Raw genomic sequence first — 55,990 nt, 5'->3', positions numbered from 1 at the left:
CCGGAAGGGCGACAATGGCAGTGGTCAGCAATGCGCAGATCATCCATTTTGGCGAGCTGCGCTTTGCCAGCAAGGGCTGGGATAGCCCGGCATCAACGCTGGTAGCGGCCTCGCTCATAGTGTTCCTGTATCTGGGTGTGGTCTGTCCGTTTGGAGGCTGCAGATTGTAGTCACCTGGCCTGATGCCTGCAATTGCTGCCTTCACACTGGCGGTGGGTAGTGGTATGCCGAACCGCGGGTGGGGGTGGCAACCCACCCTCACCACACACGATTACTCGCCGTCGTAGTCGACCCGGTCAACCAGCTTGACTGCGGCATTGCGGTTGTTGGCGATTTCCTGCAGAGACAGGTTGTCCGGGTTGATTTCACCCCACTCGGCAACCAGTCCGGAAGGCTGTACTTCCGGGTTAGCCGGGTATTCGGTGTTCGCTTCGGCATAGATGCGCTGGGCTTCCGGCGAGGACAGGAATTCCATCAGTTTGATGGCGCTCTCGCGGTTCGGCGCGCTCTTGGTCAGTGAGATGCCACTGATGTTCACGTGGGTTCCCCGGCCTTCGGCGTTCGGGAACACGAGGCGAACCTGCTCGGCAATCGGGCGCTGGTTCTCATCCTGCAGCATGTTGCCGTAGTAGTAGCTGTTGCCGATGGAGATGTCACAGACGCCTTCGGCGATGGCCTTGATCTGGTCGCGGTCGCCACCCTGGGGCTTGCGGGCCAGGTTGTCTTTCAGGCCTTTCAGCCACTTCTCGGTTTCGGCTTCACCATGGTGGGCGATCATGGAGGAGAACAGGGCAATGTTGTAGGGGTGCTTGCCGCTGCGGGTGCAGATTCGGTTGTCCCACTTGTCGTCTGCCAGTTGCTCGTAAGTGGTAATCTCGCCTTCCTCCACACGCTCCCTGGAAACGAAGATCAGGCGACCTCGGGTGGTCAGGGCAAACCATTTACCGTCCGGGTGGCGAAGATTCTCGGGAATATTCTCTTCCAGGGTGTCATTGTCCACACCCTGAACCAGATCGCGCTCAACCAGCTCGTTCAGGCGGGAAATATCAACGGTCATCACCACATCGGCCGGGCTGTTGCGGCCCTCACGCTCGAGGCGCTCTGCGAGGCCCTGTTTGGCAAATACAACGTTGCTCTTGATGCCGGTTTCCTGCTCAAAAGCATTCAGCAGGGGCTCAAGCAGGTACGCCTGGCGGTAGGAGTAAATGTTGACCTCTCCGTCTGCGGAGGCTGCCATGGGCATGGCAGTCAGGGCGATTGCTGCGGTTGCAGCCAGTTTCATTCGCATAGTCCCATCCTTCTTTCGGGTAGTCACGGTATTGGTATGCCTGCAGTAGGGTTTACAAGCGTTTAAAAACGACAACTACTCTCATTTCTATTACCTGTGTAGTCAATATCTCCGTTGGCATATTTTTCTGAAAATGGTGTTATGCTTCGGAAGACTATAAAAACTATGCAAAAAGTTGTGGAATCCTCAGATGGTTGGGAACGATCGAAGAGAGCACATACGCACCGCCATGAGCGCGAAGGTAAAGGTGGTGCATGCGGAGCAGGGAGAATTCATATTCTCGACCCGCGATATTTCCGATGGCGGCGTCTTTATCGTCGTTGACACTGAGCCTTTCACGCCATCCCTTGGCGACAAGGTCACCGTACAGGTACAGGGCTTGCCCGTTCCGGCGCCGGTGCTTGAGATGGTGGTCGTGCGTAAAACCAATGACGGTTATGGCCTTCAGTTTGATCAAAATGGTGACTGATAGGCGGATTCAGGGCGTCTGCCATGGATAATGGCAGGGCCAATTCAATCGCCGTCAGGGATGTGTCAGTCAGATGATCTTTTCAGCCTTTTCCAGAGCTTACAAGCCAGTTATTGCAAGCCTGATGCTGTTGTTCACGTCGGGCTGTGCCAGCTACTACTCCCATTTCGCGATGTTTCCGGCGGAGAATTCGTCAGGGGAGCCCAGGCATGTGCGGCTGTCCTGGCAGAGCGCTGAATATCCTGGTTGGTGGATTGCGGGCGACAAAGCAACGTCTGTAAAAGTCGAAACACAGTGCAGCGACCGTGTCTGGCGCCTCCGCGATGGCGCTGATTCCGGTGATTGTGGCACGGGCATTCGCGCTTGCGGCGAACCGGGCAAGGACCGTCTTGCTGGCACGGGCCTGCCGGCAACCGGCTCGAACCGGTGCATGTCTATCAATCCGGCGGATCAGGATGCTCGCGTCGCCAGCTTGGGCGGGCAACTTGAGTTGCTCGTTTCCTGTACTCCGGCGGTTGTCACAGAGGGGCAGGGCGACGATACCCGGAATCTGGATTACTTGCGGGCGTCTTCTGTCCCCTACACCGTCTATGTCCGCAAGGCTCCGCGGGGTTCAATGCGAGCGCGGCTGCCCGAATTCGACGAATCCGTATGTGACGCAGAGTGACACTTTTTGACGTTGTTATGTGACTCTCATCACGTTGCTACATTTTGTTTCCTGTTGAAGATTAGCGTTACGCTTTGTCGCGTTTGGGTTACCTGACGATACGATATTGTAATTGTGTCTTCAGGTGGATCGGTCAGAATGGTAGCCATCGAAAAGTTTGTTTTGTGAGGTGGCCCGTGGGTGTCCAACAGAAAAAAGTCGCAGTACATGATCTGGAAGTGGGCATGTTCGTGTCTGATCTGGACAGGCCATGGCATCAGACTCCATTCCCGATTCAGGGTTTCCACATTCGCTCCCAGGATGACATTCGCGCTCTGGTTTCCCACTGCAAGTGGGTGATGGTCGATGTGGCGGAAGCGCGGGAAGCAAAAGAGGTGAAAGGCGGCAGCAAGCCGGTTTTCGGTAAGGCTTTTAACAAGCGTGGTGGCGGGCGAGAGCAGCTTCAGTTGCCGCCGCTGAGTATTCGTGAGCCGGTAACCTACGAAACAGGTACCAGTCTCAAAAAGGAAATGAAAACATCCAAGCGCCTGCTGGATGACGTGGAAGTGGCGCTGGACCAGCTTTTCGAGACACTTCGTGCCGATGGCGTGCCGGACCTGAGGCCGATCGCCGCGATCACCAGTAAAATGGTGAGCAGCGTTGTTCGCCAGCCTGATGCCTTATTGTGGCTCAGTCGCACACGTGCCCATGACAGTTACCTTTACCGGCATGCCCTGAACACTTCCGTCTGGGCCCTGGTATGTGGTCGGCGCCTGGGGTTGAACGAGGGGCTTCTTAATCACCTTGGCCTTGGATGCCTGTTGTCACAGGTTGGTAAAACCACGCTGCCACCGGAGTTGCTCGCCCGGGAGGGCCAACTGAGCGCCGAGGAGTATCTTTCCTACCGTGGCTACGTCAATCGCGGTGTTGCCATGCTGGAGAACAGCGGGCTCTCGCGGGCAGTGCTCAGTGTGGTTCAGGGGCATCGCGAGCGCCATAACGGCTCTGGCTTCCCGGAAGGTGTCCGGGGGGATCGCATTCCACTGTTGGCCAAAGTGGCCGGCATCGCGGAGTTTTTCGAATCGTTGATTGCGCCGCGTGCTCACACCGAGCCGATGACGCCAGCCAAAGCGGTCACGCTGCTCTATGAGATGCGCAATATCGAATTCCAGGAAGACCTGGTGGAGAATTTCATCCAGGCAATCGGTATCTATCCCACCGGTAGCCTCGTGGAACTCAGCGATGGCCAGCGGGGCATCGTGGTTTCACACTCGCCGGAACGACGGCTCTGGCCCCGTATCATGGTTATGACCGATGCGGCTGCAAGGCCGCTGAAAACTGCAAAGATCATCGATCTGGCCCGTTACAACGAAGGTAAGGAAGCCGCAGAAACGGTGCGAATTCGTGATTGCCTGCCTCATGGTACGGAAGGTCTGGATCCGTCCTATTTCGATGTAACCGGCGCAGAGTCACGCTGGAGTCTGTCCCGCTTGATCAGCGGATAATGACTCGCAACTGTTTGCGAACCCACCGATAGGTATCCTCCGGGCGGAAGCTGAGCAGAAGCTCTGATTCCCCGCCGGAGGGGCCGGCAACAAAATACTCCACTTCTCCGCTTTGCCAGTCGGCCGAATTGATCTGGACATCCTGGGGACGAGTGCTGATTGCTTCGAGCTCTGCCAGGGCGAGTCCGCCCCCGATCTTTCGAACTGCAACCTGCTTCAGGGCTGTATCAGTGGCCGGATGACTGGCAACGTCCTCATCCAGGAAGTAACGGTTCGCGACGGTTGTGCTGATTGCCTTGAGTTCTCTGGACAGGTATGTCTGAACCTCTTCATCATCGATGCCGGCTACGGTTCGAATCGAGTCGATGATTTGCGAGCGAATGGCAGCCAAATCCTCGCTGTATACAATATCCGGGTCAATATCTTCTTCATTCTCGGGTCTTGGTGGAGCGTTGTCGATTTCCTCCTGTGTTGGTGGTGGGTCGCATAGAGGGCTGCCCTCCGGATAGAAGCAGATTTCTGCTAGCAGCTGGTTTGCTGGCGAAGGTGAGCTGCCCAAAGCCGTAAATTCAGGCGCACTGACATTGAAATCGATAGGTGCGCTTAGGCCCGGCAATGCTGCATTAAGTTGTTCGACGACTCGTGTACGTATGTCAATCCCTTCTCCCTCACGCACGTTGCCTGTCCAGTTAAGGGCAATCAGGAATCGGCCAAGATTATTAAGCGCCACACGATCAAGAAGTTGATCTTCCCTGAGCGTATGGGTTCTGAGGCCTTCGTCATCTATCAGTGGAGTTTCTAGTTCGTTTCGGATGTCGGGAAAGAATTCCAGTAATGTCACGTACTCCTGGGCAGGAACGTCCTCCGCCAAGAGGAGATTCCCCACATAAAGATCGAGGGTTTCGCCGGGGTAGTAACGGAACTCACCTGCTGCGTTCGTGGTGCCCGATTGACTTGCCGTCTGGTAGGAAAGGCCATTAAAGCCGTTGAAGTTGAGCTGGCCTTTGCTGGTGTCGTCGCCAGAACCGCCGTCATCATCGAGGCAGCCAGAGAGGGCGAGGGCGCCCAGCAGGGTAAACGTTAGTCGGATGCGGTGAACGGATCTCATGGTTGGTCGTACATTCCCTTCGATTCAGCGCGCCCGCACTCAGGGTGCGGCAGCCCCTTTTGTAAGTTGTTGTAACCGCATTATAGGGGCGGGGTTTGCCTCATGTCGGGATTCCTGTCGCAGTTTCCGTTATTGGCCTGGAGACACCTGCTAGCCGATAAGGGCCTTGAAATCAGCAGCTTTGTCACAATAAATAGCATTCTAAATTCTGGCTGGCGGCCTGGGTCGCCCATTGCCGTTTTTCACCGAATCGGGATGATTTATGACCAATGCACTGGAAATCGAGAGCCTCACCAAGACCTACGGTGACGGGTTTCAGGCGCTCAAGGGGATTGATCTGCATGTCGCTGAGGGTGATTTCTTTGCTTTGCTGGGCCCCAACGGGGCTGGCAAATCCACTACCCTTGGCATTGTTTGCTCCCTGGTGAACAAGACAGCCGGCAAAGTGCGGGTGTTCGGATATGACACGGATACCCACCTCTCTGACGCCAAGCTGAACCTCGGCGTGGTACCCCAGGAGTTCAACTTCAACCAGTTCGAGAAAGTCTTCGATATCGTAACTACTCAGGCAGGCTATTATGGGATTCCGTTCAAGCAGGCCTCTGCGTCCGCCGAGAAGTACCTGAAAAAGCTCGGTCTCTGGGACAAGCGGAATACCCCGGCCCGGATGCTGTCCGGCGGCATGAAGCGCCGCCTGATGATTGCCCGGGCCCTCGTCCACGAGCCAAAGCTGCTGATTCTGGACGAGCCGACCGCCGGTGTGGATATTGAACTCCGCCGTTCCATGTGGACCTTTCTGGAAGAGATTAACCGCCAGGGCACGACGATCATCCTGACAACCCATTACCTGGAGGAAGCGGAAGCCCTTTGCCGCAACATCGCCATTATTGACCATGGCAAGATCCTCAAACACACGAGCAAGAAAGCCTTGCTTCAGCAGTTGAGCGTCGAGACTTTCGTGCTGGACACAGAAAAGTCCCTGGATTCCGCGCCAGAGCTGAACGGTTTTCCGACACGCCTCGACGCCGAGGGCGCACTGGAGGTGGAAGTGGAAAAAGGTCAGGGGCTTAACCAGGTATTTGTGGAGCTTGAGCGGCTGGGCATCAAGGTTGTCAGCATGAGAACCAAAGCCAACCGGCTGGAGGAGCTGTTCATTCGCATGGTTGAGGAGAACGCCGCCGAATCCGCCAGGGCGGTGGAGGGTGCAGCATGACCCCGCATGCGATATTCACAGCCTTCAGCACCATTGTTGTCCGGGAGGTGCGCCGGTTTACCCGTATCTGGGCGCAGACCCTGTTGCCGCCTGCGGTCACCATGACCCTGTATTTCATTATCTTCGGTAACCTCATTGGCTCCCGGATCGGCGAAATGGGCGGCTTCGATTATATGTCGTTTATCGTGCCCGGGCTGATCATGATGGCAGTCATCACAAGCTCCTATGCCAACGTGGTGTCGTCGTTTTTCTCCATGAAGTTCCAGCGCAGCATTGAGGAGCTTCTGGTGTCTCCGGTTCCCAACTGGGTTATCCTTGCCGGGTATGTGACCGGAGGCATGGCGCGGGGACTTGGTATCGGCCTGATTGTCACGTTGCTGTCACTGGTGTTCACCCGCTTGTCGATCCACAACCTGCCCATGATGGTTATTACGGTGTTCCTGACGTCCGCACTGTTCGCACTGGGCGGTTTCATCAATGCCATGCTGGCAACCAAGTTTGATGACATCTCCATCGTGCCCACGTTCATTCTCACGCCCCTGACTTATCTGGGCGGCGTGTTCTACAGTATCGATCTGCTTCCGGGGTTCTGGCAGGGCGTATCCATGGCCAATCCCATCCTGTACATGGTGAACGGCTTCCGGTACGGAATTCTCGGCGTGTCAGACGTTAATCCGTTCGTTTCTCTTGGTATGATTTTGGTTTTCATCTCCGTGTTGGCATTCATCGCCCTCAGAATGCTCGAGCGTGGTAAAGGCATTCGCCACTGATTTCAGGAACCCCTATGGCACTCAATGATGCGCCGCTTGGCAAGACAAGCGATTACCCGGACAGCTACGATCCGGGCCTTTTGTTTCCCGTCGCGAGGGAGGAAAATCGCCGCCGTCTTGGGCTGGAAGACGGCCGTTGGCCATGGTTCGGCGAGGACCTGTGGCAGGCCTGGGAAATCTCCTGGCTGCGGCCAAATGGTGTGCCGGAAGTGGCCTGGGCAGAGATAGTCTTCCCAGCGGCTTCGCCTTCAATCATCGAATCCAAATCGCTGAAGCTGTACCTCAATTCGCTGAATCAGGTGGTGTACTCCTCCCGAGAGCAGGTGGCAGAGGTGATCACCCAGGATCTGTCCAGCGCTTGCGGCGGTGCGGTACAGGTTAACCTGTTGAGTGTGGACGAATCCGGAGAAGCGATTGGCCGCCCTGAGGGGTTCGAGTTGATTGATGATGAACCGGTCAGCGACGTGGTTTATGAGTATTCACCCGATTCTCTCAATGCCGGCAATGAGGTGGTGACCGAGCAGCTGTGTTCCCATCTGCTCAAGAGCAACTGCCCGGTGACGGGGCAGCCGGACTGGGCCACTTTGCTGGTAAGCTACACTGGCCCGAAAATCGACCGGGCCGGCTTGCTGCGATACGTCGTGAGCTTCCGGCAGAAACAGGATTTCCACGAGCATTGTGTGGAAACGGTGTTTACCGATCTGATGAGCCGATGCAACCCGGAGTCGTTGACTGTCGTTGCCCGATATACGCGGCGGGGCGGGTTGGATATAAATCCCTGGCGGAGTACAGAAACCGGCAAGGGCGCCGGGCCTCGGTTGATACGTCAGTAAGAAGAATTGAGTTGAGCGCAGGGACGCGCCTCAGGAAACATCCTCTTCCCGTCGCAGACGATCGGCGGCGTCTTCCAGGGCAGTCAGGATGGCCTGGCGTTCCTTCTCGGTAATCTTGTCTGAATCCAGATACATGGCAAAGCCACTGTGCTCGTGCTCAAGGAAGCTCCGGTTGGGGCCCATATCGCGCCGGAAATCCACCACCTCATAGATTGGCACCGGTCTGCCGAAACCTTTCACAGTAATTTCGCCCTTGTCCCGGCACATGATCTTGTCCTTGATCAGCGAGAAGGTCTCGTAGGAAACCAGTATTTCACCCGGTTCTGCCAGCGATTCAAGCCGGCTGGCAAGATTCACCTCCTTGCCGATGATGGTGTAGTCCATCCGGTTTTCTGCACCGAAGTTACCCACGGTTGTGTAGCCGGTGCTGATCCCCATTCGAATTTCCAGCGGGGTCTTGATGCCCTGGCTGCGCCACTTCTGACGCATGATTTTCATGTGCTTGCGCATCTCGATGGCCATGGAGACGCAGGCAAAAGCGTCCTCCCGCTGACCCCGGCTGGTTGGGTCGCCAAAGAACACCATGATGGAGTCGCCAACGAACTTGTCGATGGTGCCGCCGTACTTCAGGGCCACTTCCGACATTTCGTTAAAGTAGTGATTCAGTAGCTCGGTCAGGGCTTCAGGCTCCATTTCCTCGGACAGCTCGGTGAAGCCCTTGATGTCAGAGAAGAACACCGCCAGCTTTTTCCGCTGGGTTTCCAGTCGCACATCCCGCTCGCCCGTGAAGATGGACTGCCAAACCTGAGGCGAAAGGTATTTGGAAAGTTTGTGTGAGAGCGCGATGGACTGCTCACGCTGATTCTGGATCTGGGTCTTTGCCAGCATGAGTGCGCGTGCCTGCTGGTGCGAGTAGTAGGCTGTGACACAGATATAAAGCCCGGTTGAGAGAATCGACACAATGCTGGTGAGCAGAGGCGAGTGTGGACCGTCCGCCGGCCCAAGGATAGCGACAGAACCAGCAATGGCTGCGGCCATGAAGACGGTGCCCATAAGCCACTGGCGGATGCCGCCGACAATCAGGCAGCTGAACATCAACATCAGCGCGACCGCCAGGGAGGGAATAACGATCAGCCCGATGCAGCCGATAAACGCGCCGCCGACAACACAATCGAAAATCAGCATCTTCTGTCGAATGCGTGGGGAATTTCTGAGGAACGTCCGACGGGTCAGGGCGTGGGCTATGTGGGGCCAGGTGAGCGCGCCGGCCACCAGCCAAAGCAGCCAATGGGCAAACACACCTTGCAGAACACCGGTTACGATAATGGCGGCGGTTGAGGTATAGGCGAGGATCCGACCGTTGTAATCGGGCATTGGCGGAATGGCAATCGGGTTGCCCGATGCCTCAGACGCCAGGGATCTGCCTGCGGAGCTGCTGGCATTGCGCAAGTCTGCCGGAGCGCTCATCATTTCAGAAACGGATCCTGCCAATTAGCATGTCACGGAACATGACCCAGTCGCCCATCAGGCTGTACAGTGGGTACTTGAAAGTAGCGGGTCGGTTTTTCTCAAACTTGAAATGGCCTACCCAGGCAAAGCCATAGCCAATAACGGGCAGAGCCAGAAGCCACAAGAGCTTGCCTGATGTCAGGGCCCACAGGGCCACGATCAGAACCAGCAGGCTGCCGACGAAGTGCAGACGGCGACAGGTCACGTCGCTGTGTTCTTCAAGGTAGTAAGGATAGAATTCGGAAAAGCTGTTGAAGGTTTGCTGGTTGCTCATTGTGTTGCCACTCATCATTGTACGACCGCGTCATTTATAATTGTTGGCAGACCCGACTACGACCAAAGGTTAACAGCATTACGTACAAGCCACAATTCACAGCCGGGAATTATGGTCGTACCGAATTTTTGAAATCCATCAGAATAGCGATCAGACAGCGAGCAGATATGACAGCAGTTACCGATTTCCTTCTTAGCCGTTCGTCAGAGCCCAGGCTGGAGTCGCCTGCACCGGACCCGGCAACCCTTGACCGTGCGTTTGCCTGCGCCGCTCGCGCTCCTGACCACGCGCTGCTGAGACCCTGGCGTTACCTGGTTATAGAGGGCGAAGGTCTTGAGGCGCTGGGCGAACTGTTTGCCGCCACCTGCGCCAATAACAGCGACGAGAAAGAGATCGAGAAGCTCAGGCGTGCACCTCTCAGGGCGCCAATGGTGATCGTGGGTATCGCATCGCCCAGAACGCATCCCAAAGTACCTGAAGTCGAGCAGTTGATGTCCGCCGCAGCCGGCATGAGTTTTATTGAGCTTGCCTTGCAGGATGCCGGTTACGGAGTGATGTGGAGAACGGGCGGTGTTGCCTACCATTCCTCGGTTCACGCCGGGCTGGGGCTGGAAGAGCATGAGCAGATCGTCGGCTTTCTCTACACCGGAACAGTCTCCGCCTCCAAGCCGGCGGTTCCCAGGCCGGCGGTTGATGAATTTGTGCGTCACTGGCCCTGATACCCTGACCGAATTCCCCCGGTCCTCGCCGGGGGAAGCAGCTTGCCGCTTTTTCCTGTCCGCTCCTTGTGCACTTTTCCCTGACAATTGTTTTGCCACTGGCCAGGGCCCGCCAATGCTGACTTTCCTGACAAATTTACGCCTCATCTGAATTCTGGCATCCAGCTTGCTTCAGTCCCGTCAAAGAGCACAGCCGGCAAAAGCAGCTCGGCATACCAGTGCAGTTTTCGGGAGGCAACATGGCAATTACGTTTGATTCGGCTCTGGGCATTCATCAACACGCGGTTGAAGCGCGTGTAAAACGCGCCGAAGTTTTGGCAAACAACCTGGCGAACGCCGACACCCCGGGTTTCAAGGCGCGGGATCTGGATTTCCAGGCAATGATGCAGAAGGCTCAGGAGCAGGTCAGCGGATTCCAGATGGCCAAAACCCATGACGCGCATATGGATACCTCGCCATCGGCCTCGGAGAGCGATTTGATGTATCGGGTTCCAAATCAGCCGTCGGTTGACGGCAATACGGTAGACGCCCAGCAGGAGCAGACCCGTTTCATGCGCAACGCCATGGATTTCCAGGCCAGTTTCCAGTTTTTGAACAGCAAGTTCAGCGGTTTGACCAAGGCCCTCAAGGGCGAATAAGCCGAAGTCACAGGATTAGCGAAGGAGAATTCTCATGTCACTGGGCAGCATTTTTGACATCGCCGGTTCCGGCATGACCGCGCAATCACTGCGGCTGAACACAACCGCGTCGAACATCGCCAATGCGGAGACCGCAAGTTCCAGCACGGGCGAAACCTATCGGGCCCGAAAGCCGGTTTTCGCGGCCATTCAGCAGTCCATGATGAACCCCGGGCAGGGCGGTTTTCCGATGGCTGCCGATGAGGGGCCAGGCGCGGGTGTAAGAGTTGAGGGTATTGTTGAGAGCGATGCTGAACTGCAGATGCGTTACGAGCCCCATCACCCGGCGGCCAATGAAGACGGATATGTCTATTACCCCAACGTGAATGTGGTCGAAGAGATGGCGGACATGATGTCGTCGTCCAGAAGTTTCCAGATGAATGTGGATGTCATGAACACTGCCAAGTCCATGATGCAGCGCATTCTGACTCTTGGTCAGCAGTAACAGGGTGAGGAGCACAACATGACTGCAGTGAATGCAACAGACGCGTCGGATGTTCTGAGCCAGTACCAGCTGAAGCAGCAGAATGGCGGCCAGGGCACCAGCGAGCTGGGCCGGAATGAGTTTATGGAACTGATGCTGGCGCAGCTGAAAAACCAGAACCCGTTGGAGCCCCAGGACAACGGTGAATTCATCTCCCAGCTGGCGCAGTTCAGTTCGCTGGAGGAGATGCAGAATCTCTCCGGTACGGTTGAGGATGTGGTAGGGCAGTTCCGATCCACTCAGGCGCTCCAGGCGTCGGCCATGGTGGGCAAAACCGTGCTGGCCCCCTCCCAGATCGGGATCCTGGGTGCCGAAGGTGAAATTACCGGGACCATTGAAGTGCCCGCTTCCACGGGCGGCCTGCGCCTGTCCATCGAGGGACAGAACGGTGAGCGGGTACGTCAGATCGATATGGGCAGTAGCCAGGCAGGTGTTGTGTCCTTCCGCTGGGATGGTCAGGACGGCAACGGCAATCCCTTGCCGCCGGGCCCCTACCGAATTGTGGCAGAAGCTTCCTATCCCGATGGGCCGCAGCAGCTGGGCACCATGGTGAGTGCCAATGTGGATAGCGTATCCCTGGGCCAGGGCGGCTCGATAACACTGAATCTTGCGGGCATGGGCTCTATTGCCCTGTCTGATGTGAAACAAATTAACTGAGACCGGTGAGACACCAAGGGGTGAACCATGGCATTTAATACAGGTTTGAGCGGCCTTCGTGCGGCATCGGTGGATCTGGACGTCACCGGCAACAACATTGCGAACGCCAGCACCGTTGGCTTCAAGGGCAGTAAGGCCCAGTTCGGCGATCTTTACGCCAGTGGCTTTCTGAGCGCGGGCACCAACCCGATCGGTGACGGTGTTCGGGTCCAGGACGTTAAGCAGTCTTTCGGCCAGGGCAATATCAGCTTCACGGACAACGGTCTGGATATGGCGATTGCCGGCGATGGTTTCTTTATCCTGAATAACGGCGGTGAAATTCGTTATTCCCGTGCAGGGCAGTTCGGCATTGATAAGGACGGCTTTGTAACGAACAACCAGAATATGCGGGTGCAGGGATACACCGCCGATGAAGACGGTAACCTTTCCGGGATTCGTGGTGATTTGCAGATCGAAACTGACAACTTGGCGCCACGCCGAACTACGAATCTGGACTCTGATTTAAACTTGGACTCGCGGGAGCCGGTGCTGGAATCCAGGGTGACCCAGCTTGGCCAAGTGTCTGTGGAAGATCTGATCACTAACGGTGGCGATGAATTTGTTATCTCCTACGCGGATGGCAGGCCTAATCAGCAGGTGCAGATCCCTGCAACTGTATCGAGTGATGGTGGTGCCACCACACGAAATATAACAGCCCGAGAAATCGCTGATCAGCTAAACAGCATTGATGGAGTTTCTTCCTCCGCAACCACAGGCTTTCGATTCGAAGGCGATGGTGGTGGAGTAGGTTCACTTGAGACTGTGTTAAGCGATCCAAGCTTTGTTTTCGAGCTGGATATTGATGGCCAGAATGTGCTTTCGACGTCGGGCGCAGCTACAAAGCAAAGCTTGGTTGATGCGATCAACTCGTCAAATGCAAGTTCCGTTTCAGCCTTTCTGGTTGATGCTGTAGATTCGAACGGCGATCCCCTACTTGATGGCAATGGCGATCCAATTCAGGACATTAGAATTACAGATAATCGCGGTTCTGATCTGACTGTGAGTTACGGAATTTCAGGAAGTTTGACGGCCTATGACAAGGTCGGAAATCTCGATGTATTTGCCGATCGAAGCGTCCAGGACATAATCACTACTGCTCCAAATGATCCCTCAGTAACGAGTCTTGTCGCCAGCGCTTATGATGCAGGTGAACTGTCAATCACAAACGCTTTTAATCCACTTGATCAGCGCACTTATAACCATGCGACCTCAACTACCATCTACGACAGTTTAGGTAATTCCCATGAACTCACACAGTTCTTCGTGAAAAATCCATCGCCGGGTAACGGTGTCGGCGTCAGTGAATGGTCTATCTACGCCCAAATTGATGGCGAGCTGGTTGGGGGTACGGATATTTCACCGTTCACCGCACGCTTCGATCAGGATGGAGCTTTGCAGTCCATAAACGGAGACCCAAACGGTGAGATTCTAATTGACGACTGGGTACCAAAAGACAGCAACGGCCAGCCGAATGGAGCTGACGGCCCACCAGCCGAGGGTGAGGAGGTGGTTACACCGATTCCAGAGCCGCCAACAACCTCGGCATTCGTTGTTAACCTTGGTGAGACTACCCAGTACGGGGCTGAGTTTGGGGTCAATGATCAACAGCAGAACGGTTATACCACTGGGCGCTTGTCCGGACTGGATGTATCTGATGAAGGGGTGCTGTTTGCCCGATATACCAACGGTCAGTCCCAGGCGCTAGGTCAGGTCGCATTAGCCTCCTTCAATAATACAAACGGACTGTCGCCTGTGGGGGATACGTCCTGGGTCGAAACCTTCGAATCGGGCCAGCCAATCATCGGCGCCCCGGACACAGGGACTCTGGGCTCTATTAAAGCCAGCTCAGTGGAAGAATCCAACGTGGATCTCTCGGCCGAACTGGTCAACCTGATCATCGCCCAGCGAAACTATCAGGCCAACGCCAAAACCATTGAAACTTCCGATGCGGTCACCCAGACCATCATCAACCTCCGTTAATATCGCGAACTAGCGAACATGGCATGACTCCTGCAGGAAGACTGGAAACAGTCAAAATTCCGGCAGGAGTTTTCCCATGGACAAAGCCCTCTACATCGGTATGTCTGGCGCCAAGCAGAATATGCTGGCCCAGCAGGCCCATGCCAATAACCTGGCGAATGTAAGCACCACCGGCTTCAAGAAAGACTTCGCCCAGGCCCGCAGTATGCCTGTCTACGGGGAGCACCACCCAACCCGCGCCTACGCCATGACAGAAAGGCCCGGTACCGATCTTTCCGCCGGCGCGCTGATGGAAACCGGACGCAAGCTGGATGTTGCGGTGGAAGGTGAGGGATGGCTTGCCATCCAGAATGATCAGGGTGAGGAGGTCTTCACCCGCAGTGGCAGCCTCCAGGTGGATGTGAACGGCCTCGTGCGTCTGGCCAATGGCGAATTGGTGCTCGGCAACGGTGGGCCGGTTGCGCTTCCTCCTTTTGACAACGTCGAGATTGGCGCCGATGGCACTGTGTCGATTGTTCCTGTGGGTGGACCACCGGACCAGCTGGTTGAAGTGGACCGTCTGAAACTGGTCAGCCCGCCGCCAGAGGCTCTGGAGAAAGGACTTGATGGCCACATGCGCCGCAAGCCGGATCAGGCTCTGGATGGGCCCGAGCCACCGGATGCAAACCAGCGGGTTGCCTCCGGGTTCCTTGAAAGCTCCAACGTGAATGCGGTGGAAGAGATGATCTCGAACCTTCAGCTTTCCCGGCAATACGAGATGCAGGTGAAGGTAATGACTACCGCCAACGAGAATTCCGAAGCAACGGCACGGCTGTTGCAGAACCTTTAAGCAACGACTGAACACATTGGCCTGGCGGGCCTGAAGCGGCAAAAAATGGCCGCCTGACTGCCCGCCGGCAAGGAGTAAGCAGCATGCATCCAGCACTTTGGGTCAGCAAGACCGGGTTGAGCGCTCAGGACACCAACATGTCCACCATTTCCAACAACCTGGCGAACGTCAATACCACTGGCTTCAAGCGGGACAGGGCCGTGTTCCAGGACCTTTTGTACCAGATCAATCGGCAACCCGGTGGTCTGACAACCCAGAACTCTGAACTGCCCTCTGGTCTCCAGTTGGGTACGGGTGTGCGGGTTGTCGGCACCGCCAAGCAGTTCTCCCAGGGCAACCTGCAGATCACCGAGCAGCCCCTGGATATGGCCATCAACGGACGTGGTTTCCTCCAGGTTCAGTTGCCCGATGGGCAGATTGCCTACACCCGGGACGGTCAGTTCCAGCTCAACGCCAATGGGGACGTAGTCAACCCGGATGGCTACCCGCTGGAACCAGCCATCAACGTGCCGGAGAACGCCACCAACATAACCATTGGCAAGGATGGCACCGTCACGGCAGTAACGGATGACCAGGCAGCACCGGTCAACCTGGGCCAGATTACCCTGGTGGATTTCATCAATCCGCAGGGCCTGCAGGCTATCGGTAACAACCTGTTCAAGGCGACCAATGCCAGTGGCGATCCTGCCGAAGGTGAGCCCGGGCTGGCGGGGCTCGGCAGTATCGAGCAGGGTTCCGTGGAGTCGTCCAACGTTGAGGTGGTCGAGGAGCTGGTGAACATGATTACCACCCAGCGTGCCTACGAGATGAACTCGAAAGTGGTCTCCACAACCGACCAGATGCTCCAGTTCATTACTCAAAACATTGGCTAACGCCGCCAGAGGTGACGTCATGAAACTGATGACATCAAACCGGACAACCCGAAGCGCCAGCACATTGGCGATGGTGCTGTTTCTGGTCCTGTTGCAGGGTTGCACGGCCATGAGTCGGCCCCGGGCAGTTCCGGATGACCCGGAATTTGCACCGGTTCGCCCTCAGGCCATGATGCAACGGGACAGTGCCTCCGGTTCCATCTACCAGGTCTCACGGAACTACAACTTCTACGGCGATACCGTGGCGTTAAACGTGGGTGATGTGCTCACGGTGATCCTTGAAGAATCCACACGGGCCAGCAAGAACGCGGAAACCAGCATCACCAAGGACAATGAAGTCACGCTGCCAGAGCCGACCATCCTTGGTAAGAGCAATTTCGGGATCAATACCTCCCTGAATCACGAGCGTGATTTCGAGGGCAGCGCTGAAGCAGACCAAAGCAACAGCCTTGCCGGCAGTATCACCGTCACCGTCACCGAAGTGCTGCCAAACGGTGTTCTGAGGATTCGTGGGGAAAAATGGCTGTCGCTGACGAATGGTGATGAATACATCCGCCTGACTGGCCTGGTTCGCCCCCAGGACATCCAACCTGACAATACAGTGGCGTCCAATCGAATTGCGGATGCCCGGTTTGCCTACGGCGGAACCGGTGATTTTGATCAGGCAAACCAGATGGGCTGGCTGGCGCGTTTCTTTAACAGTGAGTGGTGGCCTCTATGAGCTTTCGCCGTTTTATTGTCTGGGTGCTTGCTCTGGCTGTGGTTTCAGCCCCGGTATTGGCGGACCGCCTGAAGGATCTGTCGCGGATCAAGGGTGTTCGCAATAATCAGCTGGTCGGCTATGGACTGGTTGTAGGCCTGGATGGCACCGGCGATAGTGCTCCGTTCACCAACCAGACCTTCCGCAACATGATGAACCAGTTCGGCGTTACCTTGCCGGAGGGGGTCAATCCAAGTCTCGCAAACGTGGCGGCAGTGACGGTTAGCGCGAATCTGCCTCCCTTCGCCAAGGCGGGCCAGGAAATTGATATCACCGTGTCTTCCATCGGCAACGCGGACAGTCTGCGTGGCGGCACCTTGCTGATGACACCGTTGAAGGGTGCTGATGGTCAGGTTTATGCCATGGCGCAGGGCAGTCTGGTGGTTGGGGGGTTCGGTGCCCAGGGACAGGACGGTTCGCGGATCACCGTGAACGTTCCAAGCGTTGGCCGGATTCCCAATGGTGCCACTATTGAACGGGAGGTGGCTTCGCCGTTCAGCCAGGGTGACACCATTACTTTCCATCTCCTACGCCCGGATTTCACAACCGCACGCCGGGTAGTCGAGGCTATTAATGGCCGTCTCGGACCGGATATGGCGTATGCCCACGATGCCACATCGGTTTCCGTGCGCGCGCCGCGGGATCCCTCCCAGCGGGTCAGTTTCCTGTCGATCCTTGAAAACATCGAAGTGGATCCGGCCGAGGATGCGGCAAAAGTGGTGATTAACAGCCGCACCGGCACCATCGTGGTTGGCCAGAATGTTCAGGTCAGCCCGGCAGCGGTCACCCACGGTAACCTGACCGTGACGATTCAGGAAAATCCCAATGTGGAGCAGCCGAATCCTTTCGCCGCTGGCGACACGGCTATCGAGCAGGATTCCCAGATTGCTATTACTGAAGAGCCGGCACGGATGTTCAAGTTCGGCCCCGCCGTAACCCTGAACGAAATCGTACAGGCCGTGAATCAGGTGGGTGCGGCTCCGGGCGACGTTATGGCGGTACTCGAAGCCCTGAAGCAGGCTGGTGCACTGCGTGCCGAGCTGATTGTTATCTAGGTGATGTGATGCAGGACTACAAGGTTCAACAGGCCCAGGTTTATACCGACTTCAACGGTCTCAATGCGTTGAAGGCCCAGGCTCGCACTGACAAAGAGTCAGCTCTGCGCGAAGTGGCCCGCCAGTTCGAGAGCCTGTTCCTGTCTGAAATGCTGAAGTCCATGCGTAAGGCCGGCGACGTCTTCTCCGAGGGCAACTACCTGAATAGCAATCAATCCGAGCTATACCGGGATATGTTCGACAGTCAGATGAGTCTGACCATGGCGGGAGGCAAGGGCAGTGGTCTTGCCGAGGCGCTCGTGCGCCAATTGAGCAAACAGATTCCGGGTATGGACAACGAGGGTGGCAGGCTTGCCGGCCACAAGGCAAGTCTTGCGGATTACGATCGAAGTCTGCCTGCTCTGACCCCTCAATTGGCTGATAGCGTGCAGCAAGTGACCGCCGTGGCAGAGGAGGCAGCATCACCGGTATCTGCCACGCCCTCGAATTTGCCAGAGCGGTTCGAGTCTCCGGAGCATTTCGTGACCGAGCTGTTACCAATGGCAGAGCGGGTTGCCCACGACTCCGGCATTGATCCGAAACTCATGGTGGCCCAGGCCGCCCTGGAAACCGGCTGGGGCCGGCACATGATTCGAGGAGAGCAGGGCGAACCCAGTTTTAACCTCTTCGGCATCAAGGCGGATAGCCGTTGGCAGGGCGATGCGGTATCCATAACCACTACGGAATACCGGGAGGGCTTGCCCATGAAAGAGCAGGCCAGCTTCCGGGCGTACACAGATTACGAATCCAGCTTCCGGGACTATGTCTCGTTCCTGGAATCCAACCCCAGATACCGGGAGGTGTTATCCGTCGCCGACCAGCCTGAAGTGTTTGCTGAGAAGCTCCAGGAAGCCGGCTACGCCACTGACCCCAACTACGGCAGCAAGATCCGCCAGATCATGAACCGTGATTCACTGATGACACTGTCCATGGGCAGTGAAGGGATGAAGGAGTAAACCTTATGGCAGGGCTGATAGGTATTGGTCTGACCGGCATCCTCAGTCATCAGGCTGCGCTGAACACCACGGGCAATAATATAACCAACGCCAACACGCCGGGTTATAGCCGTCAGGAAGTACTGTTCGAGACTCAGGAAGGCCAGCGGACCGGCGCGGGCACGATTGGCAGCGGTGTCAACATTGCCGACATTCGGCGCCTGGCGAATGAGTACCTGGTGCAACAGGTCCGGGAAGACAGCACGCTTTTTGGAGAGCAGGAGGCCCTGAATTCCGAGCTGTCCAGGCTTGATAATTTGCTGGGTGGCGAGACAACCGGGCTCAGTACTGCGTTGAACAATTTCTTTGCCAGTCTTCAGAACGCTGCAGAGGATCCAACCTCTTTACCACAGCGCCAGCTGGTACTGAGTGAGGCACAACAGGTTGTAAACCGGTTTCAGGCGCTCAACCAGGAGTTTATCCAGCAGAGGGAGTCCATCAAGACCCAGATGCAGCAGGGTATAAAGGATGCCAATACGCTTCTGAAGAGCATTGCCGAATTGAATCTGGCGATTTCTGAATCACCCGGGATTGCCCAGGGACAAATGCCGAATGAACTGCTGGACAAGCGTGATGAGAAACTCCGCCAGCTGTCCGAACTTGTAAATATAAAGGTCAGTCCGGCGGATGGCAGCCAGGTCAACGTGTCTTTGTCCAATGGGCTGTCGCTCGTGGTTGGCAGCAATGCGGCGACTCTTGGTACCCGGGAGAACGCTGAAGATCCGACCCGCCTTGAGTTTACTCTGAGTAATGGCGGCCGGACGCTCAACATCGATGAACAGATCAGTGGTGGCAAACTTGGTGGCCTGCTGCGTTTCGATACTGAGGGATTGAAGCCGGCTTTTGATGAGTTGGGCAGAATTGCCATCGCCCTGTCCGACACCATGAACCACCAGCATGAAATTGGGATGGATCTGGAGGGGGACCTTGGTGGTACTTTTTTCACCGACATAAATTCAAGAGAGGCTCAAAGCAGTCGTGTTGTTCCGAATGGGAATAACTCGACTTCTACGAACGGTCGTTTGGCTGTTGAAATAACCGATAGCGCTTTACTTCCGGCAGGCCGTTGGACTTTACAATTTAGTGGCGATGGTCGAACTTTTGAATTAATCGATCAGGCCAGCGGAAAAACAGTCAACCAGGGACGTCTGCCAGACCCGGTTCAGTCTGAAATTGGTATGCCCGGTTTCAACATTCGGGTTGAAGGCGGTACTTTTAATGCCGGCGATAAATATCTGATACAGCCTTCACGAAATGCTGCGGCAAGCCTCGGTCTGGACGTCAGGAGAGAGGAGGACCTGGCATTTGCTAGTCCTATTCGCGTTGTAACCGGTGACGGAAACATCGGCACAGGAGAGATCAGTCAGGGCACTATGCTGAATGTCCGAAACCCGAATACGAATGTGCTGCTCCCCGGTTTTGAATCCAGTGGCCGTCTCTCGAACGGCCCCGTGGTGCTCAGCTTTACAAGTTACGATTCAACCACGGGTACATTCGCGTATGAGATCAGGGATAATAGGCCCACTCCTCCCGGAGACCCCGACGCCAATCTATTGGAGTCTGGAGCCTATGACCCGCGGGAAATCAAAACCTTCTTAAGCTCAGATCCTCTAGCAGGTGATGCCTACCAAGGTTATCAGTTTGAAATGAGCGGAAAGCCTGCTGTAGGGGATAGCTTCAGTGTTGTTTTTAACGCGAATGGTGTTTCAGATAACAGAAATGCCGAATTAATGGCGTCTTTAGGAACCGCGAACACCCTTAATGGTGGTAGTCAGAGTTTCGCAGAAGGCTATGCGGGCCTGGTGGAGGATATTGGAGTGAAAACCCGCCAGAGCCAACTCGACGTGGATGCCGGCAAAACGCTGTTGGAGCAGTCAACCAACCAGCGGGAATCGGTATCGGGAGTCAACCTGGATGAAGAAGCCGGCCGCCTGATCCAGTATCAGGCCGCCTACAACGCCTCGGCCCAGGTAATGTCGGTGGCTCAGGACCTGTTCAATACCCTGTTACAGAGTTTCCGGTAACGGTTGAGGTGATGTGACATGATCAGAATTTCATCACAGCAGATTTTTTCGGGCGGTATCAATCGGCTTCAGGAGCTGAATACCAGCCTGAATAACACCCAGCAACAGATCTCGACTGGCCAGAGAGTAAACAAACCCTCCGACGATCCGGTAGCCGCAGCACGGATTCTGAAGCTGGATCAGGAGCTTTCGCGGGTTGAAACGTACCAGCGTAATGTCGACCTGGCAGATAACCGGCTGAAGCAGGAAGAGAGTACTCTGGAAAGCTCAATTGATGTGATTCAACGGATCCGCGAATTGACCGTTCAGGCCGGTAACGGATCGCTGTCGGCCAACGATCGGCGCTCGATTTCGTCCGAGCTGGAGGAGCGCCTGGGTCAGCTGGCGAATATTGCCAATACCCGTGATGCGTCGGGAGAGTATATTTTCAGCGGATTCCAGGGCTCGGTGAAGGCTTTTGAACAGGACGCTTCGGGAAGCTGGGTATACCAGGGCGACGAGGGCCAGCGCGTCCTCGAGATTGATGACGGCGTTACCGTTCCCATAAGCGACAATGGCAAGGACATCTTTGTAAGAGTTCCTGCCGCCATAACCGGTGAAAATACATCGGTCACGTCAGGTTCGTCCATTTCGGGCGTTTCGTTGGTCAATGAAGCTGACTTAAAGGCCGCTTTCCCCGGGACTTTCCCGGATGATATAACTATTCAGGTAGATGACAGCGGAGCGATAACTGCGTCAAGCAGCAGTAATCCTTCCTTGCAGGTAACTCCCGATACTTACGTCAGTGGCGAGACGTTCGAAGTCGCTGGTGTGGAAGCGACAATTACTGGGCCCTTGCCAACGCCTCCCGATGTCGATAGCTACACCCTCAAGATCAACGAAAAGCAGTCGGTGTTCGGCACCATCGAAAACCTGATTGCCGGCCTGAACAACATCGACAAGAGCAGCCCTGGCGGACAGGCCGAGTACGATGACCTGATCGCCAATTCCTTGATCAACCTCGACAACGCTCAGGAGAGCATCATCCTCAAGCAAACTGAGTTGGGCGGCCGGATGAACGCGGTGGAATCCACCAAAGCCTTCCTTGAGGATTCATCCGTTTACACCAATGAAATCCGCTCCCAGTTGCAGGACGTGGATTACGCGGAAGCGATCAGTAATCTGAGCTTCCAGAGCTTCGTGCTACAGGCAGCGCAGCAGTCATTTGCCCAGGTATCCCAGTTGTCACTGTTCGACCGACTGTAAATAATTGAAGCCGCGGGCAGATCTGTCCGCTGGCTTATTGCTTTCGAGATTTAGCTCAGTATAATCCCCAACACTCTCCGATGGCGGCGTGGTGAAATTGGTAGACACGACGGATTCAAAATCCGTTGGGGTAAAACCCGTGGCGGTTCGAGTCCGCCCGCCGCTACCATCTTCTTTCCTTCGGCGTCGTTAACAGTCTTCCATGAATGTCTCCGATTTTCATTTTGACCTGCCGGACGAATTGATCGCCCGCTATCCGCTAAAAGATCGAAGCGCATCAAGGTTGCTTTGTCTGGATGGTCTTTCCGGCAAGCTTGATCATCGCGTTTTCAGTGAACTTCCAGATCTGCTTCAGCCCGGTGACCTGCTGGTGTTTAACAACACCCGGGTGATTCCTGCGCGCCTTTTCGGCAAAAAGGAAACGGGTGGACAGGTCGAGGTGCTTGTCGAGCGGGTGACCGGCGAACATGAAATTATCGCCCATGTCCGTGCCTCCAAGGCTTTGAAGGAAGGGCAAAAGGTTCTCCTTGAAGATGGCACCTGTCTGCGTATGTCAAGCCGCGATGAAGCACTGTTTCACCTGGTGTGTGAAAGCGAGGAACCGGTACTGGACGTGTTGGAGCGCATTGGGCATATGCCACTGCCGCCCTACGTTGACCGGCCGGACGAAGCCACCGACCGGGAACGCTATCAGACCGTTTACGCCCGGGAGGCCGGCGCCGTCGCAGCGCCGACGGCAGGGCTTCACTTCGATGAAAGCCTGCTTGAGAGGTTGGCCGCCTGCGGAATCGAAAGTACTTTCGTGACGCTGCACGTCGGGGCCGGCACCTTCCAGCCGGTTCGTGTGGACAGAATCGAAGATCACACCATGCACAGCGAGGTCGTCAATGTTCCCCAGGATGCCGTCGACGCTGTAGAGCGAACCCGTGCGAGGGGGGGGCGTGTGGTGGCTGTGGGCACCACGTCGGTTCGCTCACTTGAGTCTGCAAGTCGTGGCGGACGCTTGAGGGCGTTCACTGGTGAGACTGATATCTTTATTTATCCGGGCTATCGGTTCCAGACCGTTGATGCCCTTATAACCAATTTCCATTTGCCGGAATCCACCCTGATCATGCTGGTCAGCGCCTTCGCTGGCTATGAAAATGTGATGGCGGCCTACCGGGAAGCGGTGAAGGAACGCTACCGCTTTTTCAGTTACGGCGACGCCATGTTCATTGCCGGACAGGAACCCAGCCGTGGCATGTTGCTGGGGTCGGCCGTGGAATCCAATGAATCCGGTACTGATAATGCCGGGGAGGCTTTGTGACGCAAACCTGTTTCATGTCGTTCGAAAAACTGGGCGAGGATGGGCGTGCCCGTCGTGGCCGGCTGACGTTCCCCCGGGGCACGGTTGAAACGCCCGCCTTCATGCCGGTTGGAACATACGGCACTGTGAAGGGCATGTTGCCCCGCGATATTCATGAGATCGGCGCAGAAATTATCCTCGGTAATACCTTTCACCTGATGCTTCGGCCAGGCACCGAAGTGGTCAAGGCCCATGGTGATCTTCATGATTTCACCCAATGGCAGGGGCCGATCCTGACCGACTCCGGTGGCTTTCAGGTATTCAGCCTGGGCGAGATGCGAAAGATTACCGAGGAAGGGGTTACCTTCCGTTCACCGGTCGATGGCTCTCCGGTGGAGCTGTCTCCGGAAATTGCCATACAGGTCCAGCGGGACCTTGGTTCTGACATCGTCATGATTTTTGACGAATGCACGCCTTACCCCGCCACCGAACGCCAGGCAAAAGACTCCATGGAGCTGTCACTGCGCTGGGCACAACGCAGCAAGGATGCCCATGAGGGGAATCCTGCAGCATTGTTCGGCATTGTCCAGGGTGGTATGTACGAAAACCTGCGGGACCGCTCTCTGGAGGGTCTTACAGACATCGGCTTCGATGGTTATGCCATAGGTGGCCTTTCGGTTGGCGAGCCAAAGGAAGACATGATCCGGATTCTGGATCACTTGCCACCGAAAATGCCTGAGGACAAACCACGTTACCTGATGGGCGTGGGCCGGCCGGAGGATATCGTGGAGGCCGTTCGGCGTGGCGTCGACATGTTCGACTGCGTGATGCCGACCCGCAATGCCCGAAACGGCTACCTGTTCACTTCCACCGGGATTGTAAAAATCCGCAACGCGCGGCATCGTCACGACACTGCCCCTCTGGATGAACGCTGTGACTGTTACACCTGCAAGAATTTTTCGAGAAGTTATCTGCATCATCTCGATAAATGTGGAGAAATGCTGGGTTCGCAGCTGAATACAATCCATAACCTTCGGTTTTACCAGAACCTGATGGCTGGATTGCGTGGGGCCATTGAAGCAGGTACATTGTCGGACTTTGTAACCGAGTTCTATGCCCTGCGCGGAGAGACCGTTCCGCCTCTGGGCAATGTTTGATCTATTCGCTAAACCAACGGAGATATTCAATGAAATCTATTAAAATGCTCGTTGCCGGCCTTTTGGCTCTGATGCCTGCTTTTGCCATGGCACAGGACCCGGCTGCACAGGGAATGGGTGTTATGGGCCAGGTCATCTTTTTTGCTGGCTTCATTCTGATTTTCTATTTCCTGATCTGGCGCCCGCAGTCCAAGCGAGCGAAAGAGCATAAGGCGCTGATGTCTGGCCTGAACAAGGGCGACGAGGTTGTGACCTCCGGTGGTGTTGCCGGCAAGATTACCAAGGTAACTGACGATTTTATCGTTGTGGAAGTTGCCGATAATGTCGAGATCAAGGTCCAGAAAGTAGCCGTGGCCGCGGCTCTGCCCAAGGGCACGCTCAAGGACATCTGAGCGGGGCCATTTAGCCGGCCATCCCTGGTGGCCGGTCTGAATCTTCCTGGCTGAAACACCAAGGCCGGCCATCAGGCCGGCTACAAGGGATCCCATGCTGAACAAGTATCCGCTTTGGAAAAACCTGGTTATCCTGGTCGCGCTCGTGATCGGGTTTATCTACGCTTTGCCCAACCTCTTCCCCGACGATTACGCCATCCAGATCACAGGCGCCCGCAGCAGCACAGAGGTGAATGCCGGTGTGCTCGAGAGGGCTGTCGATGTGCTGGAAAGCCAGGGTATCGAGGTGAAAAGCAGTACTCTTCAGGATCGGGATGCTCTGATCCGTCTCACCAACTCTGAAGACCAATTGCAGGCTCGCCCACTGGTGCAGGCTACGCTTGGCAACGAATACCTGGTTGCGCTGAACATGGCGGCTTCTACGCCGGGATGGCTGAAAAGCCTGGGTGCTGGCCCCATGAAGCTGGGCCTGGATCTTCGCGGCGGCGTTCACTTCCTCCTGGAAGTCGATATGGAGACCGCGGTAAGCCAGCGACTCGAAGCCATGTCCGGCCAGATCAAGCGAGAGCTGCGTGAAGAGCGGATCCGTTATCGTGGCGGGGATGTGGAAGACAGTCGTCAGATTGTTCTCAGCTTCCGCGACGAAGAATCCCGCACCGAAGCCTTCAACATGGTGCGTGACCAGTACAACGAATTCCTTCTGGATGAGCAGACCGAGGGTGATGAGTTCCTCCTGGTGTTGACCCTGTCTGAGGCGGAAGTAACGGCGATCCAGGACTACGCCCTGGAGCAGAACCTTACCACCATCCGTAATCGGGTGAATGAGCTTGGTGTGGCCGAGCCCCTGGTTCAACAGCAGGGCGCCGACCGCATTATCGTTGAGCTCCCCGGCGTGCAGGATACCGCGCAGGCCAAGCGTGTACTTGGCGCCACAGCAAACCTCGAGTTCCGCATGGAGGCCCGTCAGGACGCGCCGAGCAGCGAAACCGAAGAGTTCGGTTTCCGCGATCAACCACAGCGCACCGCTCGCCTTGAGCAGGAAGTCATTGCCACCGGTAATAATGTGGCCAATGCCCAGCAGGCCTTTGATGAGAACGGTCAGCCCCAGGTCAATATCACCATGGATTCCGTGGGTGGTGATCTGATGAATCGCGCCACCCGCAATGCGATTGGCCGCCGGATGGCCGTGCTGTTCATCGAATACCGTACGGAAACCGAAACCAGAATGGTTGACGGTGAGCCTCAGGAAGTTGAAAACCGCTTAGTAGAGAAGGGCATTATCAGCCTGGCTACTGTGCAGTCCGCGTTGGGAAGCAGCTTCCGTATTACCGGTCTTGATTCAATCCCGGAGGCGGCAGAACTCGCGTTGCTGCTGAGAGCTGGTGCGCTGGCGGCGCCAATGTACTTTGTTCAGGAAAGGACAATCGGCCCCAGCCTTGGTCAGAAGAATATTGATGCCGGCATGATGTCGGTGGCGCTTGGCTTCGGTCTGGTGCTGCTGTACATGCTTGTCTATTACCGTGGGTTCGGTGTTGTCGCGAACATTGCGCTGACCCTGAACCTGATGCTTCTGGTGGCGTGCATGTCGATTCTGTCGGCAACGCTGACATTGCCGGGTATCGCCGGTATCGTTCTGACCGTGGGTATGGCGGTAGATGCCAACGTGCTTATCTTTGAGCGTATAAAGGAAGAGCTCAAATCCGGTGTGCCTCCCCAGACGGCTATCAATTCCGGTTATTCCCGAGCCTTCGTTTCCATTTTCGATGCCAACATCACCACCTTGCTGGTTGCCGTCATTCTGTTTGCCATGGGTTCCGGCCCGGTGAAAGGCTTTGCGGTTACCTTGTGCATCGGGATCCTCACGTCGATGTTCTCTGGCCTGATGGTCAGCCGCAGCATCGTGAACCTTATTTACGGCGGCCGCAGGGTCGAGAAGCTGTCGATCGGAGGAAAGCTCGCCAATGTCTGAAGATCAAAAGCAACCGTTTGATTTCATGGGCTTGCGGAAGATTGCTTCCGTAATCTCTATCTCGCTTATCGTTGTGTCCATTGCCCTCCTGGCCATTCGTGGTCTGAACCTGGGGATGGACTTCACCGGCGGCACGTCCGTTGAATTCGAATATGCAGAGGCGCCGCAGCTCGATGAAATCCGGTCCAGGCTTGATGCCGCCGGCTATGAGCAGTTCTCTGTCCAGAACTTTGGAGCCGACACCACAGTGCTGGTGCGTATGGCAGAGGCTGACAATGATCAACTGGCCCCCGAGGTAACCCGAACCCTGAAAGAGGGTGGCGTGGAGTTGGAGCTCGTCAGTTCCGAGTTTGTGGGCTCCCAGGTTGGCGAGGAGCTCAAGGAAGATAGTGGCCTTGGCCTGCTGATTGCGCTGGCGGTCGTGCTCATCTATGTGGGAATGCGCTTCCAGTTCAAGTTCGGAATTGCCTCGGTGGTGCCCCTGGCTCACGATGTGATTATCGTTCTGGGTGTCTTCGCCCTGTTCCAGTGGACCTTTGATCTCACTGTGCTGGCGGCCCTGCTCGCTGTCATCGGCTACTCGCTGAACGACACCATCGTTGTAGCTGACCGTATCCGGGAAAATTTCCGCAAGATGCGCGTTGGTGAGCCCTGGGACATTATCAACGAATCGATTCATCAGACCATCGCCCGGACAATCAATACCTCCGGCACAACTCTTGTGGTGCTGTTCGCCCTATATTTTCTGGGTGGTGAGGCGATCAACAACTTTGCCCTGGCACTGATTATCGGTGTGGTTGTTGGTACCTATTCTTCCATCTACGTGTCTGCCAACCTCCTGATGGTTATGGGCGTGTCCCGTGACGATCTGATCGTGCCGCCGAAAGAAGGCGCCGAAAACGAGGACGAGGAAGAGCAGCCGCCGGAATGGCTGAACAGGATGTAATTTGATCTGGTCCTGTCGTTTCGGGCATAAAAAAACCGCCACATGATGTTGGCGGTTTTTTTGTGTCCGGAAAAGCCTGGCGCTTTAGCGTGGCAGCCGGCCCCGGAACGGGTGCAGTACTTTCAGAACTTCCCGGAACAGTTTCGGGTTTGCCACTACCAGCTGGCGGGCATTGCCGGTAGACGGGTTGCCGGAGAAGTCGCCGGTCAGTGCGCCGGATTCCATGGCGAGTGTGACGCCCAGATCCAGATCGGTCGCCTCGGGGCGGAAAATGATCGCCGCATCCATCAGGCCCGCTGAAACTCGGGCAATATCAAGGACCACACAGCCTGACGTGCGGAAGATGCCAGAATCCCGTGCCAGTACCGCGGCCATTTCGCCCCAGAGCATCGGATCTTCGCTCTTGCGGGCCTGGTCCAGCAGATTGGTTGCAATCGCGGCATTTTCAGGCAGTTTGATTTCCGACGCACGTACCCGGCGGCTATTCAAGGCGGCGCCGTGGCCACGGCTGGCGGAATATTCCTCGCCGGTAACGGGGTTCACCAGCAGCAGGTTTTCGGTACGGTTATTCTTCTTCTGGGACAATGCCAGAGCAAACTCCGGAATGCCCCTCAGGAAATTCTCACGCCCCAGGACCGGGAAAATATGCCAGCTTTTGTCGCTGGTTCCGGCATTCGCTTCGTTCAATGGCGCGATGCTGTGGTCCTTGTAGGCCTTTTCGAGCTGCTCGGCAAAGTTATCGTAAATAGACTGCTCAACCCGCTCCAGCTGCCGACGGCGTTCTGAGTCGTCCTTACCGGTGGGTTCCTGGCGCTCGAAATGGGCTTTCAGATAATCGGACCCCTGACGCGCGACGCGCAGGGCCATTTTAATAGCTGGTTGCATCTGAGTGTTCATTATCCGGGTGTGTGAAGGCCGGATATCATAGCAAAAGATCACCCCGCTTGTATGTTTTTTGACTCAGCAATAGCACGGATAATCAGAGGTTAGGGGTTGTCCGGAGGGGCAGTGAGGTAGTGGTTTCTGCTATCATTGCCGCCCTGATCAATAACCTTGGGCCTGCTAGTAATGCACAAAAGCGCACTTCCTCAGGAAGGGACAGAAACATTTCAGGATCAGATCCGGATTGTTCTGGTAGAGACATCTCATTCCGGCAACATCGGCGCTGTTGCACGAGCCATGAAAAATATGGGGTTGGGCAATCTGTGGCTGGTTAACCCGGCTTCTTTTCCGGATGAGGCGTCCTACGCTCGCGCGGCGGGAGCGTCTGATGTGCTTGATAACGCTCATGTGGTGTCTTCGCTGGACGAGGCGCTTTCCGACTGCGTGCTGGTGATGGGGACAAGTGCCCGGGGAAGAAAGGTGCCATGGCCGGTTTGTGCGCCACCTGAGGCCGCAGCGGCCGCGGCAGGCCACGCAGAAAATGGCCCGGTGGCCCTGGTATTCGGAAGAGAGAATCATGGTCTGAGCAACGACGAGCTGCAGCGTTGCCACTACCACATTCATATCCCGTCTAACCCGGATTACAGTTCCCTGAATCTGGCCATGGCTGTTCAGGTGATGTGCTATGAATTGCGAATGTATTATCTGCGCAGCCTTGAAGGCGGTGAAGGGAGCCCATACCTAAAGTCGATGACCAGACCGGGGGACGAAGGCTGGGACGTGCCGCCGGCCAAAGTTCACGATGTCGAGGGCTTTTTCGGGCACCTCGAGCAGGTGCTGATTGATGTGGATTTTCATCGACGGGAGAACCCCAGGCAACTGATGACGCGCTTGCGGCGTCTGTTCCAGCGAGCCAGACTGGATCAGATGGAAATCAACATTCTCAGGGGTATTCTCACTGCTGTTCAGAAGGCAGCAGGTACGCAGAATAGCAGCAAATCAACCGAGGCCGGCACTGCGGCGACGGAACAGGATAATGGCCATGTTTGAGCGTTTGCGGGAAGACATTAACAGCGTGTTCCATCGGGATCCCGCCGCGAGGAACACCTTTGAGGTCCTGACCAACTACCCGGGCTTGCACGCACTGCTTTTTCATCGGTTTTCCCATTGGTTGTGGAGCCTCGGTCTGAAATGGCTTGCTCGCACCATCTCCACTATTGCCCGGTGGCTGACCGGCATCGAGATCCATCCGGGCGCGACCATCGGGCGCCGGTTTTTCATTGACCATGGCATGGGCGTGGTCATTGGCGAGACCACGGTTATAGGCGATGACGTTACCCTTTATCAAGGCGTTACCCTTGGCGGAACCAGCTGGAACAAAGGCAAGCGCCACCCCACGATTGGCAACAGCGTCGTTGTGGGTGCCGGCGCAAAGATTCTGGGGCCCTTTGAAGTGGGCGAGGGTGCCAAGATCGGGTCGAATTCGGTGGTTACAAAGGAGGTACCTGCAGGCGCAACGGTGGTAGGTATTCCGGGCCGAGTCATCGTCAAGCGTAAAGGCGAGGATGATGCGCGCCGCAAGGAGATGGAAGAGCGCATGGGCTTCGACGCCTATGGTGTGACTGAGGAAATGCCAGACCCCGTTGCCAGAGCCATGCGCTCGCTGCTTGATCACATGCATGCGGTAGATGATCGCATCGAGAACATGTGCAAGGCATTGCGTAAGGTGAACAGTGAATACCAGAATGGCGAGCTGCCGCCGTTACAGGAAGAGGACTTTGATTGCGTCCGTGATGACGATGAGGTGCGCCGCTGAATACTTGACTGAAATGGTTGGTCAATTCATACTCTCTGCTGCGTTTTTGAGATTCAATCCCGTCACGGGGCTGACACTATGAAGTTGACCACCAAAGGCCGCTATGCCGTCACGGCAATGCTTGATCTGGCTCTGCATGGAGATCAGGGGCCGGTGAGTCTCGCTGATATTTCGGCCCGTCAGGAAATCTCACTGTCCTACCTGGAACAGCTTTTCTCCCGTCTCCGCCGCCAGAAGCTGGTTGTCAGTATTCGCGGCCCCGGAGGAGGTTATAAACTCAGTCGTCCGGCGGCTGAGCTTTATATTGCCGAAGTTGTCGACGCCGTCAGCGAGTCGCTGGATACAACACGGTGTGGCAATAAAGGTGATTGCCAGAATGGCGAGAAATGCCTGACCCACCATCTCTGGTCTGATCTCAGTGATCAGATTCATCAGTTCCTGAGCGAGATAAGTCTCGGAGATCTGATGAGAAAACACGAAATTCGCCAGGTTGCGGACCGGCAGAACCGCCGTCAGTCTGACAACGGCTCAGAAACCATCAACACCGAACGCCTGTCTGATCAGGCGCCGGCCTGACACCAACAAGTTTCCGGATCCCATGAAAAAGCCCGTTTATATGGACTACGCGGCTACCACGCCCGTTGATCCTGCTGTCGCTGATGAAATGATGAAGTACCTCACGCTGGATGGCGTTTTCGGTAATCCTGCATCCCGGACGCACGCCTACGGTTGGCAAGCGGAAGCTGCTGTGGAAGCTGCACGCAAGCAGGTTGCCGGGCTGATTCACGCCGACCCCCGGGAAATCGTCTGGACGTCAGGCGCCACGGAATCGGATAACCTGGCGATCAAGGGCGCTGTGGCAGGCCGGCAGGGTGTTCATATCATTACCTCGAAGATTGAGCACAAGGCTGTCGTCGATACCTGCAAGTGGCTGGAGCACCAGGGGACCGATGTTACCTGGCTGGATCCCGCAGCCGACGGGACCATCAGTTGTGAGCAGGTGTTGGATGCGTTGCAGGAAAATACCGTGCTTGTCAGCCTGATGCTGGTGAACAACGAGCTGGGAACGATCAACGATATTGCCGCTATTGGTGCCGAATTGCGTCAGCGTGGCGTTCTTTTCCATGTGGACGCCGCCCAGGCCGGCGGCAAGATGGCCATTGATGTTGGTTCCATGCCGGTAGATCTGTTAGCGCTCTCCGGGCACAAGGTGTATGGGCCGAAAGGGGTGGGCGCTCTCTACGTGAGGCGGTCCCCGGACGTGCAAATTGAAGCCCAGATCCATGGCGGTGGCCATGAACGGGGAATGCGCTCAGGAACCTTGCCGACCCACCAGATTGTGGGAATGGGAAAAGCGTTTTCACTGGCTCAATCCGGGCTTGAGGAAGAAATCGTTAAACTGGAGGCTCTCCGGAAGTCTTTTCTGGCGGGGCTTCAGTCTCTCGACGGTGTCAGTCTTAACGGCAGCGAAAGCAATCGCGTGCCCGGTATAGTGAATCTGTCCTTTGACGGCGTTGATGCCGAGTCCCTGATGCTGGGCCTTCGGGATCTGGCGGTCTCCTCCGGTTCGGCCTGCGCTTCGGCCACAGTAGAACCTTCTTATGTTTTGCGTGGTATTGGGCTGAGTGATGAGCAGGCCCATCGGGCGCTGCGTTTTTCCTTCGGCCGTTTCACCACCGAAGAGGACGTGGCCTTTGCCAGTTCGCAAATAGTTGATGTTGTTAGCCGCCTCCGCGCAGTGCGGTAGGAAGTTTGCCCCGGACTGCGTATAATCGCAGGCCAGAATTTTTACCATCCACAAACTGGAGAAACACCATGGCAACTGAGCGCACGCTCTCGATTATCAAGCCCGACGCGGTAGCAAAAAACGTGATCGGCGAAATCTACAGCCGCTTTGAGAAAGCGGGACTGAACATTGTTGCTGCCAAGATGATGCACCTCACCCAGGAGCAGGCGGAAGGCTTCTACGCAGAGCACAAAGAGCGTCCGTTCTTTAACGATCTGGTTGCTTTCATGACCTCCGGTCCGGTGGTTGTTCAGGTCCTGGAAGGCGAGGGCGCCATCCTCAAGAACCGTGATCTGATGGGCGCGACCAACCCGAAGGAAGCCGATGCTGGCACCATCCGTGCCGATTTCGCCTCTTCCATCGACGCGAACGCCGTTCACGGCTCTGATTCCGCAGCTTCAGCAGAGCGCGAAATCGCCTATTTCTTCAATGACAACGAGATCTGCCCGCGGGGCTGATCGCGTTGATCGGAGGCGACCGGATGGTCGCCTCCGAATTGGTTATCTGATCGAGGTTATGAAATGACAGCGGCCGCTGAAAAAACCAATCTTCTGGGGATGCCGAAAGCCAAGCTCGAAGCTTTCTTCGAATCCCTGGGAGAGAAGCGTTTTCGTGCCACACAGGTGTTGCAGTGGATACATCAGCGTGGCGCTGATGACTTCGATCAAATGACCAATATGAGCAAGGCGCTGCGGGAGAAGCTGAAGCAGGTTGCCGAGATCCGTGGTCCTGAGGTGGTTTACGACGAAACGTCCAAAGACGGCACCCGCAAATGGGTGATGCGCATGGACAACGGCAACAGTGTCGAGACCGTGCTGATTCCAGACGGGGAGCGAGGCACGCTTTGCGTTTCCTCACAGATTGGTTGCAGTCTGGACTGCACCTTCTGCTCCACGGGCAAGCGTGGATTCAACCGTAATCTTACCGCGGCGGAAGTTATCGGCCAGGTGTGGGTCGCGCGCAAGGCCTTTATGCCTTTCGAGCCGGGTCCGGATCGGCCGATAACCAACGTGGTCATGATGGGCATGGGCGAGCCCCTCCTCAATTTCGATAATGTCGTCGATGCCATGAACCTCATGATGGAAGATCTGGCCTACGGGATCTCCAAGCGTCGGGTTACTCTCAGCACATCCGGTGTTGTGCCGGCTCTGGACCGCCTGTCGGAAGTTACCGATGTTTCACTGGCCATTTCCCTGCATGCGCCGAATGATGAACTTCGTAACAAACTGGTTCCGTTGAATAAAAAGTACCCGATAGCCGAACTGCTGGCTGCCACCAAGCGCTACTTCGCCCGGTTGCCGGACAAGCGCAAGGCAACGATCGAATACACCGTGATCGAGGGGATGAACGATCAGCCAGAGCATGCCCGCGAGCTGGCAGTGCTACTGAGGGATCTGCCGTGCAAGATCAACCTGATTCCCTTTAATCCGTTCCCGGAAAGCGATTTCCGGCGGCCAAGCATGAATGCGACCCGTCGTTTCCAGACGGTTCTGAACGAGGTCGGTTACATCACGACCATCCGAACCACCCGGGGAGACGACATTGATGCCGCGTGTGGTCAGCTGGTAGGGCGAGTCGAAGACAGGACCCGTCGGAGCCAGAGGTATATTCAGGTTCAGCAGGTAAATCCCTGAACCAGGAACGTCTTGCAGCCCAATCGAGGAAGGGGACACCCGTGATAACGACACCAGCAAACCGACGCTTTTCCATGTTAGTGGCCGTGCTGCTGACTGTGCTGGTTACAGGTTGCGTTACCACCACCGACAGTCGGTTTTCACGGGAAGCGGATAAGCAGGAAGCACTGGATAACTATGTCAAACTGGCTACAGCCTATATAGGGCAGGGCAACCTCGAGCGTGCGCGTCATCACCTCGACAGGGCGTTGAAGCTCGATTCAGATGACCCTGGAGCCAGGGCCGCTATGGGTCTTGTTTACAACGCCGAGAGTGAACCCGAGCTTGCGGAGCGCAATTTCAAACAGGCTATTTCCGAGGATCCGGGCTATACCAGGGCGCGAGTCTACTACGGTGCCTTCCTGTTCGGCCAGAACCGGATGGAAGATGCGCGCGACCAGTTCCGCGCTGCATCAAGGGATACTGGTTACCAGGACCGGGGTTCGGTGTTCTTTAACCTTGGCATGACTCAGGAGCGGCTCGGAGAACTGGAGGCTGCCGCCACATCTTATCGCCGGGCGGTTGAGCTGACGCGGGGTGATGCCCGCTCCCTGCTGGCGCTTTCACGGGTGTCTGTTGAGACCGGTGACTACGACGATGCGGCCCGTTACTATTCGCGCCTGATTTCAATGATGCAGAGAAATCAGCGTCTGGTTCACTCACCGGAGAGTCTTCTTACCGGCATTCGTATTGCCCGCTATTACAGTGATGAAGACCAGGAAGCGAGCCTTGCACTTCAGCTCAGAAATAAATTTCCGGAGTCAGTCGAATACCAACAATATAAGGTGCTGATTTCTAATGGCAACTGAAGAAATTCCACAGCCAGCGATGAAGGACCCCGTAGGGCAGCAGCTAAAGAAAGCAAGGGAAAAAGCCGGTTTGAGCACCGGAGATGTCGCCGCAGCGCAGCATCTGCGCCCCTCGGTGATCCAGGCGATAGAGTCGGGAGATTACAGCCAGATTGACAGTGAACTCTTTCTGAAAGGGTATGTCAGGGCTTATGCAAGACAGGTTGGGCTGGATGCGGATGCGGTAATCGCCGATCTGGATCAGGAGCTGGAGCCAATCCGGCAACAGCGCGAACAGGAGCAGGAAGCCAATCCTCTGGTTGATATTGAACGCCGCAGACGTCGGAAACGCCAGCTGGCCAAGGCCCTGTTCTTTCTGGTCGTCCTGGGTATTGCCGGTTATCTGGCGTTTACCTTCCTGCTTCCTGAACAGGATGCCGCACCCTCGGAGGCGGTAACGGAGTCTGAGGCGTTGCCTGAGGAGGAAGAGCAGGGGGCGACTGAGCAGTTGACAGCGTCGGCTGAGCCAGAGCGTTCCGAGCCTCAGGCTGTAGCAACCGTTGAAGAGCCTGAGCCTGCACTAGTGGAATCTGAGCCTGAGGTTGCAGAGCCCCAGGAGCCGTCGACAGAACAAGTTGAACTGGATGCTGGCGAGGCTCAGGCCACGGCAGACACTGCAGTCGTTGAAGACTCCGTTCAGGAGCCGGTCGACCCGGTGACCGAGCAGATTCCGGCGGTTGTTCAGACGCCGGATCCGGTTCTTGAAAATCCAAATGGCTTTTCTGAAGTGGCGGACACAGGCCGGCTTCAGATTCGCTTCAGCGACGATTGTTGGGTTCAGGTCAGTGATGCTGCGGGTAACCGGTTGGTGAATTCGCTTCAGCGGAACGGAGACCAGATCGATGTTGCCGGACCAGCGCCGCTCAGGGTTGTTATTGGTGCGGTCGATGCGGTCGAATCCATCCGTTTCCAGGGTGAGCCCGTGGATATCGGCGGCTACCGGGTTGTCAATAACCGGTCAGAATTTACCCTGACAATCTGAAACTTGATCAAATTTTCTATATCGGTCAGCAAGACATGAAACAGGATTCCCCGATTACCAGACGCAAATCCCGCCAGATCATGGTGGGCAATGTTCCTGTGGGTGGCGACGCGCCGATCGCGGTGCAAAGCATGACCAACACCAACACCTGTGACGTGGAGGCCACGGTTGGCCAGATCACGGCATTGCAGGAAGCGGGTGCGGACATCGTGCGGGTTTCTGTGCCTTCCATGGACGCTGCAGAGGCGTTCGGAAAGATTCGGGAGCGGGTATCCCTGCCACTGGTCGCCGACATCCATTTCGATTACAAGATCGCGCTCAGGGTGGCGGAGCTGGGTGTAGACTGTCTACGTATCAATCCGGGCAATATCGGCCGCGATGATCGCGTCAGTGCTGTTATCAGCGCGGCGCGGGACGGCAACATTCCGATTCGGATCGGTGTAAACGCCGGTTCCCTGGAAAAGTCTCTTCAGCGTAAATACGGTGAACCCACGGCAGACGCGCTGGTGGAATCCGCCATGCGCCATATCGATATCCTCGACCGTCATGATTTCCAGGACTTCAAGGTCAGCCTGAAAGCCTCCGAGGTGTTCATGACCGTGGATGCCTACCGTAAGATCGCCCAGCAGATAGAACAGCCGCTCCATCTGGGTATTACCGAAGCCGGTGGCCTGCGCTCGGGCACCGTCAAGTCCTCCATTGGGCTGGGCATGCTTCTGATGGATGGCATCGGCGACACCATACGCGTATCACTGGCGGCGGATCCGGTGCAGGAAATCAAGGTGGGGTTCGATATTCTCAAGAGTCTTCGCCTGCGCAGCCGGGGCATCAATTTTATTGCCTGTCCGAGCTGTTCCCGCCAGAACTTCGATGTCATCCATACCATGAATGACCTGGAAGCGCGGCTGGAGGATGTGAATGACTCCCTCGATGTGGCCATCATCGGATGCATCGTCAACGGCCCGGGTGAGGCCAAAGTTGCCGACCTCGGACTGACCGGTGGCAGCCCCAAGAATCTTTTCTATATGGCGGGCAAACCGAACCAGAAGCTGGACAATGCCACGTTGACCGATGATCTGGAGCGCCTGATTCGCGAGGAAGTGGCACGTCGCAAGGAACAGGAAGAATCGATCATTGCCCGTTCGGACAACTGATCGTTTCCATTCCCGGGCACAACCATCCAGACAGATTTAAGGGTTAACATTGGCAAAGATTCAGGCAATTCGCGGGATGAACGATATCCTGCCGGAGCAGACGCCCGTATGGCAGTTTGTAGAATCCACGGTACGCAGGGTGCTGTCCCAGTATGGCTACCAGGAAATCCGCATGCCGATCGTGGAACAGACCGACCTGTTCAAGCGGTCGATTGGTGAAGTCACCGACATTGTCGAAAAGGAAATGTACACCTTTGAAGACCGCAACGGTGACAGCCTGACTTTGCGTCCGGAGGGTACAGCCGGTTGTGTCCGGGCGGCCGAGGAACACGGCCTCCTGTTCAACCAGACCCGTCGACTCTGGTACACGGGCCCCATGTTCCGACATGAACGTCCGCAAAAGGGGCGGTATCGCCAATTCCACCAGATCGGCGTGGAATGTTTCGGGATGACTGGTCCTGATATCGATGCCGAATTGCTGATCCTTACCGCGAGACTCTGGAAAGAGCTCGGACTTGCCGAGCATACCCGTCTGGAAATCAATTCCATTGGAACGTCCGAATCTCGACGGGTTTACCGGACAGCCCTTGTAGAGTATCTGAGCCAGTTCAAGTCAGACCTCGATGCAGACAGTCAGCGGCGCCTGGAGTCTAATCCCTTGCGGATCCTGGACAGCAAGGATCCTTCCACCCGCAAGATCCTGGAAAACGCGCCCAGCCTCGACGACTATCTTGATGACGAATCCCGGGAGCATTTCGAGCGTCTGAAATCGTTGCTGGATGCTGCGGGCGTGGCGTATTCAGTTAACCCGGCGTTGGTTCGGGGCCTGGATTATTACGGCAAGACCGTCTTCGAATGGATAACCGACAGTCTCGGTTCCCAGGGTACCGTGTGCGCCGGTGGCCGATACGATGGCCTGGTCGAACAGCTGGGTGGCAAACCGACAGTCGCCGTAGGCTTTGCGATGGGTCTGGAGCGTCTTATCCTGCTGCTTGAAACGCTTGGGCTGGTCCCGGATTACGTGAACAGCAACGCCGATGTGTATGTGACGGCTATGGGAGACGGGGCGTTGGCGCCAGCGCTCATATTGGCTGAAAAACTGCGTGCAGCCTTGCCGGAGCGAGTTATCGTTTCTCACTGCGGGGGCGGCAGTTTTAAAAGCCAGATGAAGAAGGCTGACCGGAGTGGCGCCAGGTACGCAGTGATTCTGGGTGAGAATGAGGTGGCCAATGGAACTGCGGGACTGAAACCCTTGCGTGCTGATGAGCCTCAGACCGAAATGGCCCAGGACGAGTTGGCCGCTGCGCTGGCCACGGCGCTGGCAAACTGAATCCGACCAAATTTACTGATACAAAAGCAAAAATTCGACAACAGGAGTCCTCATGGCAGAGTTGCGCACCGAAGAAGAACAGATCCAGGCGATCAAGGACTGGTGGAAGAAGAACGGCAGTTCCCTGCTGATCGGCATTGGTGCGGCCCTGGCCATCGTGTTTGGCTGGCAGGCCTGGCAGAACCATCAGGCCCAGCAGCGCACCGAGGCAGCGAACCAGTTCGCCAACCTGCTGAATGCCTTCAGTGACCAGGCCGATGAAACCAGCGGCGAGACCGTCGCTTTCGTGGCGCAGACCCTGAGAGAAGATTACACGGACAGTGCCTATGCGGTTTACGGCAATCTGATCCTGGCACGCCAGCAATTGATGCAGGAAGGCAATGCCGAAGCTGCTGTTGATTCCCTGAAGTGGGCGCTGGACAAGACCGGCGAGCACGAAGCACTGGCGCTTGTGGTGCGCAATCGCCTGGCTCGCGCCCAGTTTTCCGCGGGCCAGTACGAAGAGGCGCTGGCCACCATCGATGGTGCCGGTAATGCCGACGCGTTTGCTGCCATGTACTCCGAGCTGCGAGGCGACATCCTGCTGGCGCAGGGCGACAAGGAGGGCGCTCGCGAAGCCTATCTTGCTGCCCGTGAACAGAGCCAACAGGGCCGCAGTGGCATTCTGGAACTGAAACTGGCTGACCTCGGTGTCGGGGAGGATGCCTGATGCCACTCCTCCGCGACAGGATTTCGAAACGCGGACTGCTGATGGGGCTGGCGCTTCTGGCGGCACTTTCCGGCTGTAGCACGACGGATACCTTCGAACAACCTGTTCCGGTTCCTGAAATTGAGGCGACAGCCGAATTCAAGAGAGTCTGGAGCATGTCCGTGGGCGACGGTCATGATGGCGATTTTCTCTACCTGGGACCCCTGAACACCGGCGATCTGATCTACGCTGCTTCGGCGGACGGGGAGCTGTACGCCGTGGCGTCGGATTCCGGCAAGGTTGTCTGGGAATCAGAATTTGAGGAGCGCATCTTCTCTGGTCTCGGCGGTGATGGGGAGAATCTCTACCTGACCACCGAGAACGCTGATCTGGTGGCGCTCTCCCGTGAAGATGGCACCGAAATCTGGCGCCAGCCACTGCCGACGGAAGTGTTGTCCGCACCTCAGTCCAATGGCTCTCTGGTTGTCGCCCAGACCACTGATGGCAAGGTTCTCGGGTTCAGCGCCGCCGATGGCGAAAAGTTATGGCAGTACGACGGTACCGTTCCGGTCCTTTCGATGCGGGCCGCCGCAGCCCCGCTGGTTGGTGGTGACGTGGTCATAGCTTCTTTTGCCAGCGGTAAACTGATTGCCCTGGCCGCAGGCTCGGGTCAACCGATGTGGCAGTATGAAGTGGGCCAGCCCCAGGGGCGCACCGAGCTGGAAAGGCTGGTCGATGTGGCGGGGCAGCCCCTGGTCATTGAAACCGCCGTCATGGTGGTTGGTTACCAGGGTAAACTTGCCCTCGTTGATATTCGTACCGGGCAGGAAATCTGGAGCCGGAAAGCTTCCAGCCTCTATTCCCCGATGATTGGCGGCGGCGAGATCTATCTGGCCTCGGCCAATGGCGACATTGTTGCCCTGAGAGGCTCGGACCGTCGGGAAGTCTGGACCCAGGATCGTCTCGCCTGGCGCCAACTGACCCAGCCAATGGTTTACGAAGACTACCTGGTGGTAGGCGATTTCGAAGGCTACCTGCACGCCATAGACCGTCAGAACGGCAAGCTGGTCGGCCAGCTGGAGTTCGACGATGAGGGTATCCGCGTACCGGCACAGCGTCTTGCCAATGGTAACCTGCTGGTTTTTGGCAACAGCGGAAAGATGGCCGTATTCCAGGTTAAACCGCAGGATTGATCCCCAATTATGACCCCAGTTATTGCCCTTGTCGGACGCCCCAACGTTGGCAAATCGACATTGTTTAATCAGATGACCCGTTCCAGGGATGCCCTGGTTGCGGACTTCCCGGGGCTTACCCGTGACCGCAAATACGGTGAGGGCAGCTATGAGGGGCAGCGCTTCATCGTCATAGACACCGGTGGTCTTACCGGTGACGAGCAGGGCCTCGATCTTGAAATGGCGCGTCAGTCCATGCAGGCGGTAGAAGAGGCTGACATTGTTCTGTTTCTGGTGGACGGTCGTGCCGGTCTGACCGCGGGCGATGAACTCATTGCAGACAGTCTTCGCAGGTCCGGAAAGCAGGCTCATCTGGTTGTGAACAAGACCGATGGCCAGGATCCGGACATTGCGGCATCGGATTTCTACAGCCTGGGCTTTGAATCCACGTTCCTGATTGCCGCGTCCCACAACCGGGGTATCCGTTCGATGCTCGAAATCCTGCTGCCCTCCGAGGAGGAGCGGGAGGAAGAGGATCGGGCTGATCGTTACCCCGGCATCCGCATTGGCGTGGTCGGCAGGCCGAATGTGGGCAAGTCCACCCTGGTCAATCGGATGCTCGGTGAAGAACGTGTCGTGGTTTACGACATGCCGGGCACTACCCGGGATAGCGTTTACATTCCGTACGAGCGCCAGGGCAGTCAGTACACTCTGATTGATACCGCAGGTGTCCGCCGCCGCAAGAATGTCAGTGAAGTGGTGGAGAAGTTCTCCATTATCAAGACACTGCAGGCAATTGACGATGCCCATGTGGTTATCCTGGTCATTGACGCCCGGGAAGGCCTGGTGGATCAGGACCTCCACTTGATCGGGTTTGTTCTTGATGCCGGTCGCTCGTTGGTGATCGCCATCAACAAATGGGACGGCATGGACCCGGAAGACCGTGCCCGTGTAAAGGAGCAGGTGCAGCGTCGCCTCGACTTCCTGGATTACGCTGATAAGCACTATATTTCGGCGCTCCACGGGTCTGGCGTGGGTGTGATGTACGAGTCGGTGGAAGCCTGCTACGAGTCTGCTATGGCGAAATGGCCGACCAACCGCCTGACGGCCATTCTCCAGGATGCCATTGCCCAGCATCAGCCACCCATGGTGCACGGACGCCGAATTAAACTCCGTTACGCCCACCAGGGCGGGTCCAACCCGCCGGTCATTGTGGTTCACGGTAACCAGGTGGATTCACTGCCAGGGGCGTACAAGCGGTACCTTGAGAATACCTTCCGGAAGGTTCTGAAAGTGACCGGTTCACCAATTCGCTTTGAATTCAAATCGGGTGAAAACCCGTTTGCCGGTAAAGTGGATCGCCTGACCCCACGTCAGAAGGTGAAGAAGGACAACGACGAGAAGAAAGGCCGTCGTCCAAAGAAACAGCGCCAGAAGAGTCTCAAACGCTGATTTGGTGATCGGGCTCAGGGTTTATCCCTGGCCCGCTTCAGCGTTTTCAACCTGCTTTGCCTGAACCGCAGTCAAGGCGACGGTAAACACAATATCCTCCACCAGTGCGCCCCGGGACAGATCGTTGACCGGCTTCCGCAAACCCTGCAGCATTGGCCCGATACTGACCACATTGGCACTGCGCTGAACCGCCTTGTAGGTAGTGTTGCCGGTATTCAGATCCGGGAACACGAACACCGTGGCCTTGCCGGCTACCTTGCTGTCTGGCGCCTTGCTCCTTGCCACGCTCTCGATGGCAGCAGCATCGTACTGAAGCGGCCCGTCTATCAAAAGATCCGGTCTGCGCTCACGAGCTATCCTCGTGGCTTCTCTCACCTTGTCCACGTCCTGGCCACTGCCGGATTCCCCGGTGCTGTAGCTGATCATCGCGACCAGGGGCTCGATGCCGAAGGCTTCGGCGGATTCAGCGCTCTGGATAGCGATGTCTGCCAGTTCCTCGGCATTCGGATCCGGGTTGATGGCGCAGTCCCCGTAGACCACGACCTGTTGCGGAAGCAGCATGAAAAACACCGAAGAAACCACTTTTGCGTGGTCATGGGTCTTGATGAGCTGAAGGGCGGGGCGGACCGTGTTCGCGGTTGTGTGGATGGCACCTGAAACCAGCCCATCGGCTTCGTCCAGAGCCACCATCATGGTACCGAGAACGACGTTGTCCTCGAGCATCGCTTCGGCCATGTCCGGAGTGAGGCCTTTATGCTTGCGCAACTCGACCATCGGGTCGACATAACGCTCCCGCACTTCAGCCGGATCAATGATTTCGATATCTTCGGGCAGTTCCAGATCCTGGGAAGCCGCCACGCGCCTGATCTCAGCGGCATTTCCGATCAGGGCACACCGGGCCAGCTGGCGTTGATGACAGATGATAGCGGCCTGCACGGTTCGTGGCTCGCTGCCTTCCGGCAGTACGATACGCTTGTTTGCTGCCCGTGCGCGTTCCGACAGCTGATACCGGAAAGCGGGCGGGGACAGCCTGTTCTGTCGGGCCACTTTGAGGTGCTGCTGCAACCAATCGGTGTCTATCCGGGTGGCGACCACCTCCATCGCTTTTTCAATCCGGTTGGGGTCATCAACGGGAATGGCGGAAGACAGATTCGCCAGCATGTGGGCCGTCTCATAGGTATTGGCATCGGAGCCAAGCACCGGCAGCCCCGTTTCGAGTGCCCGGTGGCAGAGCTCGATCACACGCCGGTCGGGCATCAGACCGCCAGTGAGCATCAAACCAGCCAGTGGGACCCCGTTCAGGGCTGCAACAGCAGTGGTCACCACAATGTCTTCCCGATCACCCGGGGTGACCAGCAAAGTGCCGGGCCTCAGGGTTTCGGTCATATTGCGGATGCTTCGGGCACACACGGATACCTTCTGGACCCGCCTGTCGTGCATCTGCCCCTCATTGAGAACCGGTAACCCCAGCTCTCTGGCAATGTCGGAGACGCGAGGTGCAAGCAGCTCAGGCTGCCAGGGAATCTCCGCAATCAGCCGAAAGCGGCCCTCACTGAACACCTTGCACTGTCCGCGGTAATCGATGGCAGACGGGGTAGGGTGTTTGCTGTTGGATCGAGGTTCAAGGGCCGCGTGTTCTGGTTCTCCCACCTTGTTCAGGATGACGCCGATGACATCCGGGTCGCTTGGGTTGGCAAACAGGCGGGATGAAAAATCCAGTTCCTCATCCATTTGCCGGGCGTCCAGGTTTTTGGGCGTGCTCACCAGGATGACCTCGGAACCCAGATTGCGGGCGACCTCCACGTTCAGCCGGGCAATATAGGCTTCGCTGCGGTCTGGGACCAATCCCTCAATGATGACGACGTCCACGTCGCGCGCAACTTTCTGGTATTCGCCGACCACTGTCTCGAGCAGGTAATCGGATTTGCCTCTGTTGAGCAACTGCTGCGCTTCCTTGAGCGCAATCGGATCTGGTGGATTCAGATGGCTGCTGGCCCCTACAAAGGATACCGAGGTGTCCTGACCTGCGTTGTGCATGGATTCGGCATGGTGAACGGTCTGACAGAAAGGTTTGTAAAAGCCAACGCTCACGCCGACCCGTTCCAGGGCGCGCAGCAGGCCGAGGCAGACCGACGTGAGCCCTGAATCCATGGATGTCGGTGCGAGAAAGAGACTCTTTGCCATGATGGTAATCCTGATGATGCGTATGGGTCAGTCGGGCGTAAGAGCGCCGGCAAGCCGCGAGGCTTCCCGCGCAATAACCAGTTCCTCGTTGGTGGGGATGACCAATACGGGAAACCGGGAGTCGGCGCTTTCGATCCGGCCGTCGCTGAATTCGCCATGATGATTATTGAGGTCCGGGCTGAGTTCAAATCCCATGAGCTTGAGGTGGTGAATGGTTTCGGCCCGGATCCGGGCACTGTTTTCCCCGATGCCGCCAGTAAAGACGAGCGCGTCCAGATGGCTCAGGGAAGCCATCATGGCGCCAATGTAACGGGCCAGGCGGAAGCAGAACACATCAATGGCGGTTTGAGATGGCTCATGGCCATGGTCTGCCAGCTCACAGAGCGAGCGCATGTCGTTGGTCTGGCCGGAAAGACCCAGCAGGCCGCTTGCCTGGTTCAGGACCCGATGTACTTCGTCAGCGGCGATTCCCTTGCCGCGGAGAAAGTCGAACAGGCCTGGGTCGACATCGCCGCTTCGGGTTCCCATAACCAGGCCCTCCAGCGGCGTAAGGCCCATGCTGGTGTCCACACTTATCCCATCGCGGATGGCTGCAATACTGCACCCGTTGCCCAGGTGGGCCGAGATGACCGAGATGGTTGCCGGTGTTTTGCCCAGCCGACTAGCAGCCTCTGATGCCATAAACGCATGACTGGTGCCGTGGAATCCGTACCGGCGAATTCCCCAATCGCGATACCAGGCTTCCGGCACCGCATAGAGATATGCTCTTTTGGGCAGTGTCTGGTGAAAGGCGGTGTCGAAAACCGCTGCCTGGGGCACGTCGGGAAACCGGGCCAGGGTTGCGCGAATTCCGGACAGGTTGACCGGATTGTGCAGGGGCGCAAGGCCCGCGCAGTCCTCAATGGCAGTGATAACATCGTCATCAATAAGCGCAGCCTCACGGAAGGTCTCGCCGCCATGAACTACCCGGTGGCCAACGGCCGTGGGAGCCGACGCCATCAGTCCTTCATCCTGAAATACCGTAACCAGTGTATTGAGCGCCTGATCGTGACTGGCGCCTGGGTCCAGGGGAATGGCTTTGTCCAGGCCTTCAACATGGGCAAACGCATCGTTCTGACCGAGGCGCTCGGCGAGGGCAGAAGCCAGCTTGTTATGTTGGCAATCGAACAGGGCGAGTTTCAGGGATGAGCTGCCGCAGTTCACGACAAGTACGGTGTCTTCCATGGGAGTGGGGTTCCAACGATTTCGAATCTATACCCGGTGATTGCTGGCCAGCCAGGCATCAAAATCCGGAGCTGGCAGAGGCCGACTGTAGAAGTATCCCTGTGAGAAGTCGCAACCTTCCTTTTTCAGGAAGTGGGTCTGGGCCTCTTCTTCCACCCCTTCTGCAATCACCCGCAGGCCCAGGCTATGGGCCATGTTGATGATGGCCCGGACCAGTGAGGCATCCTCGGGCTCTTTCATGACGTCCTGGACGAAGGACTTGTCAATTTTCAGCGTATCAAACGGGTAGCTCTTGAGATAGCTGAGTGCCGAGTAGCCTGTACCAAAATCGTCCACTGACAAGCGGATCCCGGCCTTGTCCAGTTGGCGCAGGATTTCGGCGGTCTCAATGGAGTTGTCTAGAATCAGTCGTTCGGTGATTTCAAGCTCCAACTGTTCCGGTGCCAGGCCGCTGGCAGCAAGGGCGTGCATCACGGCCTCGGTAAAGCCAGGATCCCGGAACTGGCGCGGGGAGACGTTCACGGAAATGCCAATGTCTTTGCCAGTGGCCTGTTTCCAGCCCACGGCGGCCCGACAGGCTTCCTCAAGAACCCATTCGCCGATCGGCGTAATAAGGCCGGTTTCCTCGGCCAGCGGAATGAATCGATCGGGCATCACCATGCCCATGGCCGGATTATTCCAGCGCAGCAAGGCCTCCACCGAGCAAAGCGTACCGGAATCGGTATTCACAATCGGCTGGAAATACAGTTCGAATTCCTTCAGTTCCAGAGCCCTGCGCATGCTGGACTCCATCTTCAGGCGTTCGTGAGAGACTTCGGTCATCTCCGGCGCAAAGTGGGCAAAGGAGCTCTTGCCTTTGTGCTTGGCCTGGTACATGGCTGCGTCGGCGTGTTGCAAGAGTGTGCCACTGTTGTCCGAGTCGGTTGGGAAAATCGCAATCCCGATGCTGGTCGTTACGAACACTTCCTGGCCATTAAGAATGTAGGGCGGAGAAAAGGTTTTCAGAATACGCTCTGCCACCTGGGATGACGCCTCTGGGCCGGTCAGGCCGGGCAAGATCACCAGAAACTCATCACCGCCCAGCCGGGCAACGGTACTGGTGCCGCGGAGGCAGCTGGAAATTCGACGGGCTGCTTCAATCAACAGGTTGTCGCCGGCATCGTGGCCGAGGGTGTCGTTTATGTGTTTGAAGTTGTCGAGATCGAGGAACATCACGCCCACGAGGGTGCTTTCCCGGCGCGCCTGGGCCAAAGCCAGCTTCAGGCGATCCAGGGCGAGCATCCGGTTGGGCAGGCCAGTGAGGATGTCGTAGTTGGCCTGGCGCAGCAGCTGCTGTTCATAGCGCTTGCGAATGCTGATGTCCTCGCCCAGGATGAGGTATCCGGTCGTACTGCCGGATTCGTCCTTGATCGGAGTGACGATCAGTTGCTCCCAGAAACGTTCGCCGTTTCGACGCACGCTGTTCACCTCACCCTGCCAGACACCGACCCGCTGTACTTGTAAGCGAATTGATTGCCATAGATGACGGCTTTCACGGTTTTCGATTTCGTTGTTTCCAAGCGCCCCGGGATGTTTTCCCACAATCGACGAGGCATCGTAGCCGGTCAGCTGAGTAAATTTCTGGTTTGCAAACTCGATGCGCCACTGCCGGTCACAAATTAGAACCGACGAAGGGCTTTGTTCGATGGCCTTGGAAAACTTCCGGATCTCCGCCGCATCTTTTTGCTGACGCTCCATATCCGCGTTGAGCCGTTCACGCATTTGATTAATCGCGTCCGTAACCCGGCCGAGCTCGTCGTTTCGGTTTGAGGGTGTGTTGGGCCTGTCCAGTGTCAGTGGCCTGGAAGTCGTTTTCAGGGAGAATTCCCGCGCGTAATTCGCCATGGTGGTCAGATGGCGTGCCACGAAGTGCTGGAAGATCCAGATGATCAGGATGGAAACAAAAAACGTCTTGAGAAACTGGGTCAGGAGAATCACACCCACCTTCCGCTTGAGTTCATCGTAGACGCGGTCCAGATCGGCGGTCACCGTAAGCTCGCCCAGTTTGAACATTTCATCGCCCTGGTGAACCAGATTGAAGCTGTGGGAAGTGGTTTTCGCGTCCCGTGGGATCTCACCCATAACCAGCTCGGAGTCGGGTTCGATTCTCAGCCGAAGATGCACCACATCGGGCAAGCTCAGAATGCCTTCCATCTGGGTTTGCAGGAGCTTCTGGTCAAGGGCCCACAGACTGCGCGCCAGACTGGAGGCATAGCCAGACTCAACCACCTGCATGCGATTGTCGATCTGGGATAGATCTTTTCGATAATCGGAGTAGATCTGAAGCGCGGAGGCCACCAGCGTAAAGGCGGAACTGAACAGAAGAATCCAGGCCAGCAGCCTGAAAGACAGGGGCGAGCCTGTGCGAAAACGTTGAAGACGCGTCGACAGTTTTGGCATGTATTGAACTTCAGCCACCCAGACCGGTTAGGAGATCGGACACTTCCTTTGATTCCGACTATAGCAGCAGTTTCTTTCAAATGCCTTGCAAATGCAGGAAAAATCGAAGGAAATGTGTTGTGGTTCAGTATTTATGCGTACTTGGAGCCTGACAAATACGTTGACCTGGATCAATACCTTGCGGGCGTGCCGGGCGTAACCTGAGTTTAATCAAGTTAATTGCCGGAAGGAGAAGCAAAATGTATATGGACGCCGTTGTTATCGCGGGTATTGCGACTGTACTGCTGATGGTTGGCTTTTTCGTTGGTGTGGGCATCTTCGTGATGAAAGATCAGAAGGAGCACGGACACCAGGACAGAAAAGAAGGGAAGCACGGCCATAAACCGGTCTGACCGTGTCATGGGGAAACATTTGTTTCCCTGACACATCAAGGCAGAAAAATTGGCGTCCCCTAGGGGGTTCGAACCCCTGTTGCCGCCGTGAAAGGGCGGAGTCCTAGGCCACTAGACGAAGGGGACGCAACGTTTTCAACACCTTGCCTCGTCGAGGTGGCGCGTATATTAAGTAAGGCTCAGAGCAGTGTCAACGCCTTTTGTGAAAAAAGTTCGTACTCCGTCTCATCGGGATGACCCCGGAGAGACGGATTGAGAAAGGGCCTGTTCAAGGTCTGGATACCGGAATTCAAATTTTTCCTGTGTAAGCCTCTCTGGAATCGCTTTTTGTCCGGTGAGCAGGAGGCGCGCCATTTCTCCCAGCGCAACCTTGAGTACCGGTGCGGGCGCCGGGAAAAGGGTGGGGCGATGCAAAACCTTCCCGAGAGTTCGGGTGAATTCTGCGTTGGTTGCCGGGTTAGGGCTCACCACATTGAATGGACCAGACGCGTTCGGGTTTTCCATCATCCAGATTAGGGCCCCGACGACGTCATCTCGGTGTATCCAGGGCATGTACTGTGTACCGCTTCCCAGGCGCCCGCCAAGTCCAAGTTTGAAGGGCAGTATCATTCGTTCCAGAAAACCACCGCCCGGGCCTGCTACCACTCCGGTCCTTGAAAAGCAGACCCTCACGCCATCGTCGGCGAGAGGTTTGGCGGCATTTTCCCAGTCGCGGCATAAGCGGTGAGTAAATTCATCATTTGGATTGGTGTCTTCAGTGACCGTCGCGGCTCCCTGATCCCCGTAAAAGCCCACGGCTGATCCCGAGACCAACACCTTCGGCGCCCGCTCCCAACTGCGGATGACTTCAACCAGCGTTTCCGTTACACCGATACGGCTGTCCCGCAGTTCCTGCTTGCGAGCCTCAGACCAACGCTTGTCTGCGATGCCTTCACCGGCAAGATTGATAACAGCATCGTATCCCGAGTGGGAACGAAGCTGCTGGAGGTCGCTGACTGCTTCAACCCGGCCGCAACTGGACTTCACCGTTTCCGGAGGTTGCCGGCTGAAAACCGTCAGCTCGTAGTCCCGTGCCAGCAATTCGCGACACAGAACATGACCTATAAACCCGGTGCCGCCGGTAATCAGAATCCTTTTCGACATTTTTGTTGCTCCTGTCGTCTAATGGCCGCATTTGTTTGCAAAAGCCCGACTCAGGCTGGCGTCTGTTCCAGTTGAAGCATAACAACATCCCGGATCGCCTGTCCCAACAGGGGATTTTCTCCGATTGGAGGCGCGAGCTGGATGGTTGCGCCATGCTCTTTCTCGAGGTCTTCAATCATCGCGGGAACGTCCTTGCGCAAGTGTCGCCCAGCAGCAAGGAACAGGGGGATGATGGTAAATTCGGTGGCTCCTTCCGCAACACCTTCTCCTACAACGGTGTCTATGGATGGTTCGGCGAGTTCCATGTAGGCAACGCGCGCGTTGTCGACAGAGGCGAGGGTTGGAGCTGCAAGCTTTTCAAAGGTCTCACACCAGCGCTTGTCACTGCTTCCATGGGCCAACAGAATAATGCGGGGGCTGTTCATTGCCGCTCCTGAAGTAGTCAATTTTACGGGGCCTGTCGTAAGTCCGGGATGCCGGCCTCGGGTGGGGCTCGGTACTATCTCCGGCCTCCGGCAATATCTCCGGCACTATTTAAAGTAACAGGGTGACGGTGAATGTTCGATTGGAAAGAGATTCTGGATTTCTGGTTTGGCGAGTTGGACGAACATGGACTGCCGGACAGTGACCATCGGAACAAGTGGTTCCGATCGGATCGACGGTTCGACCAGGAAATCCGTCGGCGTTTCCTGTCGATGGTGCTCTTCGCCTCCGAGCAGGGTCTCGACCACTGGCGAAGTGAGGCCGGCGGGATACTCGCGGAGATCATCCTGCTCGATCAGTTTTCCCGGAATATATTCCGTGGCGGTGCCATGGCCTTCGATCAGGACCGACAGGCCCGAAAGCTTTGCCGGCAAGCGATGCAGAAGGGGCAGGATATGATGCTCGCACCGGTCCACCGGGCGTTTCTGTATATGCCCCTGCAGCATTCCGAGCTCAAGGAAGATCAGGATATGTCCGTGGAATGTTATGAACAGCTTGCACGGTCGACCCAAGGTATTCTTGCCGATTTCATGGGCAGTTTTCTGCAGTCCGCCCGGGATCATCGGGCCATAATCCAGCAGTACGGCCGTTTCCCCCACCGCAACAAGGCCCTGGGCAGGACCTCAACACCAGAGGAGCAGAATTATCTGGAAGGTGGGCGACGGTTCGGTCAGTAAGATGATCGCAGTTTCCTTAAAGTTTTGTATAAAAAACGTACATTCTGACGGGGTTGGCAATTTTCCCTGATAAAATGCGCAACACTGAATTGTGACAGGCCCGCAAGACAACATTGGGCTTTCCATTAAGTTATCGGGGATATGTAATGCATAGAACGCGGCGTTTTTCGACTGCAGGGCTGTTTTTGGCCGTGTGTGCTGCGCTACCTTTTTCATCGTTTGGCGCTTCGCTTGACGAGCAACTTCTTGATCGCCTCAGTGAAGTCGCGCCGAAAATTGACAAAGTGGTTCTCAAGACAGCGATCAATGCTTCCCGTTGCGCTGTGTCCAACGGCGTTCAAATGCCCGAGCGCCTGGCGGTTATCGATTTCTCCTTGCCCTCCAGTCAGGAGAGGCTGTGGATCTTTGACCTGGAGAAGGAAGAGTTGCTGTTGCGTGATCTTGTTGCACACGGCAAGAACTCCGGGAATTTTGAATCGACTGCTTTCTCCAACGTAGAGGGCAGCCATCAGTCCAGCATCGGCCTTTTCCAGGCCCGGGAATCCTACTTCGGAAAACACGGTTACTCGCTCAGGCTCGATGGTCTTGAGCCGGGGATCAATGATCTTGCCAGGCAGCGTGCCATCGTGATTCATGGCGCCGACTACGTGAATGATGACTGGATCAGTAAATACGGCCGCATCGGGCGAAGCCACGGGTGCCCGGCCGTGGATAACCAGATCGTCAAACGGGTGGTAGACAACCTGAAGGGCGGGCAATTGGTGTTCAAGTACTATCCCGACCAGGAGTGGCTGCACAGTTCCGGGTTCCTGAAATGCGACAACAAAACGCTGGCTGGAAAAAACCTGAAAAAAAGTGGTTGACGCCTTCGTCGGGATCCGTAGAATACGCCTCCGTTGTCGGTTACAGCCGATCAGCATTGCGGGAATAGCTCAGTTGGTAGAGCACAACCTTGCCAAGGTTGGGGTCGCGAGTTCGAATCTCGTTTCCCGCTCCAGATTCAAAAACCCGGTCCTGAAAAGGACCGGGTTTTTTCGTTTTCGGGCACCGCCAAACTCGGCGCCAGGGTGTGTGGTCAGGTATACTCAGCAGCCTGTTGCGTATCCTGATTCTTTGGGGGAGGCTGCCCGTCATGAAGGTCCATTCGCTGTTCGTGTACCCCGTCAAATCCCTGTCTGGCATTGAAGTGTCCTGTTTCAATACCGATGATTTCGGGCCTGTTGGGGATCGCCGGTGGATGATCGTCGATGATGATCGGCGGTTTATTACCCAGAGAGAGCATCCGGAACTCGCCCGGGTGGGAACCCGTCTGGATGATGACCGGGTGGTCATCAGTATTCCCGATGAGGGCGAGTTTGTCCTGACTGCCACAGAGGAAGAGGTTCGGGTTCTGGTCTGGCGAGACTGGGTGAAGGCCCAGAGGGGTTTGTCGGAGGCAAACGACGCCCTGAGCCGCTTCTGCGGCAAGCCCGTTCGCCTGGTCTTTATGCCGGACAGTTCCTTTCGCCGTGTTGATGCGGGCCGGGTTGATGAATATCGGCGGGTGGGCTTCGCTGACGGGTTCCCGTTTCTGGTGACCAATACCGCCTCCCTGGCAGAGCTGAATAACCGGCTCGACGCACCAGTAGAGATGCGCAGGTTCCGTCCTAACATAGTGGTTGAGGGTGCTGAGGCCTGGGAGGAAGACCACTGGCAGAGCCTGAACATCGGCGCCAACCGCCTGAATGTGGTCAAACCCTGTTCGCGCTGTGTCATGACCACCGTGGATCCCTCGACGGGCCAGAAGGATGCTGCCCTGCAACCACTCAGGACGCTCTCGGGCTATCGGAGAACCCAGGAGGGCGTCATCTTTGGCCAGAACGCCATTCACGAATCACCGGGCATTATTCGGGTGGGTGATCCCGTAACTGTCAATAAATCGGAGTAGAACCAAACGTGCCACTGTTAACGCTGGACTCAGTATCCCTGGCTTATGGAATGCATCCGTTGCTGGATCAGGCCTCCCTGGTCATTGATGCCGGCGAGCGCGTATGTTTGCTGGGGCGCAACGGCGAGGGAAAATCCACGCTGCTCAAGATTGTCAGTGGGGAAGTGGTACCCGACGGTGGCGTGGTGCGTCTCGACGACGGCGCTGTTCTGGCAGTACTTCCGCAGAACCTGCCTTCGGAAGACTCCCGTACCGCCTATGAAGTGGTCGCTGGCGCCTTTCCGGAAACGGGCCAGTTGCTCGCTGAATTCCATCAACTGTCCCAGCAGGCCGATGAGGCGAGTCTCGACCGGCTGATGAAGGTTCAAGAGCGCCTGGAGGCACTGGATGGCTGGCGCCTCGATCAGAAAGTTACCACCATTCTTGGACAGTACGGCGTCGACCCGGACCAGACACTGAATACCCTGTCCGGCGGTTGGCAGCGCCGGGTTTTGCTGGCCAAGGCGCTGGTTGCCGATCCGGAAATACTGTTGCTGGATGAGCCCACAAACCATCTGGATGTACCCGCCATTGCCTGGCTGGAAGAGGCTCTTGGGCAATTCCGCGGCGCCATGTTGTTCGTCAGCCATGATCGTGCGTTTATCCGTCGTATGGCGACTCGGATTGTGGAGCTCGACCGGGGCAAGCTGGTGAGCTTTGCCGCCACCTATGATCGCTACCTCGATCTGAAAGAAAAGGCGCTGGAAGAAGAAGAGCGGCAGAATGCCTTATTCGACAAGCGTCTGAAGCAGGAAGAGGCCTGGATTCGGCAGGGTATCAAGGCCCGCAGGACCCGTAATATGGGGCGTGTTCGGGCCCTGAAAGCCATGCGCGAAGAACACCGGCAGCGCCGGGTTCGGGGTGGCACTGCGAGCTTTTCGGTGGAGGACGCGGCGCGTTCCGGTAAGCTGGTGGTCGAAACCAGGGACGCGGGCTTTGCCTATCCGGGTGGCAGCCCGGTAATCCGAGATATGAACCTTACCATCCTGCGAGGGGACAAGATCGGGCTCGTTGGCGAGAATGGCACGGGCAAGACTACCCTGGTGCGACTCCTGTTGGGAGATTTGGAACCAACCGAGGGTTCCATTCGTCTGGGAACCAATCTTCAGGTTGCCTACTTTGATCAGTTGCGAGGTGAGCTGGATCTGTCACGGAACGCACTGGATAACCTGTCCGAGGGTCGGGAGTTCATCGAAATCAATGGCCAAAGCAAGCATGTGCTCGGCTATTTGCAGGAGTTCCTGTTTACCCCGGAACGCGCCAGATCGCCGGTAAGCGTCTTTTCCGGGGGGGAGCGCGCCCGGCTGCTGCTGGCGAAGCTGTTTAGCAAGCCCGCCAATATCCTGGTGCTTGATGAGCCAACCAACGATCTTGATGTGGAAACGCTGGAGTTGCTGGAGGAACAGCTGGCGGAATTTGCCGGCACCGTGATTGTGATCAGTCACGACCGTGAGTTTCTTGATAATGTGATCACCGAAACGGTTTTCCTCGATGGATCGGGCAAAGTGCGTGAGTTCGTCGGTGGCTATACCGATTGGCGTCGGCAGGGCGGTTGTTTCCCATCGGAAGCGACCGGCAATCGGCCGGACAAGCAGGATAAAACCGGTAAAAGCCCTGGCGATACCGGCAAGGCCGAATCACCGAAAGCTGAGGATGGCGAAAAAGGGGGAGGGCAGCCCCAGAAAAGCAAACCCGTTAAGCTGAGCTACAAGCTCAAACTGGAGCTCGAGCAGTTGCCAGGGCAGATCGAGGCACTCGAGCAGGAAGTCGCCGGCCTGCAGGAAAGAATTTCCCAGGCTGATTTTTATTCAGGCCCACCGGATGAAGTCTCGGCCACTCTGGAAGCACTGACGGAAAAGGAAAGCCGTCTGGAGCAGGTCATTGAGCGGTGGATGGAGCTGGAAGAACAGGCAAACCAATGAACGTACACTACGATTTCAAGTTTCAGGACGGCCGTACTGTAGAATTCAAAGTAACGGACAAACCGTCCCGGCCCTCGGGCTCGCTGCCCTCATGGACAAAACTGGAGCATTGCCAGTGTAGCAACTGCCCGCTGAAAGCGTCGGAATCTCCTCACTGCCCGGCAGCAACAGAAATATTGCCTGTTGTAGAGGCCTTCCGGGATGAGGACGCCTATCAGAAGATTGAAGTAAAGGTAACGGATGACCGCCGCAGCTATGTGAAGCAGACTGCCCTGGAGGAGGCGCTCCGTTCGCTGCTTGGATTGAAGATGGCGACCAGCGGGTGTCCGGTGCTGTCAGAGCTCAAGCCGATGGCTGTTCATCACCTGCCGTTTGCAAATACCGACGAATTCATCATGCGCAGTGTTTCCCACTACCTGTTGCAGCAGTATTTTTCGAAACGGAATCACCAGACCCCGGACTGGGAGCTGAAAGGGCTTGTGGAGAGGAATCAGCGGCTGCAACTGGTTAACCAGGCCCTGTGGCAGCGTATCCACTCGGTCTGCAAGGGAGACAGCAACCTGAAGGCGCTGCTGAACTTCTTTTCAATGGCCTCAAGCGTCAGCTTTTCGTTGGAAAGCCAGCTGCGCAAACTGGAGGCTAAGATGGGCGGGGAGGGAGCCTGATAACCGCTGTCCCATTGAGAAGGCCCGGGGTAAGACCCGGGCCTTCTATTTACGAACCGTTAGTGGATTCGAACGGCCAGAACATCGCATTCGGTTCCATGAAGGACCCCGTTGGCGGTTGAGCCCAGCAACAGCTGGAAACCCTTTCGCCCATGACTGCCGACGATCACCAGATCCACTTCCTGCTCCTTGGCGAGCCGGTGAATTTCTGATTCCGGGCGACCGACCGTCACTACCTGATTGTTCTTTGCGACGCCGTACTGATCCCCGTAGGTTCCCAACTGCTCGCGCGCCGCTTTGTCGAGCTGATCCTGCAGTTCCGTCAGGTCCATCGGGATGTCACCACCATAGGCATACCCGACCGGCTCAACCACGTGGACCAGCATCAGCTCGGCACCATGGGCTTCGCTCACGGCCTTTGCCTTGTCCAGCACCTGAGGCGCCTCTTCAGTGAGATCAATGGCAACAAGCATCTTTTTATAGGCAGACATCGTTTCGCTCCTTCGCACACGGGGTATTGTTCTGAGGATAGTACCTTAAATTCGGTCGGGAAAGTCTAGCGGGAAACTGACGGGTATCAAAAACAGAAGCGGAAAACTGCTTTTCTGGCAGGCAATTACGCCTGCCAGAAAACGGGGTAGGTGTTCAGGCGTTACCCTGAAGAAGTTCAATGGTTGTGGCCAGGCCCTTGAGGATGCCCTTGGAATACCGGTCGATCACAAAACCCACGTTGTTTTCGTTGTAGTTGATGTAGGATCCGCGAATGAATTGCCACTTGGATGAGATGTCGTCAATTACCGCTTTCAGTTCTTGTGTTCCCTCGCCCTTTTTGACCGAAGCCAGCAATTCGTCCAGCTCCCGGGCCTGCTCGTCCAGCGGGGTTTCGGTGGAAGAACCCTGGAAGGTCTGGGCAACCGAGGAGTTGGTCCTGACCGAGTACTTGGCCATCATCTGGGCCATCTTTACGGCAGCCGACCGGGCCGCTTCAACCCTCGGATTGGTGTCGGTCTGGGAGCTCTCCTGTGCCACCCGGTAAAGCTCGGTGGCTTTTTCGTTCATGGTCAGCGCCTGGTTGGCCATATCTGAGACGAGGCGCAGATCCGGATAACCCTGATTACGCACATCGTTGATATTGTCGCGCATCAGGTTCTTGAACTTGTCGAATTCCTGATTCAGCCCCTCCAGCTCCTCGGCCGAAAGTACTCCCGAGTCGCTGCCAGCAACGGAGTTCATGGAGTCATTGGCCGAGTTGATGCCCTGTACGATCTCGTTCAGGGTGTCGGTGTCCCCGGTTCCACTGAAACGGTAGTAAGCATCCAGAGCTACGTAATTGCTGACCCGGAAATTATGAAGATCGGAGAGAAATCCGTCGG

54 protein-coding genes, 3 tRNA genes and 1 pseudogene (2 of these 58 cut by a window edge) are annotated in these 55,990 nt (G+C 56.4%); 44 read left to right on the top strand and 14 right to left on the bottom strand.

The genetic code is table 11. The annotated features are described in order from the left end of the window. Both ABNF92_RS02120 and ABNF92_RS02115 read right to left on the bottom strand, forming a co-directional pair. Window positions 1-118: the beginning of an iron ABC transporter permease gene (locus tag ABNF92_RS02120; RefSeq protein WP_349343311.1), read on the bottom strand. The gene continues 1,571 nt to the left of window position 1, outside the view; only the first 118 of its 1,689 coding nucleotides appear in the window; the start codon lies at window positions 116-118; its stop codon lies off the left edge, out of view. 153 nt (window positions 119-271) lie between these two features. Then, window positions 272-1,288, bottom strand: coding sequence for a Fe(3+) ABC transporter substrate-binding protein (locus tag ABNF92_RS02115; protein WP_349343310.1), 1,017 nt, complete (start codon window positions 1,286-1,288; stop codon window positions 272-274). A 190-nt stretch (window positions 1,289-1,478) separates the two neighbouring features. Here ABNF92_RS02115 and ABNF92_RS02110 point away from each other — a divergent pair, with 190 nt between their 5' ends. The 3 genes from ABNF92_RS02110 to ABNF92_RS02100 all read left to right on the top strand — a co-directional run bounded on the left by ABNF92_RS02110 (window position 1,479) and on the right by ABNF92_RS02100 (window position 3,908). Then, the gene (locus tag ABNF92_RS02110; protein WP_069184958.1) at window positions 1,479-1,757 is read left to right on the top strand and encodes a PilZ domain-containing protein; all 279 of its coding nucleotides are present in this window, start codon (window positions 1,479-1,481) and stop codon (window positions 1,755-1,757) included. Window positions 1,758-1,830: 73 nt separating this feature from the next. Continuing rightward, complete coding sequence (locus tag ABNF92_RS02105; RefSeq protein WP_349343309.1) at window positions 1,831-2,424, top strand: hypothetical protein; 594 nt, start codon at window positions 1,831-1,833, stop codon at window positions 2,422-2,424. A 176-nt stretch (window positions 2,425-2,600) separates the two neighbouring features. Further along, window positions 2,601-3,908 carry an HD domain-containing phosphohydrolase gene (locus ABNF92_RS02100; RefSeq protein ID WP_349343308.1) on the top strand — a complete coding sequence of 436 codons (1,308 nt, stop codon included), beginning with the start codon at window positions 2,601-2,603 and terminating at the stop codon, window positions 3,906-3,908. Here ABNF92_RS02100 and ABNF92_RS02095 read toward each other — a convergent pair. Continuing rightward, complete coding sequence (locus tag ABNF92_RS02095; protein WP_349343307.1) at window positions 3,898-5,016, bottom strand: organic solvent ABC transporter permease; 1,119 nt, start codon at window positions 5,014-5,016, stop codon at window positions 3,898-3,900. The genes ABNF92_RS02100 and ABNF92_RS02095 overlap by 11 nt on opposite strands. Before the next feature lie 262 nt (window positions 5,017-5,278). Here ABNF92_RS02095 and ABNF92_RS02090 point away from each other — a divergent pair, with 262 nt between their 5' ends. Genes ABNF92_RS02090 through queF form a run of 3 tightly spaced genes read left to right on the top strand, consistent with a single transcriptional unit; the run spans window position 5,279 to window position 7,832 of the window. Next, window positions 5,279-6,229 carry an ABC transporter ATP-binding protein gene (locus tag ABNF92_RS02090; protein WP_153634650.1) on the top strand — a complete coding sequence of 317 codons (951 nt, stop codon included), beginning with the start codon at window positions 5,279-5,281 and terminating at the stop codon, window positions 6,227-6,229. Continuing rightward, window positions 6,226-6,999: an ABC transporter permease gene (locus tag ABNF92_RS02085; RefSeq protein ID WP_349343306.1), complete on the top strand. Its 774-nt coding sequence runs from the start codon at window positions 6,226-6,228 to the stop codon at window positions 6,997-6,999. Before ABNF92_RS02090 ends, ABNF92_RS02085 begins: the two co-directional genes overlap by 4 nt. A 14-nt stretch (window positions 7,000-7,013) precedes the next feature. Next, window positions 7,014-7,832, top strand: coding sequence for an NADPH-dependent 7-cyano-7-deazaguanine reductase QueF (gene queF / locus ABNF92_RS02080; protein WP_349343305.1), 819 nt, complete (start codon window positions 7,014-7,016; stop codon window positions 7,830-7,832). 30 nt (window positions 7,833-7,862) lie between these two features. Here queF and ABNF92_RS02075 read toward each other — a convergent pair whose 3' ends face one another. Both ABNF92_RS02075 and ABNF92_RS02070 read right to left on the bottom strand, forming a co-directional pair. Then, complete coding sequence (locus ABNF92_RS02075; protein WP_209397884.1) at window positions 7,863-9,302, bottom strand: adenylate/guanylate cyclase domain-containing protein; 1,440 nt, start codon at window positions 9,300-9,302, stop codon at window positions 7,863-7,865. Between the two features lies 1 nt (window position 9,303). After that, on the bottom strand, window positions 9,304-9,615 hold the full coding sequence (locus ABNF92_RS02070; protein ID WP_153634647.1) for an Mpo1-like protein: 312 nt from the start codon (window positions 9,613-9,615) through the stop codon (window positions 9,304-9,306). A 167-nt stretch (window positions 9,616-9,782) separates the two neighbouring features. Between ABNF92_RS02070 and ABNF92_RS02065 the strand changes: the two genes are divergently transcribed. The 18 genes from ABNF92_RS02065 (at window position 9,783) to secF (ending at window position 27,739) form a co-directional block, all read left to right on the top strand. Further along, window positions 9,783-10,334: a nitroreductase family protein gene (locus ABNF92_RS02065; RefSeq protein WP_153634646.1), complete on the top strand. Its 552-nt coding sequence runs from the start codon at window positions 9,783-9,785 to the stop codon at window positions 10,332-10,334. Between the two features lie 239 nt (window positions 10,335-10,573). After that, on the top strand, window positions 10,574-10,972 hold the full coding sequence (flgB, locus tag ABNF92_RS02060) for a flagellar basal body rod protein FlgB (protein ID WP_349343304.1): 399 nt from the start codon (window positions 10,574-10,576) through the stop codon (window positions 10,970-10,972). Window positions 10,973-11,006: 34 nt separating this feature from the next. Beyond that, a complete protein-coding gene (gene flgC, locus ABNF92_RS02055; protein WP_153634645.1) occupies window positions 11,007-11,456 on the top strand; it encodes a flagellar basal body rod protein FlgC in 450 nt (149 codons plus the stop codon). A gap of 18 nt (window positions 11,457-11,474) precedes the next feature. Further along, window positions 11,475-12,152, top strand: coding sequence for a flagellar hook assembly protein FlgD (locus tag ABNF92_RS02050; protein ID WP_064226898.1), 678 nt, complete (start codon window positions 11,475-11,477; stop codon window positions 12,150-12,152). Window positions 12,153-12,179: 27 nt separating this feature from the next. After that, complete coding sequence (locus tag ABNF92_RS02045; protein ID WP_349343303.1) at window positions 12,180-14,171, top strand: flagellar hook protein FlgE; 1,992 nt, start codon at window positions 12,180-12,182, stop codon at window positions 14,169-14,171. Window positions 14,172-14,247: 76 nt separating this feature from the next. Continuing rightward, window positions 14,248-15,000, top strand: coding sequence for a flagellar basal body rod protein FlgF (locus ABNF92_RS02040; protein WP_014576887.1), 753 nt, complete (start codon window positions 14,248-14,250; stop codon window positions 14,998-15,000). Between the two features lie 83 nt (window positions 15,001-15,083). Next, the gene (gene flgG / locus ABNF92_RS02035; RefSeq protein ID WP_069184971.1) at window positions 15,084-15,872 is read left to right on the top strand and encodes a flagellar basal-body rod protein FlgG; all 789 of its coding nucleotides are present in this window, start codon (window positions 15,084-15,086) and stop codon (window positions 15,870-15,872) included. A 28-nt stretch (window positions 15,873-15,900) separates the two neighbouring features. Then, on the top strand, window positions 15,901-16,593 hold the full coding sequence (gene flgH, locus ABNF92_RS02030; RefSeq protein ID WP_153634727.1) for a flagellar basal body L-ring protein FlgH: 693 nt from the start codon (window positions 15,901-15,903) through the stop codon (window positions 16,591-16,593). Beyond that, a complete protein-coding gene (locus ABNF92_RS02025) occupies window positions 16,590-17,687 on the top strand; it encodes a flagellar basal body P-ring protein FlgI (RefSeq protein WP_222464346.1) in 1,098 nt (365 codons plus the stop codon). The genes flgH and ABNF92_RS02025 overlap by 4 nt, the downstream gene beginning before the upstream one ends. Window positions 17,688-17,695: 8 nt before the next feature. Next, window positions 17,696-18,682 carry a flagellar assembly peptidoglycan hydrolase FlgJ gene (gene flgJ / locus ABNF92_RS02020; RefSeq protein ID WP_349343302.1) on the top strand — a complete coding sequence of 329 codons (987 nt, stop codon included), beginning with the start codon at window positions 17,696-17,698 and terminating at the stop codon, window positions 18,680-18,682. A 5-nt stretch (window positions 18,683-18,687) separates the two neighbouring features. Continuing rightward, the gene (flgK, locus tag ABNF92_RS02015; RefSeq protein WP_349343301.1) at window positions 18,688-20,745 is read left to right on the top strand and encodes a flagellar hook-associated protein FlgK; all 2,058 of its coding nucleotides are present in this window, start codon (window positions 18,688-18,690) and stop codon (window positions 20,743-20,745) included. Between the two features lie 18 nt (window positions 20,746-20,763). After that, window positions 20,764-21,990, top strand: coding sequence for a flagellar hook-associated protein FlgL (flgL, locus tag ABNF92_RS02010; protein WP_349343300.1), 1,227 nt, complete (start codon window positions 20,764-20,766; stop codon window positions 21,988-21,990). Window positions 21,991-22,072: 82 nt separating this feature from the next. After that, window positions 22,073-22,159: transfer RNA gene (locus tag ABNF92_RS02005), tRNA-Leu, on the top strand. A 33-nt stretch (window positions 22,160-22,192) separates the two neighbouring features. After that, window positions 22,193-23,296 (top strand): tRNA preQ1(34) S-adenosylmethionine ribosyltransferase-isomerase QueA, encoded by a 1,104-nt coding sequence (gene queA / locus ABNF92_RS02000; RefSeq protein WP_349343299.1) that lies wholly within the window; start codon window positions 22,193-22,195, stop codon window positions 23,294-23,296. A 14-nt stretch (window positions 23,297-23,310) separates the two neighbouring features. Further along, window positions 23,311-24,432: a tRNA guanosine(34) transglycosylase Tgt gene (tgt, locus tag ABNF92_RS01995; RefSeq protein ID WP_349344051.1), complete on the top strand. Its 1,122-nt coding sequence runs from the start codon at window positions 23,311-23,313 to the stop codon at window positions 24,430-24,432. An 86-nt stretch (window positions 24,433-24,518) separates the two neighbouring features. Further along, window positions 24,519-24,824 (top strand): preprotein translocase subunit YajC, encoded by a 306-nt coding sequence (gene yajC, locus ABNF92_RS01990; protein ID WP_227499761.1) that lies wholly within the window; start codon window positions 24,519-24,521, stop codon window positions 24,822-24,824. A gap of 94 nt (window positions 24,825-24,918) precedes the next feature. Further along, window positions 24,919-26,793 (top strand): protein translocase subunit SecD, encoded by a 1,875-nt coding sequence (gene secD, locus ABNF92_RS01985; protein WP_349343298.1) that lies wholly within the window; start codon window positions 24,919-24,921, stop codon window positions 26,791-26,793. Next, a complete protein-coding gene (gene secF / locus ABNF92_RS01980; RefSeq protein WP_349343297.1) occupies window positions 26,786-27,739 on the top strand; it encodes a protein translocase subunit SecF in 954 nt (317 codons plus the stop codon). The genes secD and secF overlap by 8 nt, the downstream gene beginning before the upstream one ends. Window positions 27,740-27,823: 84 nt before the next feature. Here secF and ABNF92_RS01975 read toward each other — a convergent pair whose 3' ends face one another. Then, on the bottom strand, window positions 27,824-28,624 hold the full coding sequence (locus ABNF92_RS01975; protein WP_349343296.1) for an inositol monophosphatase family protein: 801 nt from the start codon (window positions 28,622-28,624) through the stop codon (window positions 27,824-27,826). Between the two features lie 183 nt (window positions 28,625-28,807). Here ABNF92_RS01975 and trmJ point away from each other — a divergent pair, with 183 nt between their 5' ends. The 13 genes from trmJ (at window position 28,808) to der (ending at window position 41,522) form a co-directional block, all read left to right on the top strand. After that, window positions 28,808-29,671: a tRNA (cytosine(32)/uridine(32)-2'-O)-methyltransferase TrmJ gene (gene trmJ, locus ABNF92_RS01970; RefSeq protein WP_069184982.1), complete on the top strand. Its 864-nt coding sequence runs from the start codon at window positions 28,808-28,810 to the stop codon at window positions 29,669-29,671. Then, window positions 29,664-30,437, top strand: coding sequence for a serine O-acetyltransferase (cysE, locus tag ABNF92_RS01965; protein ID WP_064228158.1), 774 nt, complete (start codon window positions 29,664-29,666; stop codon window positions 30,435-30,437). The genes trmJ and cysE overlap by 8 nt, the downstream gene beginning before the upstream one ends. A 78-nt stretch (window positions 30,438-30,515) precedes the next feature. Then, complete coding sequence (gene iscR, locus ABNF92_RS01960) at window positions 30,516-31,013, top strand: Fe-S cluster assembly transcriptional regulator IscR (protein ID WP_069184983.1); 498 nt, start codon at window positions 30,516-30,518, stop codon at window positions 31,011-31,013. 22 nt (window positions 31,014-31,035) lie between these two features. Next, complete coding sequence (locus ABNF92_RS01955; RefSeq protein WP_069184984.1) at window positions 31,036-32,184, top strand: IscS subfamily cysteine desulfurase; 1,149 nt, start codon at window positions 31,036-31,038, stop codon at window positions 32,182-32,184. A gap of 68 nt (window positions 32,185-32,252) precedes the next feature. Further along, on the top strand, window positions 32,253-32,681 hold the full coding sequence (gene ndk / locus ABNF92_RS01950; RefSeq protein ID WP_069184985.1) for a nucleoside-diphosphate kinase: 429 nt from the start codon (window positions 32,253-32,255) through the stop codon (window positions 32,679-32,681). A gap of 63 nt (window positions 32,682-32,744) precedes the next feature. Then, window positions 32,745-33,857, top strand: coding sequence for a 23S rRNA (adenine(2503)-C(2))-methyltransferase RlmN (gene rlmN / locus ABNF92_RS01945; protein WP_349343295.1), 1,113 nt, complete (start codon window positions 32,745-32,747; stop codon window positions 33,855-33,857). Window positions 33,858-33,931: 74 nt separating this feature from the next. Further along, window positions 33,932-34,705: a type IV pilus biogenesis/stability protein PilW gene (pilW, locus tag ABNF92_RS01940; RefSeq protein ID WP_069184987.1), complete on the top strand. Its 774-nt coding sequence runs from the start codon at window positions 33,932-33,934 to the stop codon at window positions 34,703-34,705. Further along, window positions 34,695-35,726, top strand: a complete 1,032-nt coding sequence (locus tag ABNF92_RS01935; RefSeq protein ID WP_349343294.1) for a RodZ domain-containing protein — start codon at window positions 34,695-34,697, stop codon at window positions 35,724-35,726. Before pilW ends, ABNF92_RS01935 begins: the two co-directional genes overlap by 11 nt. Window positions 35,727-35,761: 35 nt before the next feature. Then, a complete protein-coding gene (gene ispG / locus ABNF92_RS01930) occupies window positions 35,762-36,880 on the top strand; it encodes a flavodoxin-dependent (E)-4-hydroxy-3-methylbut-2-enyl-diphosphate synthase (protein WP_349343293.1) in 1,119 nt (372 codons plus the stop codon). Between the two features lie 49 nt (window positions 36,881-36,929). Then, window positions 36,930-38,210, top strand: a complete 1,281-nt coding sequence (gene hisS / locus ABNF92_RS01925) for a histidine--tRNA ligase (RefSeq protein WP_349343292.1) — start codon at window positions 36,930-36,932, stop codon at window positions 38,208-38,210. 52 nt (window positions 38,211-38,262) lie between these two features. Continuing rightward, window positions 38,263-38,919 carry a tetratricopeptide repeat protein gene (locus ABNF92_RS01920; RefSeq protein ID WP_069184991.1) on the top strand — a complete coding sequence of 219 codons (657 nt, stop codon included), beginning with the start codon at window positions 38,263-38,265 and terminating at the stop codon, window positions 38,917-38,919. Then, on the top strand, window positions 38,919-40,091 hold the full coding sequence (bamB, locus tag ABNF92_RS01915) for an outer membrane protein assembly factor BamB (RefSeq protein ID WP_349343291.1): 1,173 nt from the start codon (window positions 38,919-38,921) through the stop codon (window positions 40,089-40,091). The genes ABNF92_RS01920 and bamB overlap by 1 nt, the downstream gene beginning before the upstream one ends. 9 nt (window positions 40,092-40,100) lie before the next feature. After that, a complete protein-coding gene (gene der, locus ABNF92_RS01910; protein ID WP_069184993.1) occupies window positions 40,101-41,522 on the top strand; it encodes a ribosome biogenesis GTPase Der in 1,422 nt (473 codons plus the stop codon). A 21-nt stretch (window positions 41,523-41,543) separates the two neighbouring features. Here the strand turns inward: der and pta are convergent, their stop codons facing one another. The 3 genes from pta to ABNF92_RS01895 are packed head-to-tail and all read right to left on the bottom strand — an operon-like array spanning window position 41,544 to window position 47,369. Beyond that, the gene (gene pta, locus ABNF92_RS01905; RefSeq protein ID WP_349343290.1) at window positions 41,544-43,706 is read right to left on the bottom strand and encodes a phosphate acetyltransferase; all 2,163 of its coding nucleotides are present in this window, start codon (window positions 43,704-43,706) and stop codon (window positions 41,544-41,546) included. 27 nt (window positions 43,707-43,733) lie between these two features. Further along, on the bottom strand, window positions 43,734-44,930 hold the full coding sequence (locus ABNF92_RS01900) for an acetate kinase (protein ID WP_349343289.1): 1,197 nt from the start codon (window positions 44,928-44,930) through the stop codon (window positions 43,734-43,736). Between the two features lie 27 nt (window positions 44,931-44,957). Continuing rightward, on the bottom strand, window positions 44,958-47,369 hold the full coding sequence (locus ABNF92_RS01895; RefSeq protein ID WP_136629534.1) for an EAL domain-containing protein: 2,412 nt from the start codon (window positions 47,367-47,369) through the stop codon (window positions 44,958-44,960). Between the two features lie 239 nt (window positions 47,370-47,608). Between ABNF92_RS01895 and ccoM the strand changes: the two are divergent. Beyond that, a pseudogene (gene ccoM / locus ABNF92_RS01890) lies at window positions 47,609-47,701 on the top strand (cytochrome c oxidase subunit CcoM); the annotation flags it as partial. 110 nt (window positions 47,702-47,811) lie between these two features. Here the strand turns inward: ccoM and ABNF92_RS01885 are convergent. The 3 genes from ABNF92_RS01885 to ABNF92_RS01875 all read right to left on the bottom strand — a co-directional run bounded on the left by ABNF92_RS01885 (window position 47,812) and on the right by ABNF92_RS01875 (window position 49,329). Further along, window positions 47,812-47,887 (bottom strand) — tRNA-Glu (locus ABNF92_RS01885). Window positions 47,888-47,986: 99 nt separating this feature from the next. Further along, complete coding sequence (locus tag ABNF92_RS01880; protein ID WP_349343288.1) at window positions 47,987-48,904, bottom strand: TIGR01777 family oxidoreductase; 918 nt, start codon at window positions 48,902-48,904, stop codon at window positions 47,987-47,989. 50 nt (window positions 48,905-48,954) lie between these two features. Continuing rightward, a complete protein-coding gene (locus ABNF92_RS01875) occupies window positions 48,955-49,329 on the bottom strand; it encodes a CbiX/SirB N-terminal domain-containing protein (protein WP_222464359.1) in 375 nt (124 codons plus the stop codon). 132 nt (window positions 49,330-49,461) lie between these two features. On the opposite strand from ABNF92_RS01875, the gene ABNF92_RS01870 reads away from it, so the two are divergent. The 6 genes from ABNF92_RS01870 (at window position 49,462) to ABNF92_RS01845 (ending at window position 54,617) form a co-directional block, all read left to right on the top strand. Continuing rightward, a complete protein-coding gene (locus ABNF92_RS01870) occupies window positions 49,462-50,064 on the top strand; it encodes a DUF924 family protein (protein WP_069184998.1) in 603 nt (200 codons plus the stop codon). A gap of 146 nt (window positions 50,065-50,210) precedes the next feature. Continuing rightward, the gene (locus ABNF92_RS01865) at window positions 50,211-50,927 is read left to right on the top strand and encodes a murein L,D-transpeptidase catalytic domain family protein (protein ID WP_349343287.1); all 717 of its coding nucleotides are present in this window, start codon (window positions 50,211-50,213) and stop codon (window positions 50,925-50,927) included. 58 nt (window positions 50,928-50,985) lie between these two features. Continuing rightward, a tRNA-Gly gene (locus ABNF92_RS01860) sits at window positions 50,986-51,061 on the top strand. Window positions 51,062-51,196: 135 nt separating this feature from the next. Beyond that, entirely contained in the window at window positions 51,197-51,991 is a 795-nt protein-coding gene (locus tag ABNF92_RS01855) for an MOSC domain-containing protein (RefSeq protein WP_349343286.1), read from the top strand. A gap of 8 nt (window positions 51,992-51,999) precedes the next feature. Continuing rightward, a complete protein-coding gene (locus ABNF92_RS01850; RefSeq protein ID WP_349343285.1) occupies window positions 52,000-53,952 on the top strand; it encodes an ATP-binding cassette domain-containing protein in 1,953 nt (650 codons plus the stop codon). After that, window positions 53,949-54,617 (top strand): hypothetical protein, encoded by a 669-nt coding sequence (locus ABNF92_RS01845; protein WP_349343284.1) that lies wholly within the window; start codon window positions 53,949-53,951, stop codon window positions 54,615-54,617. Before ABNF92_RS01850 ends, ABNF92_RS01845 begins: the two co-directional genes overlap by 4 nt. A gap of 59 nt (window positions 54,618-54,676) precedes the next feature. Here the strand turns inward: ABNF92_RS01845 and ABNF92_RS01840 are convergent, their stop codons facing one another. Together ABNF92_RS01840 and ABNF92_RS01835 are read right to left on the bottom strand one after the other, a co-directional pair. Next, entirely contained in the window at window positions 54,677-55,108 is a 432-nt protein-coding gene (locus tag ABNF92_RS01840; RefSeq protein ID WP_069185002.1) for a universal stress protein, read from the bottom strand. Window positions 55,109-55,262: 154 nt separating this feature from the next. Beyond that, window positions 55,263-55,990, bottom strand: partial view of a hypothetical protein gene (locus ABNF92_RS01835; protein WP_069185003.1) — the 3' portion only. The gene runs 91 nt beyond the window's last position; the window shows 728 of its 819 coding nt (coding positions 92-819); the start codon falls outside the window, past its right edge; its stop codon occupies window positions 55,263-55,265.

The sequence above is a fragment of the Marinobacter sp. MMG032 genome (assembly GCF_040112695.1).
GTDB lineage: Bacteria > Pseudomonadota > Gammaproteobacteria > Pseudomonadales > Oleiphilaceae > Marinobacter > Marinobacter salsuginis.
The sequence above is the reverse complement of the archived record's forward strand: the minus strand, read 5'-3'. Positions and strand labels throughout refer to the sequence as shown.

Excerpts from the sequence above, each read along its gene's own strand:
- ABNF92_RS02115 (WP_349343310.1), bottom strand. The coding sequence starts at position 1,288 with ATGCGAATGAAACTGGCTGCAACCGCAGCAATCGCCCTGACTGCCATG.
- ABNF92_RS02110 (WP_069184958.1), top strand. The coding sequence starts at position 1,479 with ATGGTTGGGAACGATCGAAGAGAGCACATACGCACCGCCATGAGCGCG.
- ABNF92_RS02105 (WP_349343309.1), top strand. The coding sequence starts at position 1,831 with ATGATCTTTTCAGCCTTTTCCAGAGCTTACAAGCCAGTTATTGCAAGC.
- ABNF92_RS02095 (WP_349343307.1), bottom strand. The coding sequence starts at position 5,016 with ATGAGATCCGTTCACCGCATCCGACTAACGTTTACCCTGCTGGGCGCC.
- ABNF92_RS02090 (WP_153634650.1), top strand. The coding sequence starts at position 5,279 with ATGACCAATGCACTGGAAATCGAGAGCCTCACCAAGACCTACGGTGAC.
- ABNF92_RS02085 (WP_349343306.1), top strand. The coding sequence starts at position 6,226 with ATGACCCCGCATGCGATATTCACAGCCTTCAGCACCATTGTTGTCCGG.
- queF (WP_349343305.1), top strand. The coding sequence starts at position 7,014 with ATGGCACTCAATGATGCGCCGCTTGGCAAGACAAGCGATTACCCGGAC.
- ABNF92_RS02075 (WP_209397884.1), bottom strand. The coding sequence starts at position 9,302 with ATGATGAGCGCTCCGGCAGACTTGCGCAATGCCAGCAGCTCCGCAGGC.
- ABNF92_RS02070 (WP_153634647.1), bottom strand. The coding sequence starts at position 9,615 with ATGAGCAACCAGCAAACCTTCAACAGCTTTTCCGAATTCTATCCTTAC.
- ABNF92_RS02065 (WP_153634646.1), top strand. The coding sequence starts at position 9,783 with ATGACAGCAGTTACCGATTTCCTTCTTAGCCGTTCGTCAGAGCCCAGG.
- flgB (WP_349343304.1), top strand. The coding sequence starts at position 10,574 with ATGGCAATTACGTTTGATTCGGCTCTGGGCATTCATCAACACGCGGTT.
- flgC (WP_153634645.1), top strand. The coding sequence starts at position 11,007 with ATGTCACTGGGCAGCATTTTTGACATCGCCGGTTCCGGCATGACCGCG.
- ABNF92_RS02050 (WP_064226898.1), top strand. The coding sequence starts at position 11,475 with ATGACTGCAGTGAATGCAACAGACGCGTCGGATGTTCTGAGCCAGTAC.
- ABNF92_RS02045 (WP_349343303.1), top strand. The coding sequence starts at position 12,180 with ATGGCATTTAATACAGGTTTGAGCGGCCTTCGTGCGGCATCGGTGGAT.
- ABNF92_RS02040 (WP_014576887.1), top strand. The coding sequence starts at position 14,248 with ATGGACAAAGCCCTCTACATCGGTATGTCTGGCGCCAAGCAGAATATG.
- flgG (WP_069184971.1), top strand. The coding sequence starts at position 15,084 with ATGCATCCAGCACTTTGGGTCAGCAAGACCGGGTTGAGCGCTCAGGAC.
- flgH (WP_153634727.1), top strand. The coding sequence starts at position 15,901 with ATGACATCAAACCGGACAACCCGAAGCGCCAGCACATTGGCGATGGTG.
- ABNF92_RS02025 (WP_222464346.1), top strand. The coding sequence starts at position 16,590 with ATGAGCTTTCGCCGTTTTATTGTCTGGGTGCTTGCTCTGGCTGTGGTT.
- flgJ (WP_349343302.1), top strand. The coding sequence starts at position 17,696 with ATGCAGGACTACAAGGTTCAACAGGCCCAGGTTTATACCGACTTCAAC.
- flgK (WP_349343301.1), top strand. The coding sequence starts at position 18,688 with ATGGCAGGGCTGATAGGTATTGGTCTGACCGGCATCCTCAGTCATCAG.
- flgL (WP_349343300.1), top strand. The coding sequence starts at position 20,764 with ATGATCAGAATTTCATCACAGCAGATTTTTTCGGGCGGTATCAATCGG.
- queA (WP_349343299.1), top strand. The coding sequence starts at position 22,193 with ATGAATGTCTCCGATTTTCATTTTGACCTGCCGGACGAATTGATCGCC.
- tgt (WP_349344051.1), top strand. The coding sequence starts at position 23,311 with ATGTCGTTCGAAAAACTGGGCGAGGATGGGCGTGCCCGTCGTGGCCGG.
- yajC (WP_227499761.1), top strand. The coding sequence starts at position 24,519 with ATGGCACAGGACCCGGCTGCACAGGGAATGGGTGTTATGGGCCAGGTC.
- secD (WP_349343298.1), top strand. The coding sequence starts at position 24,919 with ATGCTGAACAAGTATCCGCTTTGGAAAAACCTGGTTATCCTGGTCGCG.
- secF (WP_349343297.1), top strand. The coding sequence starts at position 26,786 with ATGTCTGAAGATCAAAAGCAACCGTTTGATTTCATGGGCTTGCGGAAG.
- ABNF92_RS01975 (WP_349343296.1), bottom strand. The coding sequence starts at position 28,624 with ATGCAACCAGCTATTAAAATGGCCCTGCGCGTCGCGCGTCAGGGGTCC.
- trmJ (WP_069184982.1), top strand. The coding sequence starts at position 28,808 with ATGCACAAAAGCGCACTTCCTCAGGAAGGGACAGAAACATTTCAGGAT.
- cysE (WP_064228158.1), top strand. The coding sequence starts at position 29,664 with ATGTTTGAGCGTTTGCGGGAAGACATTAACAGCGTGTTCCATCGGGAT.
- iscR (WP_069184983.1), top strand. The coding sequence starts at position 30,516 with ATGAAGTTGACCACCAAAGGCCGCTATGCCGTCACGGCAATGCTTGAT.
- ABNF92_RS01955 (WP_069184984.1), top strand. The coding sequence starts at position 31,036 with ATGAAAAAGCCCGTTTATATGGACTACGCGGCTACCACGCCCGTTGAT.
- ndk (WP_069184985.1), top strand. The coding sequence starts at position 32,253 with ATGGCAACTGAGCGCACGCTCTCGATTATCAAGCCCGACGCGGTAGCA.
- rlmN (WP_349343295.1), top strand. The coding sequence starts at position 32,745 with ATGACAGCGGCCGCTGAAAAAACCAATCTTCTGGGGATGCCGAAAGCC.
- pilW (WP_069184987.1), top strand. The coding sequence starts at position 33,932 with ATGTTAGTGGCCGTGCTGCTGACTGTGCTGGTTACAGGTTGCGTTACC.
- ABNF92_RS01935 (WP_349343294.1), top strand. The coding sequence starts at position 34,695 with ATGGCAACTGAAGAAATTCCACAGCCAGCGATGAAGGACCCCGTAGGG.
- ispG (WP_349343293.1), top strand. The coding sequence starts at position 35,762 with ATGAAACAGGATTCCCCGATTACCAGACGCAAATCCCGCCAGATCATG.
- ABNF92_RS01920 (WP_069184991.1), top strand. The coding sequence starts at position 38,263 with ATGGCAGAGTTGCGCACCGAAGAAGAACAGATCCAGGCGATCAAGGAC.
- bamB (WP_349343291.1), top strand. The coding sequence starts at position 38,919 with ATGCCACTCCTCCGCGACAGGATTTCGAAACGCGGACTGCTGATGGGG.
- der (WP_069184993.1), top strand. The coding sequence starts at position 40,101 with ATGACCCCAGTTATTGCCCTTGTCGGACGCCCCAACGTTGGCAAATCG.
- pta (WP_349343290.1), bottom strand. The coding sequence starts at position 43,706 with ATGGCAAAGAGTCTCTTTCTCGCACCGACATCCATGGATTCAGGGCTC.
- ABNF92_RS01900 (WP_349343289.1), bottom strand. The coding sequence starts at position 44,930 with ATGGAAGACACCGTACTTGTCGTGAACTGCGGCAGCTCATCCCTGAAA.
- ABNF92_RS01895 (WP_136629534.1), bottom strand. The coding sequence starts at position 47,369 with ATGCCAAAACTGTCGACGCGTCTTCAACGTTTTCGCACAGGCTCGCCC.
- ABNF92_RS01880 (WP_349343288.1), bottom strand. The coding sequence starts at position 48,904 with ATGTCGAAAAGGATTCTGATTACCGGCGGCACCGGGTTTATAGGTCAT.
- ABNF92_RS01875 (WP_222464359.1), bottom strand. The coding sequence starts at position 49,329 with ATGAACAGCCCCCGCATTATTCTGTTGGCCCATGGAAGCAGTGACAAG.
- ABNF92_RS01870 (WP_069184998.1), top strand. The coding sequence starts at position 49,462 with ATGTTCGATTGGAAAGAGATTCTGGATTTCTGGTTTGGCGAGTTGGAC.
- ABNF92_RS01865 (WP_349343287.1), top strand. The coding sequence starts at position 50,211 with ATGCATAGAACGCGGCGTTTTTCGACTGCAGGGCTGTTTTTGGCCGTG.
- ABNF92_RS01855 (WP_349343286.1), top strand. The coding sequence starts at position 51,197 with ATGAAGGTCCATTCGCTGTTCGTGTACCCCGTCAAATCCCTGTCTGGC.
- ABNF92_RS01845 (WP_349343284.1), top strand. The coding sequence starts at position 53,949 with ATGAACGTACACTACGATTTCAAGTTTCAGGACGGCCGTACTGTAGAA.
- ABNF92_RS01840 (WP_069185002.1), bottom strand. The coding sequence starts at position 55,108 with ATGTCTGCCTATAAAAAGATGCTTGTTGCCATTGATCTCACTGAAGAG.